Annotated in this window: 52 protein-coding genes and 1 pseudogene (1 of these 53 only partly in view); 16 read left to right on the forward strand and 37 right to left on the reverse strand. The window is 64.7% G+C overall.

The window, feature by feature from the left end:
* Window positions 1–77: 77 nt before the first annotated feature.
* Window positions 78–1,064: a glucokinase gene (locus BVH01_RS12085; protein WP_075930543.1), complete on the reverse strand. Its 987-nt coding sequence runs from the start codon at window positions 1,062–1,064 to the stop codon at window positions 78–80.
* A complete protein-coding gene (gene edd, locus BVH01_RS12090) occupies window positions 1,061–2,890 on the reverse strand; it encodes a phosphogluconate dehydratase (protein WP_075930544.1) in 1,830 nt (609 codons plus the stop codon). The genes BVH01_RS12085 and edd overlap by 4 nt, the downstream gene beginning before the upstream one ends.
* 131 nt (window positions 2,891–3,021) lie before the next feature.
* Here edd and gap point away from each other — a divergent pair, with 131 nt between their 5' ends.
* Together gap and folE are read left to right on the forward strand one after the other, a co-directional pair.
* A complete protein-coding gene (gene gap, locus BVH01_RS12095; RefSeq protein ID WP_075930545.1) occupies window positions 3,022–4,023 on the forward strand; it encodes a type I glyceraldehyde-3-phosphate dehydrogenase in 1,002 nt (333 codons plus the stop codon).
* A gap of 334 nt (window positions 4,024–4,357) precedes the next feature.
* Entirely contained in the window at window positions 4,358–4,921 is a 564-nt protein-coding gene (gene folE / locus BVH01_RS12100) for a GTP cyclohydrolase I FolE (RefSeq protein WP_075930546.1), read from the forward strand.
* A gap of 274 nt (window positions 4,922–5,195) precedes the next feature.
* Here the strand turns inward: folE and BVH01_RS12105 are convergent, their stop codons facing one another.
* A complete protein-coding gene (locus BVH01_RS12105) occupies window positions 5,196–6,962 on the reverse strand; it encodes an ABC transporter transmembrane domain-containing protein (RefSeq protein ID WP_075930547.1) in 1,767 nt (588 codons plus the stop codon).
* A gap of 158 nt (window positions 6,963–7,120) precedes the next feature.
* Between BVH01_RS12105 and BVH01_RS12110 the strand changes: the two genes are divergently transcribed.
* On the forward strand, window positions 7,121–8,842 hold the full coding sequence (locus BVH01_RS12110) for an FAD-dependent oxidoreductase (protein WP_075930548.1): 1,722 nt from the start codon (window positions 7,121–7,123) through the stop codon (window positions 8,840–8,842).
* Between the two features lie 214 nt (window positions 8,843–9,056).
* On the opposite strand, the gene pcaC is transcribed toward BVH01_RS12110, so the two are convergent.
* The 11 genes and pseudogenes from pcaC to BVH01_RS12165 all read right to left on the reverse strand — a co-directional run bounded on the left by pcaC (window position 9,057) and on the right by BVH01_RS12165 (window position 20,167).
* Entirely contained in the window at window positions 9,057–9,455 is a 399-nt protein-coding gene (gene pcaC / locus BVH01_RS12115) for a 4-carboxymuconolactone decarboxylase (protein WP_027910639.1), read from the reverse strand.
* 58 nt (window positions 9,456–9,513) lie between these two features.
* On the reverse strand, window positions 9,514–10,305 hold the full coding sequence (gene pcaD, locus BVH01_RS12120; RefSeq protein ID WP_075930549.1) for a 3-oxoadipate enol-lactonase: 792 nt from the start codon (window positions 10,303–10,305) through the stop codon (window positions 9,514–9,516).
* Between the two features lie 25 nt (window positions 10,306–10,330).
* Window positions 10,331–11,695, reverse strand: coding sequence for a 3-carboxy-cis,cis-muconate cycloisomerase (locus BVH01_RS12125; RefSeq protein WP_075930550.1), 1,365 nt, complete (start codon window positions 11,693–11,695; stop codon window positions 10,331–10,333).
* A gap of 18 nt (window positions 11,696–11,713) precedes the next feature.
* Window positions 11,714–13,027, reverse strand: a complete 1,314-nt coding sequence (locus BVH01_RS12130; protein ID WP_075931019.1) for an MFS family transporter — start codon at window positions 13,025–13,027, stop codon at window positions 11,714–11,716.
* 387 nt (window positions 13,028–13,414) lie between these two features.
* Window positions 13,415–14,620, reverse strand: coding sequence for a 3-oxoadipyl-CoA thiolase (gene pcaF, locus BVH01_RS12135; RefSeq protein ID WP_075930551.1), 1,206 nt, complete (start codon window positions 14,618–14,620; stop codon window positions 13,415–13,417).
* Window positions 14,617–15,399 carry a CoA-transferase subunit beta gene (locus BVH01_RS12140; protein WP_075930552.1) on the reverse strand — a complete coding sequence of 261 codons (783 nt, stop codon included), beginning with the start codon at window positions 15,397–15,399 and terminating at the stop codon, window positions 14,617–14,619. The genes pcaF and BVH01_RS12140 overlap by 4 nt, the downstream gene beginning before the upstream one ends.
* Window positions 15,399–16,250, reverse strand: a complete 852-nt coding sequence (locus BVH01_RS12145; RefSeq protein ID WP_075930553.1) for a CoA transferase subunit A — start codon at window positions 16,248–16,250, stop codon at window positions 15,399–15,401. The genes BVH01_RS12140 and BVH01_RS12145 overlap by 1 nt, the downstream gene beginning before the upstream one ends.
* Window positions 16,251–16,545: 295 nt before the next feature.
* Window positions 16,546–17,502: pseudogene (locus BVH01_RS12150) on the reverse strand (AraC family transcriptional regulator).
* 245 nt (window positions 17,503–17,747) lie between these two features.
* Window positions 17,748–18,677 (reverse strand): catechol 1,2-dioxygenase, encoded by a 930-nt coding sequence (catA, locus tag BVH01_RS12155; protein ID WP_075930554.1) that lies wholly within the window; start codon window positions 18,675–18,677, stop codon window positions 17,748–17,750.
* Between the two features lie 54 nt (window positions 18,678–18,731).
* Entirely contained in the window at window positions 18,732–19,022 is a 291-nt protein-coding gene (catC, locus tag BVH01_RS12160) for a muconolactone Delta-isomerase (RefSeq protein WP_075930555.1), read from the reverse strand.
* A gap of 23 nt (window positions 19,023–19,045) precedes the next feature.
* Window positions 19,046–20,167 carry a muconate cycloisomerase family protein gene (locus tag BVH01_RS12165; protein WP_075930556.1) on the reverse strand — a complete coding sequence of 374 codons (1,122 nt, stop codon included), beginning with the start codon at window positions 20,165–20,167 and terminating at the stop codon, window positions 19,046–19,048.
* Window positions 20,168–20,391: 224 nt separating this feature from the next.
* Between BVH01_RS12165 and BVH01_RS12170 the strand changes: the two genes are divergently transcribed.
* Window positions 20,392–21,267, forward strand: coding sequence for a LysR family transcriptional regulator (locus tag BVH01_RS12170; RefSeq protein ID WP_075930557.1), 876 nt, complete (start codon window positions 20,392–20,394; stop codon window positions 21,265–21,267).
* A gap of 316 nt (window positions 21,268–21,583) precedes the next feature.
* Here BVH01_RS12170 and rpsA read toward each other — a convergent pair whose 3' ends face one another.
* The 8 genes from rpsA to BVH01_RS12210 form a co-directional block, all read right to left on the reverse strand.
* Window positions 21,584–23,263: a 30S ribosomal protein S1 gene (gene rpsA / locus BVH01_RS12175; RefSeq protein ID WP_013791124.1), complete on the reverse strand. Its 1,680-nt coding sequence runs from the start codon at window positions 23,261–23,263 to the stop codon at window positions 21,584–21,586.
* A 138-nt stretch (window positions 23,264–23,401) separates the two neighbouring features.
* On the reverse strand, window positions 23,402–24,091 hold the full coding sequence (gene cmk, locus BVH01_RS12180) for a (d)CMP kinase (RefSeq protein ID WP_075930558.1): 690 nt from the start codon (window positions 24,089–24,091) through the stop codon (window positions 23,402–23,404).
* Entirely contained in the window at window positions 24,088–26,328 is a 2,241-nt protein-coding gene (locus tag BVH01_RS12185) for a bifunctional prephenate dehydrogenase/3-phosphoshikimate 1-carboxyvinyltransferase (RefSeq protein WP_075930559.1), read from the reverse strand. Before BVH01_RS12185 ends, cmk begins: the two co-directional genes overlap by 4 nt.
* The gene (hisC, locus tag BVH01_RS12190) at window positions 26,325–27,434 is read right to left on the reverse strand and encodes a histidinol-phosphate transaminase (RefSeq protein WP_075930560.1); all 1,110 of its coding nucleotides are present in this window, start codon (window positions 27,432–27,434) and stop codon (window positions 26,325–26,327) included. The genes BVH01_RS12185 and hisC overlap by 4 nt, the downstream gene beginning before the upstream one ends.
* A gap of 81 nt (window positions 27,435–27,515) precedes the next feature.
* The gene (gene pheA / locus BVH01_RS12195) at window positions 27,516–28,625 is read right to left on the reverse strand and encodes a prephenate dehydratase (RefSeq protein ID WP_075930561.1); all 1,110 of its coding nucleotides are present in this window, start codon (window positions 28,623–28,625) and stop codon (window positions 27,516–27,518) included.
* Window positions 28,625–29,710 (reverse strand): 3-phosphoserine/phosphohydroxythreonine transaminase, encoded by a 1,086-nt coding sequence (gene serC / locus BVH01_RS12200; RefSeq protein WP_075930562.1) that lies wholly within the window; start codon window positions 29,708–29,710, stop codon window positions 28,625–28,627. Before serC ends, pheA begins: the two co-directional genes overlap by 1 nt.
* Window positions 29,711–29,795: 85 nt before the next feature.
* The gene (gene gyrA, locus BVH01_RS12205) at window positions 29,796–32,603 is read right to left on the reverse strand and encodes a DNA gyrase subunit A (protein ID WP_075930563.1); all 2,808 of its coding nucleotides are present in this window, start codon (window positions 32,601–32,603) and stop codon (window positions 29,796–29,798) included.
* Between the two features lie 224 nt (window positions 32,604–32,827).
* Window positions 32,828–33,898 carry a s-methyl-5-thioribose-1-phosphate isomerase gene (locus BVH01_RS12210; protein WP_075930564.1) on the reverse strand — a complete coding sequence of 357 codons (1,071 nt, stop codon included), beginning with the start codon at window positions 33,896–33,898 and terminating at the stop codon, window positions 32,828–32,830.
* A 123-nt stretch (window positions 33,899–34,021) separates the two neighbouring features.
* Here BVH01_RS12210 and BVH01_RS12215 point away from each other — a divergent pair, with 123 nt between their 5' ends.
* Window positions 34,022–35,350, forward strand: a complete 1,329-nt coding sequence (locus BVH01_RS12215) for a TRZ/ATZ family hydrolase (protein ID WP_075930565.1) — start codon at window positions 34,022–34,024, stop codon at window positions 35,348–35,350.
* Between the two features lie 115 nt (window positions 35,351–35,465).
* On the forward strand, window positions 35,466–36,164 hold the full coding sequence (gene ubiG / locus BVH01_RS12220) for a bifunctional 2-polyprenyl-6-hydroxyphenol methylase/3-demethylubiquinol 3-O-methyltransferase UbiG (protein ID WP_075930566.1): 699 nt from the start codon (window positions 35,466–35,468) through the stop codon (window positions 36,162–36,164).
* Between the two features lie 16 nt (window positions 36,165–36,180).
* Here the strand turns inward: ubiG and hpxK are convergent, their stop codons facing one another.
* The 7 genes from hpxK to BVH01_RS12255 form a co-directional block, all read right to left on the reverse strand.
* On the reverse strand, window positions 36,181–37,440 hold the full coding sequence (gene hpxK / locus BVH01_RS12225) for an allantoate amidohydrolase (RefSeq protein WP_075930567.1): 1,260 nt from the start codon (window positions 37,438–37,440) through the stop codon (window positions 36,181–36,183).
* Window positions 37,440–38,672, reverse strand: a complete 1,233-nt coding sequence (locus tag BVH01_RS12230) for an alanine--glyoxylate aminotransferase family protein (protein WP_075930568.1) — start codon at window positions 38,670–38,672, stop codon at window positions 37,440–37,442. Before BVH01_RS12230 ends, hpxK begins: the two co-directional genes overlap by 1 nt.
* Before the next feature lie 24 nt (window positions 38,673–38,696).
* A complete protein-coding gene (locus tag BVH01_RS12235) occupies window positions 38,697–39,434 on the reverse strand; it encodes an amino acid ABC transporter ATP-binding protein (RefSeq protein ID WP_075930569.1) in 738 nt (245 codons plus the stop codon).
* Window positions 39,415–40,071, reverse strand: a complete 657-nt coding sequence (locus tag BVH01_RS12240) for an amino acid ABC transporter permease (protein ID WP_027905148.1) — start codon at window positions 40,069–40,071, stop codon at window positions 39,415–39,417. The genes BVH01_RS12235 and BVH01_RS12240 overlap by 20 nt, the downstream gene beginning before the upstream one ends.
* Window positions 40,071–40,736, reverse strand: a complete 666-nt coding sequence (locus BVH01_RS12245; protein WP_075930570.1) for an amino acid ABC transporter permease — start codon at window positions 40,734–40,736, stop codon at window positions 40,071–40,073. Before BVH01_RS12245 ends, BVH01_RS12240 begins: the two co-directional genes overlap by 1 nt.
* A gap of 10 nt (window positions 40,737–40,746) precedes the next feature.
* Window positions 40,747–41,559 (reverse strand): transporter substrate-binding domain-containing protein, encoded by an 813-nt coding sequence (locus BVH01_RS12250; protein WP_371915300.1) that lies wholly within the window; start codon window positions 41,557–41,559, stop codon window positions 40,747–40,749.
* Between the two features lie 233 nt (window positions 41,560–41,792).
* On the reverse strand, window positions 41,793–42,632 hold the full coding sequence (locus BVH01_RS12255) for a MurR/RpiR family transcriptional regulator (protein WP_075930571.1): 840 nt from the start codon (window positions 42,630–42,632) through the stop codon (window positions 41,793–41,795).
* 130 nt (window positions 42,633–42,762) lie between these two features.
* Here BVH01_RS12255 and hpxX point away from each other — a divergent pair, with 130 nt between their 5' ends.
* The 6 genes from hpxX to BVH01_RS12285 all read left to right on the forward strand — a co-directional run bounded on the left by hpxX (window position 42,763) and on the right by BVH01_RS12285 (window position 47,573).
* Window positions 42,763–42,951 carry an oxalurate catabolism protein HpxX gene (gene hpxX, locus BVH01_RS12260; RefSeq protein WP_075930572.1) on the forward strand — a complete coding sequence of 63 codons (189 nt, stop codon included), beginning with the start codon at window positions 42,763–42,765 and terminating at the stop codon, window positions 42,949–42,951.
* Entirely contained in the window at window positions 42,948–44,342 is a 1,395-nt protein-coding gene (locus BVH01_RS12265; protein ID WP_075930573.1) for an AtzE family amidohydrolase, read from the forward strand. The genes hpxX and BVH01_RS12265 overlap by 4 nt, the downstream gene beginning before the upstream one ends.
* Before the next feature lie 4 nt (window positions 44,343–44,346).
* The gene (gene hpxZ, locus BVH01_RS12270; RefSeq protein ID WP_027905142.1) at window positions 44,347–44,730 is read left to right on the forward strand and encodes an oxalurate catabolism protein HpxZ; all 384 of its coding nucleotides are present in this window, start codon (window positions 44,347–44,349) and stop codon (window positions 44,728–44,730) included.
* 147 nt (window positions 44,731–44,877) lie between these two features.
* Window positions 44,878–45,549: an N-acetylmuramic acid 6-phosphate phosphatase MupP gene (mupP, locus tag BVH01_RS12275; protein WP_075930574.1), complete on the forward strand. Its 672-nt coding sequence runs from the start codon at window positions 44,878–44,880 to the stop codon at window positions 45,547–45,549.
* A 119-nt stretch (window positions 45,550–45,668) separates the two neighbouring features.
* Window positions 45,669–46,409, forward strand: a complete 741-nt coding sequence (locus BVH01_RS12280; RefSeq protein ID WP_075930575.1) for a YciK family oxidoreductase — start codon at window positions 45,669–45,671, stop codon at window positions 46,407–46,409.
* Window positions 46,410–46,649: 240 nt separating this feature from the next.
* Window positions 46,650–47,573 carry a GGDEF domain-containing protein gene (locus BVH01_RS12285; protein WP_075930576.1) on the forward strand — a complete coding sequence of 308 codons (924 nt, stop codon included), beginning with the start codon at window positions 46,650–46,652 and terminating at the stop codon, window positions 47,571–47,573.
* 211 nt (window positions 47,574–47,784) lie between these two features.
* Here BVH01_RS12285 and rluB read toward each other — a convergent pair whose 3' ends face one another.
* The 6 genes from rluB to BVH01_RS12315 all read right to left on the reverse strand — a co-directional run bounded on the left by rluB (window position 47,785) and on the right by BVH01_RS12315 (window position 52,543).
* Entirely contained in the window at window positions 47,785–48,936 is a 1,152-nt protein-coding gene (gene rluB / locus BVH01_RS12290) for a 23S rRNA pseudouridine(2605) synthase RluB (protein ID WP_075930577.1), read from the reverse strand.
* Window positions 48,937–49,127: 191 nt separating this feature from the next.
* Window positions 49,128–49,307, reverse strand: a complete 180-nt coding sequence (locus BVH01_RS12295; protein ID WP_075930578.1) for a DUF1289 domain-containing protein — start codon at window positions 49,305–49,307, stop codon at window positions 49,128–49,130.
* Window positions 49,304–50,134 (reverse strand): SMC-Scp complex subunit ScpB, encoded by an 831-nt coding sequence (scpB, locus tag BVH01_RS12300; protein WP_075930579.1) that lies wholly within the window; start codon window positions 50,132–50,134, stop codon window positions 49,304–49,306. Before scpB ends, BVH01_RS12295 begins: the two co-directional genes overlap by 4 nt.
* Window positions 50,135–50,181: 47 nt before the next feature.
* Window positions 50,182–50,913 carry a ScpA family protein gene (locus BVH01_RS12305; RefSeq protein WP_168172926.1) on the reverse strand — a complete coding sequence of 244 codons (732 nt, stop codon included), beginning with the start codon at window positions 50,911–50,913 and terminating at the stop codon, window positions 50,182–50,184.
* A gap of 127 nt (window positions 50,914–51,040) precedes the next feature.
* A complete protein-coding gene (locus BVH01_RS12310; RefSeq protein ID WP_075930581.1) occupies window positions 51,041–51,667 on the reverse strand; it encodes an L-threonylcarbamoyladenylate synthase in 627 nt (208 codons plus the stop codon).
* Window positions 51,668–51,679: 12 nt separating this feature from the next.
* The gene (locus tag BVH01_RS12315) at window positions 51,680–52,543 is read right to left on the reverse strand and encodes a PHP domain-containing protein (RefSeq protein WP_075930582.1); all 864 of its coding nucleotides are present in this window, start codon (window positions 52,541–52,543) and stop codon (window positions 51,680–51,682) included.
* 115 nt (window positions 52,544–52,658) lie between these two features.
* Here BVH01_RS12315 and BVH01_RS12320 point away from each other — a divergent pair, with 115 nt between their 5' ends.
* From BVH01_RS12320 to BVH01_RS12335, 4 genes are all read left to right on the forward strand, one after another.
* Window positions 52,659–52,958, forward strand: a complete 300-nt coding sequence (locus BVH01_RS12320) for a YciI family protein (RefSeq protein WP_075930583.1) — start codon at window positions 52,659–52,661, stop codon at window positions 52,956–52,958.
* Between the two features lie 21 nt (window positions 52,959–52,979).
* Window positions 52,980–53,663, forward strand: coding sequence for a response regulator transcription factor (locus BVH01_RS12325; protein ID WP_075930584.1), 684 nt, complete (start codon window positions 52,980–52,982; stop codon window positions 53,661–53,663).
* Window positions 53,664–53,797: 134 nt separating this feature from the next.
* A complete protein-coding gene (locus BVH01_RS12330; protein WP_075930585.1) occupies window positions 53,798–54,208 on the forward strand; it encodes a Spy/CpxP family protein refolding chaperone in 411 nt (136 codons plus the stop codon).
* Window positions 54,209–54,344: 136 nt separating this feature from the next.
* Window positions 54,345–55,670, forward strand: coding sequence for a HAMP domain-containing sensor histidine kinase (locus BVH01_RS12335; RefSeq protein ID WP_075930586.1), 1,326 nt, complete (start codon window positions 54,345–54,347; stop codon window positions 55,668–55,670).
* Window positions 55,671–55,829: 159 nt separating this feature from the next.
* Here BVH01_RS12335 and BVH01_RS12340 read toward each other — a convergent pair whose 3' ends face one another.
* Both BVH01_RS12340 and mgrA read right to left on the reverse strand, forming a co-directional pair.
* Entirely contained in the window at window positions 55,830–56,762 is a 933-nt protein-coding gene (locus tag BVH01_RS12340) for a sulfonate ABC transporter substrate-binding protein (RefSeq protein ID WP_075930587.1), read from the reverse strand.
* A gap of 2 nt (window positions 56,763–56,764) precedes the next feature.
* A protein-coding gene (gene mgrA / locus BVH01_RS12345; RefSeq protein ID WP_075930588.1) for an L-glyceraldehyde 3-phosphate reductase crosses the window boundary here: on the reverse strand, window positions 56,765–56,885 show its 3' end. The gene runs 923 nt beyond the window's last position; the window shows 121 of its 1,044 coding nt (coding positions 924–1,044); its start codon lies beyond the right edge, outside the window — the gene reads right to left on this strand; its stop codon occupies window positions 56,765–56,767.

Below are 56,885 nucleotides of genomic sequence, written 5' to 3' on the forward strand. Positions count from 1 at the left end.
GCCATTCCCTGCGTCCTGCGCCTAACCGGAGGCCATTTCTCGCGGCAACGCGGCTCGCGCTGAAACGGGAACAGACCCTAGACAGAGTGTTCGGGGTGCTGGTTCCTCTGCAGGTGCTGTTCCACCGCCACTCCCGCGCCGACCAGGCCCGGGTAAGGTGCGGTGACCAGCCATACCGGCAGGCCATCAAAGTAGTCGCTCATGCAGCCCTTGTCGCGCAGGCTGCGCGAGAACCCGCTGGCCATGAAGAAGTCGGCGAAGCGCGGCACCATGCCGCCGGCGATGAACACGCCGCCTCGGCCGCCCACGGTCAGCACGTTGTTACCCGCCACACGACCGAGCAGGCAGCAGAACAGCTCCAGCACGTTGACCGCCAACGGCTCCCCTTCCAGCGCCGCCCCGGTAACCTGGGCCGCGCTCTGCAGGGGGGCCGACTGACCGTCCACCGCGCAGGTCGCGCGGTACAAGGCGAGTAGCCCGTTGCCGCTGAGAGCGCCAGCCTCGGCGCTGACATGCCCGAGCTGGCGATGCAGCGCCTGCCAGATCAGCGCCTCGCGGTTGCTGCCCACCGGCAGGTCGACGTGGCCGCCCTCGCCCGGCAACGCGTGCCAGCTGCCATCGGGCAAGCTCAGCAAGGTGCCTACGCCCAGGCCGGTGCCGGCACCGATCACCACCGCCGGGCGGCCCGGCTGTGCCACACCCGGGCAGACGGTAATGTACTCGTCGTCCTGCAGACAGGTCATGCCCAGGGCCATGGCGGAAAAATCGTTGAGCAGCAGCAGCTCGCGCACCTGCAGCTCGGCGCAGAATGCCTGGCGGTCGATGCGCCAGGCGTTGTTGGTGAAGCGGAACGGATCGATTTCCACCGGCCCGGCGCAGGCCAGGCAAATGGTTTGCACTTCGCCGAGCGCCAGACCTTCGGCGGCCAGGTAAGCGACGATGGCCTGTTCGACGGTGGCGTGATCGGCAGTCGCCGATACCCGCACCCCGTGCAGGCCGCCATCACGCCACAGGGCGAAACGCGCATTGGTGCCGCCGATGTCGCCAACCAGCGCCAGGCTCATCGCAGCGAATCCAGTTCGGCGGTGAAGGCGCTGGCGCCATCTTCCGCGGGGCTGAATGCGGCGCGCATGAAGGCGAACAGCTCGCGGCCACAACCGACGCCGGTGCCTTGCGGGCGCGGCGCGATCTCGCGGGCGTTCCAGGCGATGTCGTCGACCAGCACCTGCAGGTGCCCGGTCACGCCATCGACGCGAATCAGATCGCCGTCGCGCACCCGCGCCAGCGGGCCTCCATCCCAGGCCTCGGGGCTGACGTGAATGGCCGCCGGCACCTTGCCCGACGCGCCGGACATCCGCCCATCGGTAACCAGCGCCACCTTGAAGCCGCGATCCTGGAGAATGCCCAGGTACGGCGTGAGTTTGTGCAGCTCGGGCATGCCGTTGGCCTTCGGCCCCTGGAAGCGCACCACGGCGACGAAATCGCGCTCCAGCTCACCGGCCTTGAAGGCTTCGGCCAGTTCGACCTGGGTTTCGAACACGCGGGCCGGCGCCTCGACCACCTGATGCTCCGGCGCCACGGCCGAAACCTTGGCCACGCCGTTGCCGAGGTTGCCGGTCAGCACCCGCAACCCGCCCTCGGGGGAGAAGGCTTCCGGCACGCTGCGCAGGATGTTGCGATCCAGGCTCTGCTCCGGGCCCTGGCGCCAGACCAGGCGCTCGCCATCGAGGAACGGCTCCTGGGTATAGCGCGACAGGCCCTGGCCGGCGACGGTGTAGACATCCTCGTGCAGCAGGCCGGCTTCGAGCAGCGTCCGCACCATGAAGGGCACGCCGCCGCAGGCATGGAAGTGGTTCACGTCAGCCTGGCCATTGGGGTAGACCTTGGCCAGCGTCGGGGTGACGGCGGACAGGTCGGCCATGTCCTGCCAGGTCAGCTGGATGCCGGCGGCGCGGGCGAAGGCCGGGATGTGCAGCGTGTGATTGGTCGAACCGCCGGTGGCGTTGAGCGCCACCACCGAGTTGACGATGGCTTTCTCGTCAATGATCCGGCACAGCGGCGTGTATTCGCCGCCTTGCCGCGTGAGGCGCACCACCTGGTGGGCGGCCTCGGCGGTCAGCGCGTCACGCAGCGGTGTGTACGGGTTGACGAACGACGAGCCCGGCAGATGCAGGCCCATGATTTCCATCACCACCTGATTGGTGTTGGCGGTGCCGTAGAAGGTGCAGGTACCGGGGCTGTGGTAGGACTTCATCTCCGATTCGAGCAGTTGCTCGCGGGTCGCCTTACCTTCGGCATAGAGCTGGCGAACCTCGGCCTTTTCCTTGTTGGGAATGCCAGAAGGCATCGGCCCGCCCGGCACGAAGATCATCGGCAGGTGGCCGAAACGCAGGGCGCCGATCATCAGCCCCGGGACGATCTTGTCGCAGATGCCCAGCAGCATCGCCGCATCGAACATGTTGTGCGACAGCGCCACGGCGGTAGACATGGCGATCACCTCGCGGCTGGCCAGGCTCAGTTCCATGCCCGGTTCACCCTGGGTCACGCCGTCGCACATCGCCGGTACGCCGCCGGCCACTTGGCCCACCGAGCCGACCTGGCGCAGGGCCTGTTTGATCAGTTCCGGATAGTGTTCGTAGGGCTGGTGGGCGGACAGCATGTCGTTATAGGCGGTGACGATGCCGACGTTGGCCTCGTTCATCAGCCGCAGGCGCTGCTTGTCTTCGGCCGAGCCGCAACCGGCCACGCCATGGGCGAAGTTGGCGCATTGCAGCGCGCCGCGGTGCGGGCCCTGGCTGTCGGCAGCGGCCATCTGCGCCAGGTAACGCTCGCGGGTGGCGCGGCTGCGGGCGATAAGGCGGTCGGTTACCTCGAGAATGCGGGGGTGCATGGTGTCGACTCCAGGCTAGCGGGTAGCACTTCGAATTGTATTTTTATCAAAATATTGACAGCTAAAACGCTTGATTTCTACTTTCATGAGAATAATCTTGTTTTTAAAACAACATATAAGGATCGACGCTCATGACATTGCGAATTGCCATCAATGGTTTCGGTCGTATCGGCCGTAACGTGCTCCGGGCACTCTATACCCAGAACTATCGCGAAAAGCTGCAAGTCGTCGCCATCAATGACCTGGGCGACAGCGCCATCAACGCTCATCTGCTCAAGTACGACAGCGTACACGGCATTTTCGACGCGTCCGTCGAAGTCGATGGACAAAACCTGCTCGTCAATGGTGACCGCATCGCCGTCAGCGCGATCCGTAATCCTGCCGAGCTGCCCTGGAAGGATCTGGACGTCGACGTGGTGTTCGAATGCACCGGCCTTTTCACCGATCGCGACAAGGCAGCCGCCCACCTGAGCGCCGGCGCCCGCAAGGTGATCATCTCCGCGCCAGCCAAGGGCGCCGATGCGACCATCGTCTACGGCGTCAACGAAGGCAGCCTGCGCGCCGACCAGCCGATCATCTCCAATGCCTCTTGCACCACCAACTGCCTGGCACCGGTCGCTCAGGTGCTGCAGCGCGAGCTGGGCATCGAAAGTGGGCTGATGACCACCATCCACGCCTACACCAACGACCAGAACCTCTCCGACGTGTATCACAGCGACCTGTTCCGGGCGCGCTCGGCCACCCAGTCGATGATCCCCACCAAGACCGGCGCTGCCGAAGCGGTGGGCCTAGTGCTGCCGGAACTGGCCGGGCGCCTGACCGGCATGGCGGTGCGCGTGCCGGTGATCAACGTGTCGCTGGTCGACCTCACTATTCAGGTGCAACGCGACACCAGCGTCGAGGAAATCAACGCACTGATGAAGGCGGCTGCCGAGAAATCCCCTGTACTGGGTTACAACACCCTGCCGCTTGTGTCCTGCGACTTCAACCACAATCCGCTGTCGTCGATCTTCGACGCTAACCACACCAAGGTGAATGGCCGCCTGGTGAAAGTGCTGGCCTGGTACGACAACGAATGGGGCTTCTCCAACCGCATGCTCGACACCTGCCTGGCAGCTCACGCCGCCAACTGAGCCTGCGCTGAGAACCTGTTCAAAGCCTGCTGCGCGTCGGCACTGCGGCGTTAAAAACAGGCTCGGACTGCTCATTTACAGCTCGTAAACTCCGCGTCCTCGCCTGTTTTTGCGGGGCCGCCCAGGCCTTGCATTGCTCTAGCTCGCGAGGCTTTGAACAGGTTCTGACAGACGCAGCGATGAACCTAGCGGCATAAAGGCTCGGTAAATCGCTGCGAGCGGATTACAATTGCTGCCCGCCTCGCCCACTAGGCCAAGCTTGACCCCGCGCCAAACGTGCTGGCGTTGGCGCCAGGCAGCCGCTAATCGATATCCGCAAACCACTGGAAGCCGCATGGACTCTAGCCGCAACACCCTCGAACAGCATTACACCGCCATCCTCGGCCAGCTCGGCGAAGACGTTTCCCGCGAAGGCCTGCTCGACACGCCCAAGCGCGCCGCCAAGGCCATGCAGTACCTGTGCAATGGCTACCAGAAGACCCTGGAAGAAGTCACCAACGGTGCGCTGTTCAGCTCCGATGCCAGCGAGATGGTGGTGGTCAAGGATATCGAGCTGTATTCGCTGTGCGAGCACCACCTGCTGCCCTTCATCGGCAAGGCCCACGTCGCCTACATTCCCAGCGGCAAGGTGCTGGGCCTGTCCAAGGTCGCGCGCATCGTCGACATGTATGCCCGACGCCTGCAGATCCAGGAAAGCCTGAGCCGGCAGATCGCCGAGGCCGTCCAGCAGGTCACTGGCGCTCTGGGCGTGGCAGTGGTCATCGAGGCCAAGCACATGTGCATGATGATGCGCGGCGTGGAGAAGCAGAACTCCTCTATGGTCACCTCGGTGATGCTCGGCGAATTTCGCGAGAACGCAGCAACCCGCAGCGAGTTTCTGAGCCTGGTCAACGGTTGAGGCTTGAGACTGTGGGAGCGTCCGCCCTCGGCGCGATGAAATCGTCGGGCCGCCGCTCTCTCTGCGCTGCGCGCACCATTCGCCCCGGGTCGGGGCTCCCACCCGGCCCCATTGACCTCGCAACCCGCCACCCGCGCGGGAGCGTCGCCCTCGGCACGAACCAATGGTGGCATCCCCGCGATATCGGCTTCGCCCGCACCATTGGCAGCCCGTAGGGTGGGTCACGCTTCACCGACCCACCTCACAGCCAACGCCAATACTAGCGGCCTACCCCTTAACTCTTTTCGACGAACTGCAACTCGGCCAACCGCGCATACAGCGGGTTGCTGGCGACCAGTTCGGCGTGTTTACCCAGTGCCACCAACCGTCCCTGATCGAAGACCGCGATGCGGTCGGCGCTCTTCACCGTGGCCAGGCGGTGGGCGATCACCAGGGTGGTGCGGCCACGCATCAGCTCCGGCAGCGCCTGCTGGATCAGGTGTTCGCTCTCGGCATCCAGGGCGCTGGTGGCTTCGTCTAGCAGCAGGATCGGTGCGTCCACCAGCAAGGCGCGGGCAATCGCCAGGCGCTGCCGCTGGCCGCCGGAAAGCCCCAGGCCCGCATCGCCCAGATGGGTCTGATAACCCTGGGGCAAGCGCTCGATGAATTCATGGGCATGGGCCGCGCGGGCAGCGGCTTCCACGTCCGCATCGCTGGCCTCCGGGTGCCCGTAGCGGATGTTGTCGGCCACGCTGCCGAAGAATAGCGCCGGGTGCTGGGAAACCAGCGCGAAGTTCTCGCGCAGGGCGTGCGGGTCGAGGCGCTCGATGGGCAGGCCGTCGATCAGGATGCGCCCCTGTAGCGGGTCGTAAAAGCGCAGCAGCAGGTCGAACAGCGTCGACTTGCCGGCTCCGGACGGGCCGACGATGGCCAGGGTTTCGCCCGGCTCCATCGCCAGCGTGATGTCTTGCAGCGCCAGGCTGTCGGGGCGCGTCGGGTAGGCGAAGGACAAATCCTGCACTTCGATACGGCCCTCCGCAGGCCGGACCGGAACCAGCGCGCCGTCGAGTGGCGCATGAATCTCGTTGCGCGCACTGAGCAGTTCGCTGATGCGCTCGGCGGCGCCAGCGGCGCGTTGCAGCTCGCCGATCACCTCGCTGAGGGTGCCGAACGACGAGCCGACGATCAGACTGTAGAACACGAATGCCGCCAGCTCACCGCCGCTGATGCGCCCGGCGATCACATCCATGCCGCCGACCCAGAGCATCACGCCCACGGCGCCAAGCACCAGCACGATCACCACGGTGATCAGCCAGGCGCGTTGGGCGACGCGCTTGCGGGCAGTGTCGAACGCCGCCTCGGCGGACAGGCCGAAGCGCCGGCGGTCTTCGGCCTGATGGTTGTAGGCCTGCACTGTCTTGATCTGCCCGAGCACTTCGCTGACGTAGCTGCCGACATCGGCGATGCGATCCTGGCTCTGCCTCGACAACTCACGCACACGGCGGCCAAACAGCAGGATCGGTGCGACGACCAGCGGCAGTGCCGCGAGCACGATGGCGCTGAGCTTGGGATTGGTGACCACCAGCAGGATCATGCCGCCGACCAGCATGATCAGGTTGCGCAGCGCCATCGACAGCGACGAGCCGATGACCGACTGCAGCAAGGTGGTATCGGCGGTCAACCGCGACTGGATCTCAGAGGCGCGGTTGTGGGCGTAAAAGCCGGGGTGCAGGCCGACCAGGTGATCGAACACGCGCTTGCGGATGTCTGCCACCACCCGCTCGCCCAGCCAGGAAACCAGGTAGAAGCGCGTGTAGGTACCCACCGCCAGCGCCAGCACCAGCACGAAGAACAGCAGTATCGAATGGCGCAGCGCTTCCGGCGACTGAGTGGCCAAGCCCTGATCGACCAGCAGCTTGATGCCCTGCCCCATGGACAAGGTAATGGCGGCAGTGAACAGCAGCGCCAGCAGCGCACCGACCACGCGACCGCGATAAGGGGCGATAAACGCCCAGGATGTGCGCAGGGCACCGCGCTGGCGACCGGACAAAAGCGATTTCATGGCGGGCTCGAAGGCTGATGACGAGAGGGTTACAGCCAATCAGATGGGGTCTATCGGCGCAAACATCAAGCGGGGGCCCTGCGCTTGGCGGCGATCAGCGCTCCATTTAATATATGGAACCAGATTCCAAAAACAATCATAAGCCGCCAGGAGCGCCCATGCCCGCCGCCACCACCACTCCACTTCCTCAACAATGCGACCTGCTGGTGGTCGGCTCGGGCGCCGCCGGGCTGGCCGCCGCGGTGACTGCAGCGTGGCATGGCCAGCGCGTGGTGCTGGTGGAAAAGGACGCCGTGTTCGGCGGCGCCACCGCCTGGTCCGGAGGTTGGGCCTGGGTTCCGCGCAACCCGCTGGCGCAGCGGGCCGGCATCCAGGAAGACATCGAGCAACCGCTCACCTACCTGCGCCACGAGCTGGGCGAGCATTTCGACGAAACGCGGGTCAGGGCCTTTCTCGACGCCTGCCCGCAGATGGTGGCGTTCTTCGAACGGCACACCGCCCTGCAGTTCGCCGACGGCAACGGCATTCCCGACATGCATGGCGACACGCCCGGCGCCGCCACCGGCGGCCATCAGGTGATCGCCGCGCCCTGTGACGGCCGCGAAGTGCTCGACCTGCTGCCGCGCCTGCGCAGGACGCTGCGCGAGACCTCGTTCATGGGCATGCCGATCATGGCCGGCGCCGACCTGGCCGCCTTCCTGAGCATGACCCGCTCACCGAGAGCGCTGTGGCACGTGACCCGTCGTCTTGCCACCCACCTCTATCACCTGGCCCGTTATGGCCGCGCCATGCACCTGGTCAACGGCGTCGCGCTGGTCGCCCGGCTGGCCCGCTCGGCCGCCGACCTGGGCGTGACGATGATCGAGTCGGCACCGGTGATCAGCCTGCATCAGGAAGATGGCCGTATCAGCGGCGCCACGCTGCGCCGTGCGGACGGCGAGCACTTCATCGGTGCCCGTGCAGTGGTGCTGGCGGCCGGCGGTTTCCCCAACGATCCTCGACGGCGCCAGCAGCTTTTTCCCCGAGATGTCAGCGGCGCGGACAACCTGGCCCTGCCGCCAACCGCCTGCTCCGGCGATGGCCTGCGCCTGGGCGAAGCGCTGGGTGCCCAGGTCGATACCCGGCTGAAATCGCCGGTCGCCTGGGCGCCGGTGTCCCGGGTGCCGCACCGCGACGGCAGTATCGGCCACTTCCCGCACATCATCGAGCGCGGCAAGCCCGGCATCATCGGCGTGCTGGCCAGCGGCAAGCGCTTCGTCAACGAAGCCCACGGCTATTACGACTACGTGGCGGCGATGGTCGAACAGGTGCCCGAGAACCAGCCGGTGTGTTCCTGGCTGATCTGCGATCATCGCTTCCAGCGCCGCTACGGCCTGGGTTTCGCCCGCCCGGCGCCCGTACCACTGTGGGCGATGCTGCGTAGCGGCTACCTGAAACGTGCGGCGACCATCGAGCAGCTGGCGCTCGACTGCGGCATCGATCCGATGGGGCTGGCGAGCACGGTGGCCACTTTCAACCAACATGCCCGCAACGGCGAAGACCCGCAGTTCGGCCGCGGCAGCACCGCCTTCAACCGCAAACAGGGCGACCCGCTGCACCCTGGCGCCAACCCCTGCGTGGCGCCTATCGAGCATGGCCCGTTCTACGCGGTGAAGGTGCAGCCCGGCTGCTTCGGCACCTTCGCCGGGCTCAAGACCGACGGCAGCGCCCGGGTGTTGGATGCCGATGGCCAGCCGATCTTCGGCCTCTACGCTGCCGGCAGCGACATGGCCAGCGTGTTCGGCGGTCACTATCCCTCAGGCGGCATCAACCTGGGCCCGGCACTGACCTTCGGCTACGTCGCGGCCCGGCATGCGGCGGGCGTCAGTGAGTACGAGTAATCGCCGGACAACAAAAAGCCCCGCTTGGCAAGCTGTGTGAAAACGTAGCGAGCGACGGTCAGGCAAGGCAAAAACCGGCGAAAAAGCGCAGTTTACGTGCTGTAAATGAGCATTTTGACTGGGCTGGCATTCCAGCCGGTTTTTAACGCAGCATGACCGAGCGCAGTAGTTTTCACACAGTCTGTTGGGCGGGGCTCTGCAGATCGCTACGACGTCAGGCCTTGTTCAGCGACTCGACGCCGACTTCGTCCCACAACTCTTCGGCCAGGTGGAAGGTGGCGTTGGCTGCCGGAATGCCGCAGTAAATTGCGCTCTGCATGATCACTTCCTTGATTTCCTCACGGGTCACGCCGTTGTTCTTGGCGGCCTTGAGGTGCAGCTTCAATTCACCCTCGCGGTTCATGCCGATCAACATGGCGATGGTGATCAGGCTGCGGGTGTGGCGCGGCAGCCCCGGGCGCGTCCAGATATCGCCCCAGGCGTGGCGGGTGATCATCTCCTGGAACTCTTCGTTGAACGGCGTCAGTTTTTCCAGGCTGCGGTCGACATGGGCATCGCCCAGCACCGCACGGCGCACCTGCATGCCGGCGTCGTAGCGTTGTTTCTCGTCCATCGGTGGCTCCATTTCTCTTCACGGCGTGGGCGTGCGACGACGCCCACGCACTGCAGGCTCAATTGGTTTGCAGAAAGCTCAGCACGCGCCTGGTGAACAACTCACCAGCCTGCACGTTGGACAGGTGCGCAGCATCGAACTCGACCAGCTCGGCGCCCGGAATACGCTTTTGCATGAAGCGACCGTGTTCGGGCGTGGTCACCGCATCACCGGTGCCGCATACGATCAGGGTCGGCACGTCGATCGTGGCGATCTGCTCGCGGTAGTCGGCATCGCGCACCGCTGCACAGTTACCGGCATAGCCCTGGGGCGAGGTCTGCGCCAGCATGGTGACGATCGGCTCGACCTTCTCCGGCTGGGCCTTGGCGAACGGCGCGGTGAACCAGCGCTCGATGGAGGCATCACGCAGGTCGCGCATGGCCTTCTCGCCACCCTTGAGCACGGTGTCGATGCGGGTGTTCCACACCTCGTCGGTGCCGATCTTGGCGCCGGTGTTGCACAGCACCAGGCGATCCAGGCGCGAGGCGGCGTTGATCGCCAGCCACTGGCCGATCAGCCCGCCCATGGACAGGCCGCAGAAGTGCACCTTGTCGATGTTCAGGGCATCGAGCAGTGCCAGCACGTCGCGGCCGTTCTGCTCGATGCTGTAGAAACCCGGCATGACCAGCGACTGGCCATGGCCACGGGTGTCATAACGCAGCACCCGGAAGTGTTCGGTGAACGCCGGAATCTGCGCATCCCACATGTGCAGGTTGGTGCCCAGAGAATTGGACAACACCAGCACCGGTGCGTCGGCCGGGCCTTCTAGCAGGTAGTTCAGGTCGCCATCGGCGAGGGAAACGACAGGCATGACAATCTCCTAACGGGAAAACGGTTCAGTGGTTCGCGCTGCGGTGCAGGGCCACGGCGCGATCGACCCAGCGCTGCGCCTGGCCCAGGTAATGGGCCGGGTCGAGCAGGCGGTCCAGCTCATCGGCGGACAGTTGGGCGCTGACCTCGGCGTTGGCGCCGAGCACGGCGCGCAGGTGTGCGCCCTCCTTCACCGCCTGCTTGCAGCATTGCTCGACAAGATGGTGGGCAGCGTCACGACCGATGCGTTGCGCCAAGGCGATGCTCACCGCTTCGGCCAGCACCAGGCCGCGGGTCAATTCGAGGTTGGTGGCCATGCGCTCGGCGTCCACTTCCAGGCCCGGCACCAGGATCAGCGCCTGCTGCAGGGCGCCGGAGACCAGGCAGCAAAGCTCCGGCAGCGTCTCCCACTCGGCGTGCCACAACCCCAGGCTGCGCTCGTGCTCCTGGGGCATGGCCGCGAACATGGTGGCGACCAGCCCGGGCGCGCGGGTGGCGGCGCCGATCAACACCGCCGCGCCCACCGGGTTGCGCTTGTGCGGCATGGTCGAGGAGCCGCCCTTGCCCGGCGCCGAGGGCTCGAACAGCTCGCCGGCTTCGGTCTGCATCAGCAGGCTGAGGTCACGGCCCAGCTTGCCCAGGCTGCCGGCAATCAGGCCAAGCAGGCTGGCGAACTCGACCAGGCGATCACGCTGGGTGTGCCAGGGCTGCTCGGGCAGTTGCAGGTCAAGTTCGGCGGCCAGCGCACCGGCCACCGGCCAGGCCTTGTCGCCCAATGCGGCCAAGCTGCCCGAGGCGCCGCCGAACTGCAGGCACAGCAGGCGCGGTTTGATTTCGTCGAGGCGCTGGCGATGACGATCGACGGCGCCCAGCCAGCCGGCGATCTTCATGCCCAGGGTCACCGGCGTGGCATGCTGCAGCCAGGTGCGCCCGGCCATGGGCGTTGCCGCATGACGCTGGGCCTGCGTGGCCAGCTGTCTGCTCAGGGCGTCCAGATCCTTTTCCAGCAGATCGATGGCCGCACGCAGCTGCAGCACCAGGCCGCTATCCATGGCGTCCTGGCTGGTGGCGCCCAGATGCACGTAGCGCTCGGCCTCGGGGTTGCTCGCCGCGATGCGTTTGCCCAGCGCCTTGACCAGCGGAATCGCTGAATTGCCGGCGCTGCCGATGGCCACCGCCAACGCGTCGAAGTCGTAGAGTTCGGCGCGGCAAGCCGCCTCGATATCGGCGACCACCGCCTGCGGGATCACCCCGGCCGCCGCTTCGGCCCGGGCCAGCGCTGCCTCGAAGTCGAGCATGCCCTGCACACGACCCTGATCGCTGAACACCTGGCGCATCGGCGCACTCGTGAAATAGGCATCGAACAGCTGGCTAGCGGGCCTTGAACTCATACAGCGAACACTCCGTGGTCAATGATCGTGGTGCAGGTAACTGGCCTGGCGCGGCAGGCGCAGGCTGACCAGAAAGGCCAGCACCATCATGCCTGATACGTACCAGTAGAAGGTCTGTTCCATGCCGATGGATTTCAGCCCCAGGGCAACGTATTCCGCCGAGCCGCCAAACAGTGCGTTGGCTACCGCGTAAGCCAGGCCGACGCCCAGGGCACGCACCTCCGGCGGGAACATCTCGGCCTTCACCAGGCCGCTGATCGAGGTGTACAGGCTGACGATGGCCAGCGCCGCGATGATCAGCAGGAACGCCATCACCGGGCTCTGCACGGTATGCAGCAAGGCCAGGATCGGCCAGGTGCAGATCGCACCGAGGGCGCCGAACCAGAGCATCGAGGTGCGGCGACCGATACGGTCGGACAGCGCACCGAACAACGGCTGCATGATCATGAACAGGAACAGCGCGCCGGTCATGATGCCGCTGGCGGTCTTGGCGCTCATGTCGGCCGAGTTGACCAGGTACTTCTGCATATAGGTGGTAAAGGTGTAGAAGATCAGCGAGCCACCGGCGGTGTAGCCCAGCACGGTGAAGAACGCGGCCTTGTGGTGCTTGAACAGGTAGGCGACGCTGCCCGATTCCTTGTTGCCGATCTGGTCTTGCTTGGCGGTTTCGTCCAGCGAGCGACGCAGATAGAACGCCACCACCGCCGCCATCGCGCCGATCACGAAGGGGATGCGCCAGCCCCAGGCACGCAGCTCGTCCTCGCTCAGCGCCTGCTGGAGAATCACCACCACCAATACCGCCAGCAACTGTCCGCCAATCAGGGTGACGTACTGAAACGAAGCGAAGAAGCCGCGCTGGCCCTTGAGCGCTACCTCACTCATGTAGGTGGCCGTGGTGCCGTACTCGCCGCCCACCGAAAGGCCCTGGAACAGGCGCGCCAGCAACAGCAGCACGGGCGCCAGGGTGCCGATGCTGCTGTAGGTGGGCATGCACGCGATGGCCAGCGAACCCAGGCACATCATCAGCACCGAGATCATCATCGAGACTTTGCGGCCGTATTTGTCCGCAACACGGCCAAACACCCAGCCGCCGATCGGCCGCATCAGAAAACCCGCAGCGAATACGCCTGCAGTGTTGAGCAGTTGCACGGTGGGGTCGTCGGAGGGGAAGAAGGCCGGCGCGAAGTAGATCGCGCAGAAGGCGTAAACGTAGAAGTCGAACCACTCGACCAGATTGCCCGACGAGGCACCGACGATGGCGAAGATGCGCTTGCGGCGCTCTTCCGGGCTGTAGTTGGGGGCTTCGTACGCCGCGCTGGCTTCAGTACTCATCATGGATACTCACTGGTAGGAAACGGGACCGTCCCTACTCCGACCCCACATGTAACCAAATGATTCGTCATTTTAGGTCGCCCATCCCCACCAGAGCACGGTGTCGTGGACCGTGAACGGGTGAGGACAAACGAAACTTGAAGAGAGTTGCTGGATTCAAACAAGCCTCTGCGGGAGCGGGCGGGGACGCCTAGTCCATACCCGCGAATCGGGCGCATGGCGCCCTCCCACAAAGTACGCGGCCGGCCATCAAACCGTAGATGGGCCGAGTGCCGTAGGGTGGACCGGGGCGCGTAGCCGGCGCTTTATCCGGCCACCGTCCGCAGGCGCCACGGTGGATGAGAAAAGCGTCATGCACCCGACCAGGGCAAACGGCCGATTCCGCGATCAAACCCGCTCGACAGCCATTGCCAGCCCCTGCCCCACGCCAACGCACATGGTCGCCAGGCCGAGCTTGCCGCCGGTTTTCTCCAGATGATGCACGGCGGTCAGCACTAGGCGGTTGCCGCTCATGCCCAAGGGATGGCCGAGGGCGATGGCGCCGCCGTTCGGGTTGACCTTGGGGCTGTCGTCCGGCAGATCGAGGTCGCGGGTCACTGCCAGGCCCTGGGCCGCGAAGGCTTCGTTCAGCTCGATCACGTCGAAGGCATCGATGTCCAGATTCAGGCGCGTCAGCAGCTTGCGCACCGCCGGCACCGGGCCAACGCCCATGATGCGTGGCGCGACGCCGCCGCTAGCCATGCCCAATACCTTGGCACGGGGTTTGAGGCCGTACTGTTCAACGGCTTCGGCCGAGGCCAGGATCATCGCCGAGGCGCCATCGTTGAGGCCCGAGGCGTTGCCAGCGGTGACGGTCTTATCCGGGCCGTTGACCGGCTTGAGCTTGGCCAGGCCTTCGGCGGTGGTGTCGGCACGCGGGTGCTCGTCACGGTCGACGACGATCTCGCCCTTCTTGGTCTTGATCACCACCGGGACGATCTCCTCGGCGTAGTAACCGGCTTCCTGGGCCGCCGCTGCACGCTGCTGGCTACGCAGGCCGAAGGCGTCCTGGTCGGCACGGCTGACGCCATAGTCCTCGGCAACGTTGTCACCGGTAACCGGCATCGGGTCGACGCCATACTGTTCTTTCATCGCCGGGTTGACGAAGCGCCAGCCCAGGGTGGTGTCTTCCAGCTTCTGGCCGCGGCCAAAAGCGCTGTCGGCCTTACCCATCACGTAGGGTGCGCGGGTCATCGACTCGACGCCGGCGGCAATGGCCAGCTCCATTTCGCCCGAGGCGATGGCGCGGAACGCAGCACCGACCGCTTCCATGCCCGAGGCGCACAGGCGATTGAGGGTCACGCCCGGCACGGTTTCCGGCAGGCCGGCGAGCAGCAGGGCCATTCGCGCAACGTTGCGGTTGTCTTCGCCGGACTGGTTGGCGCAGCCCATGAAAACCTCATCGAGCGCGGACCAGTCGACCTGCGGGTTACGCTCGACCAGGGCCTTGAGCGGAATCGCCGCCAGGTCGTCGGCACGTACCGCGGACAGCGCGCCGTTCAGGCGGCCAATCGGCGTGCGGATGGCGTCGCAGATGAATACCTCGCGGCTCATTCGTCACCTCCTTTCTGGCCGTGGGCCTCGGCAGTACGGGCTTCCAGGTCACGCAGCGCAGCCAGTTCCTCGGCTTTCGGCGCCTCGGTGGTGGTCACGCTGTCGGCGAAACGGATCTGCCAGCCGGTGTTCTCGATCACCTGCTCACGGGTCACGCCTGGGTGCAGCGAAGTGACGATGAATTCGTTGCTGCCGGCTTCCGGCTCCATGATGCACAGGTCGGTGATGATCGCCACCGGGCCGTCACCCGGCAGGCCGAGACGCTTGCGATGATCACCGCCCTCGCCGTGGCCAACCGAGGTGATGAACGCCAGCTTGTCGACGAAAGTGCGGTGACCCTGTTTGAGGATGATCAGCACTTTCTTGGCACTGCCAGCAATCTCCGGTGCGCCACCGGCGCCCGGCAGACGAACTTTCGGCGCGTGATAGTCGCCGATCACGGTGGTGTTGATGTTGCCGAACTTGTCGACCTGGGCGGCGCCGAGGAAGCCGACGTCGATGCGCCCGCCCTGCAGCCAGTAGCGGAAGATTTCGCCGGTCGGCACCACGGTATCGGCGGTTTCCGCCAGCTCGCCGTCACCGATGGACAGCGGCAGCACGCTCGGCTTGGCACCGATCGGGCCGGATTCATAGATCAGCACCACTTCCGGGGCATGGGTCAGACGCGCCAGGTTGGCGGCCTTGGACGGCAGGCCGATGCCGACGAAGCAGACGCTGCCATTGCCGAGGCGGCGTGCGGCGGCCACGGTCATCATTTCATTGGTGTTGAAATCGCTCATCACTTGGCCTCCCCGTTAACCTTCGCCTGGTATTGCGCAAAATCCTCGGTGCCACGGATGTATTCGTCGATCCAGGCGGTGAAGGTTTCACGGTCGCGGGCAATCGGGTCCCAGGCCTGGTAGAAGCGGTTGTCGCGTTCGTAGTAACCGTGTGCGTAGGACGGATGGGCGCCACCGGGCACCACGCAGACCGCGGTGATGGCCCAGGTCGGCAGCACGCAGGCATTCATCGGTGCCTGGAGATCGTCGACGATTTCCTCGACGGTGACGATGCAACGCTTGGCCGCCAGTGCGGCTTCCTTCTGCACGCCCAGGATGCCCTGGATCAGCACGTTGCCCTTGCGGTCGGCCTTCTGGGCGTGGATCACGGTGACGTCCGGACGCACGCTGGGAACCGCAGCCAGCTTCTCGCCGGTGAACGGGCACTCGATGAACTTGATGTCCGGGTTGACCTTGACCAGGTCCGAGCCCTGATAGCCGCGCAGCACCGCGAATGGCAGGTTGGAGGCGCCCGAGACATAGGCATTGGCCATGGCCGCGTGGCTGTGCTCGCTGATTTCCAGCTTGTGTGGCCAGTGTTTCTCGACCGCGTCGCGCAGGCGGTGCAGCGAGCCGACACCAGGGTTACCGCCCCAGGAGAAGATCAGCTTCTTCGCGCAACCAGCACCGATCAGCAGGTCATAGACCAGGTCGGGCGTCATGCGCACAAGGGTCAGATCTTTCTTGTTCTGACGGATCAGCTCGTGGGATGCAGCGGTCGGGATCAGGTGGGTGAAGCCTTCGAGGGCAACGGTGTCGCCATCGTGAACGAAGCGTTCGACCGCTTCGCGCAGGGAGAGAATCTCAGCCATGGTCGTTCTCGTCTTGTTGCTCTGGATGCTGGGCCGGCAGCTAGGCCGTATGGTCACAAGGTACTCACCCAATAGCCTGCTAACAATCCGATAATCGACTATCCGTTCGATAATCGAACGAGACTTGCATGACTGCTTTCAGAACCTGCTCACGATCTAGCGAGCTAGAGCCCTACAAGGCCTAGGCGGCCCCACAAAAACAGGCGAGGAAGCGGAGTTTACGAGCTGTAAATGAGCATTCCGAGCCTGGTTTTAACGCAGTAGGGCCGACGCGCAGCAGATCGTGAATAGGTTCTCAACGGTTGCGCTTGTAGGTATCGGACGGCAACTCCCCGAAACGCCGGCGATAGACGTCAGCAAAACGTCCCAGGTGCAGGAAGCCGTAATCCAGGGCGATTTCGGTGACGCTACGCACCACGCTGCTCGGGTCTAGCAACTGGGCGTGGATGCTATCGAGCTTGCGCTGGCGTACGTAATCCCTGGGGCTGATGCCGGCATGGCGCTCGAACAGTGCATACAGCGAACGCTCGCTGACCCGGGCCACGGCCAGCAATTGTTCGATGCCGATGTCCTGGGTGAGGTTCTGCTCGATGTAGTCGACCACCTGCTAGAACGAGCTGACCTGGGTCTGCGGCTGCTGGCGCTGCACGTTGTTGCCGAGCAGACCGAGCAACTTGCTGGCGATGATGCGCACGTAATTCTCCTGCACTTGAGGCATGCTGGAGGCTGCTTCGGCTTCCTCGCAGATCAGCATCAGCAGGTTGGAGAAGCCCTCCAGCTCGCGCATGTCGTGACGCGCCGCGGTGAAGCGGATACCGCTCTGCGGCAACATCCAGCGGTTCTCCAGGCAGGTGTTCTCGAACAGGCTGACCGGCAGCTTGACGATGAATTTCTCGCAGTCGGCCGAATAGGTCAGGTCCACCGGATCATCGGGGTTGATCAGCAGCAGTTCGCCAGGTACGTAGAAGTGCTCCTGGCCGCGGCATTGCGAGCGGCAATGGCCCTTGAGCAATACCTGCAGGTGATAGATGGTTTCCAGCGCCGGCGAGGTGACACGCACGCTACCGCCGTAGCTGATGCGGCACAGGTCGAGGCTGGCGAAATTGCGGTGATTGAGGCTCGCTTCGGGAAAGCCCGTGGTCGGCAGGCGAATGCAGTGAGCACCGACGTGCTGATTGACGTAGTCGGACACCGCGTAGGGATCGGCACGCTCGAACACACGGCTGCGCGCGCCCAGCAAGACATTGCTCATCATCAGGCCTCGTTGTTTTTCTTATAGGGCTGAATCGCCAGTGCCCGGCAATCCGCTAATCGTCTGGCGATTCTAGCCATCCCCTGCTAACGCGATACGGTGGCGTGACAAAGGGTTACATCTCTGTTCGAGCATCAGCCGCTCGCCATTCGCCAGCGCTCAACGCAAGACGCCGCGCGGCTCTCGCCTGCCCTGTGATGGCAAGCGAGAAGCAGCGCGGCAACGGCCTGCAGGTCGGTTGACGCTTACGCTTCCAACGCACGAACCCGCTCATGGCGCTTCTGCGCCTTGGGCTCGGCGGTGGACTGCAGGGTGAAGTCGAACTCGATTTCGGCGAAGCGCCCTTCTATGCCATGGGCCTTGGCACGCGCTGCATCGTCGGAGAAGTCGATCCTGGCGATCAGCTCGTCACGGGTGGCGTAGGCGAAATCGTCGTGCAGGTACTTGTCACCATCCAGGTTGATCTGGGTGGTCAGGTGGCGATGGCCAGGCGCCGAAATGAAGAAATGCACATGGGCCGGGCGCTGGCCATGACGGCCGAGCTGGTCGAGCAGTTGCTGGGTCGGGCCATCCGGCGGGCAACCGTAACCGGACGGGACGATGCTGCGGAAACGATAACGGCCTTCAGCGTCGGTTTCGATCCGTCGGCGCAGGTTGAATTCCGATTGCGCCGGGTCGAAGTACGAGTAGGTGCCGCCGGTGTTGGCGTGCCATACGTCGACAATGGCACCAGCCAGCGGCTTGCCACTGGTATCGAACACCCGGCCCTGCATGAACAGCGGCGTGCCGGCATCGGTGCCGTCGTCGAGGCGGGCTTCGCCTTTGCTCAGCGGCGCACCGGCCACGTACAGCGGCCCTTCGATGGTACGCGGCGTACCGCCGGTGCGGCCCGCTTCCTCGTCTTCGGCGTCCATCAGCATGTCGAGGTAGTGCTCGATGCCGAGGCCGGCGACCACCAGCCCGGCTTCCTGGCGGGCGCCGAGCTCGTTGAGGTAGTTCACCGCCTTCCAGAACTCTTCCGGGGTGATCTGCAGGTCTTCGATGATCTTCGCCGTGTCGTTGAGCACACGGTGGATCACCGTTTTCATGCGGGCATCGCCGCCGTCATTGGTGAAACCGGCGGCGTCTTCGAAGAACTTTTGCACTTCGACGGTCTGGGCGATACGAACGGTCATGGCGTGTTTCCTCATCTTGTTGTTGTGTGGATCTGATCAGGCGAGCGGCGCCGATCAGCGATCGTCAGCGTGGATCGAGGACGGATGGCGACACAGCGCCATGACCTCGATGTCCATGTACGGGTACAGCGGCAATTGCATCAGCGTGTCGTGCAGGGCCTGGGCGTCGACCACGTCGAAAATGCTGACATTGGCGTAAAGCCCGGCGATGCGCCACAGGTGACGCCAGGTGCCTTCGCGCTGCAGGCGCTGGGCCAGCTCCTTTTCGTCGGCCTTGAGGCGCGCGGCCTGCTCGGCCGGCATGTCGGTGGGCAGTTTGACGGTCATGCGCACGTGAAACAGCATGGCTAGCTCCTTGTAGGTTCGTCTCAGCGGCGGCTGAAGCGCTGCAGGCGTTCTTCGTCCAGCGTCACGCCGAGGCCCGGCGTGGTCGGGATCTTCAGTTCGAAATCGCGGTACACCGGCACCTCGACGAGGATGTCCTCGGTCAGCAGCAGCGGGCCGAACAGTTCGGTGTGCCATTCCAGCTTGCTCAGGGTGGCGAAGGCATGGGCCGAGGCCAGGGTGCCGACGCTGCCTTCGAGCATGGTGCCGCCGTACAGGCCGATGCCCGCCGCTTCGGCGATGTAGGCACTGCGCAGCACGGCGCGCGGGCCGCCGTTCTTGGCGATCTTCAGGGCGAACACCGGCGCGGCGCCGCCGCGGGCCAGATTGAAGCTGTCCTCGACGCTCTCGATGGCTTCGTCGGCCATGATCGGCGCCGGGCTGCGGGCGCTGACGCGGGCCTGGGCGAGCACGTCCTGGCGCGGTATCGGTTGCTCGATCAAGTCGACGCCGGCATCACCGAGGGCTTGGCAGGCGCGAATGGCCACCGCCTCGCTCCACGCCTGGTTGACGTCCACCCGTACACTGGCACGGTCGCCCAGGGCGCACTTGATCGCGGCGACGTGGGCGATGTCCAGCGCCGCCTCGCGGCTGCCGATCTTCAGTTTGAAGACCCGGTGGCGACGCAGGTCGAGCATGCGCTCGGCCTCGTCGATGTCTTTGGCGGTATCGCCGCTGGCCAGCGTCCAGGCCACTTCGAGGCCGTCGCGCACACGGCCACCGAGCAATTCGGCGACCGGCAGCCCAAGGCGCTTGCCCTGGGCATCGAGCAGCGCGGTTTCCACCGCCGAACGGGCAAAGGTGTTGGCGCGCACGCTGCGGTCGATGCGCAGCATGGCGGCATTGATGTTGCCGGCCGGCTGGCCGATCAGCAGCGGTGCGAAATAGGTATCGATGTTGGTCTTGATGCTTTCCGGGCTTTCCCCGGCATAGGCCAGACCGCCGATGGTGGTCGCTTCGCCGACACCTTCGATACCGTCGCTACAGCGCAAGCGCAGGATGACCAGGGTCTGCTGCTGCATGGTATGCATGGCCAGCTTGTGCGGGCGAATGGTGGGCAAGTCGACGATGAGGGTGTCGAGGCTTTCGATCAGCGGGAGGCTCATGGGCGTTGATCCGTATGCGCGGCAATGCCACGAGCCGTCGCCTGCGAAGTGGCGCACTGCGGCGCTCCCTTCACGAGGTCGGCCAGCAGCGGGCGAGAAGAGCAAGGGATGCGAGGAAGCACGGGCATATCCTTCAGGTTTTATTTTTGTCTGGGCACAGATTGACCTCAGCAAATCAGGCAGTCCAATATTGAATCGGTCTGGTTTCATACCCTGGAGGTATCATGGAGCTGCGCCATCTGCGCTACTTCCGCGTGCTGGCGGAAACACTCAATTTCACCCGTGCGGCCGAGCGCCTGCATATCGCTCAGCCACCGCTGAGCCGGCAGATTCAGCAACTGGAAGACGAATTAGGCGTGGCATTGATCGAACGCGGCAGGCCGCTGCGCCTGACCGAAGCCGGGCGCTTCTTCTACGAACATTCCGTGCAGTTGCTCGAGCAACTGGGCCGCGTCAGCGACGATACCCGGCGGATCGCCGAAGGCCAGCGACGCTGGTTCGGCATCGGCTTCGCGCCTTCCACACTGTATGGCGCGCTGCCGGAACTGATTCGCCAGCTACGTGGCGAAGCGGCCATCGAACTGGGTTTGTCCGAGCTGACCACCTTGCCCCAGGTGGAAGCGCTCAAGCGCGGCCGCATCGATATCGGCTTCGGGCGCATCCATATCGAGGATCCGGCCATCGTACAGGAAGTGATCCGCGAAGATCCCCTGGTCGCCGCCCTGCCCGCCGGCCACCGATTGCTGGCTGCTCCGACTTCGCTGGAGGAGCTGGCCCGCGAACCCTTCGTGCTCTACCCCGCCTCGCCAAGGCCCAGCTATGCCGACCACGTGCTGGCCCTCTTCGCCCGTAACGGCCTGAAGATTCGCGTGGCGCAGATGACCAACGAATTGCAGACCGCCATCGGCCTGGTATCCGCCGGCATCGGCATCAGCCTGGTACCCGCCTCGGTGCAACGCCTGCACCGCGACGATATCGGTTACACGCCTCTGCTCGACGCAACGGCCACCTCGCCGATCGTGATCAGTTATCGCAAGGACGACGATTCGCCGCTGCTCAAGCGGTGTTTGAAGCTGGTGAAGAATCTGGATAGCGAGTAAGCGCGACTGGCAGGCCGAGCGACCAAGTCCATTGACACGAAAAGCATCGCGGGCATGGACTGGGCGTCCCCGCCCGCTCCCACGGATGCTGTTCTCAAGTGAGTCCGTAGCATGAGCCAAATGAACATTGGCCATCCACGATCCGTGTGGGAGCGCGCCATGCGCGTGAAAAATCGCGGGCGTGACCCGCTGGTTGGCGCCGACGATACCGGAATACTGCAAAGCCCCGTTTTCAGGGTACTTCAGAGCCGAAACAGCATTTTTTCAGGCATGAAAAAGGGCGACCGAAGTCGCCCTTTTTGTGGATCACCCGAACTTAGTTCTGGTTTTCCATTTGCGCACGAATCAGATCACCGATGGTGGTCGGACCGGAAGTTTCAACTTCCTGCTTGCGCATTTCCTTGATGGCTTCTTTTTCGTCTTCAACGTCTTTCGACTTGACGGACAGGCTGATCACGCGGCTCTTGCGATCGACGCTGATGATCTTGGCCTCTACTTCTTCGCCTTCTTTCAGAACGTTGCGCGCGTCTTCAACGCGGTCACGGCTGATTTCGGAGGCTTTCAGAGTGGCTTCGATGCCGTCGGCCAGAGTGATGATGGCGCCTTTGGCGTCAACTTCCTTCACGGTACCGCGAACGATGGTGCCTTTGTCGTTGACAGCAACGTAGTCGGAGAACGGATCTTCTTCCAGTTGCTTGATGCCCAGGGAGATGCGCTCACGCTCCGGGTCGACCGACAGGATGACGGTTTCCAGCTCGTCGCCCTTCTTGAAGCGACGTACAGCTTCTTCGCCGACTTCGTTCCAGGAGATGTCGGACAGGTGAACCAGGCCGTCGATGCCGCCGTCCAGACCAATGAAGATACCGAAATCGGTGATCGACTTGATGGTGCCCGAGATCTTGTCACCCTTGTTGAACTGACCGGAGAAGTCTTCCCACGGGTTGGTCTTGCACTGCTTGATACCCAGGGAGATACGACGACGCTCTTCGTCGATGTCCAGAACCATGACTTCCACTTCGTCGCCAACCTGAACGACTTTCGACGGGTGGATGTTCTTGTTGGTCCAGTCCATTTCGGAAACGTGTACCAGGCCTTCCACGCCTTCTTCCAGCTCTGCGAAGCAGCCGTAGTCGGTCAGGTTGGTCACGCGCGCCATGACGCGGGTGCTTTCCGGGTAACGAGCCTTGATGGCAACCCATGGGTCTTCGCCCAGTTGCTTCAGGCCCAGGGAAACACGGTTACGCTCGCGATCGTACTTCAGAACCTTGACGTCGATCTCGTCGCCAACGTTGACGATCTCGGACGGGTGCTTGATACGCTTCCAGGCCATGTCGGTGATGTGCAGCAGGCCGTCGACGCCACCCAGATCCACGAATGCGCCGTAGTCGGTGAGGTTCTTGACGATACCCTTGACCTGTTGGCCTTCCTGCAGCGATTCCAGCAGCGCTTCGCGCTCGGCACTGTTTTCGGCTTCCAGGACGCTACGACGGGAAACGACAACGTTGTTGCGCTTCTGGTCGAGCTTGATGACCTTGAATTCCAGCTCTTTGCCTTCCAGGTGAGTGGTATCACGCACCGGACGGACATCGACCAAGGAACCTGGCAGGAACGCACGGATGCCGTTAACGTCGACAGTGAAGCCGCCTTTAACCTTACCGTTGATAACGCCCTTGACCACTTCCTCAGCGGCGAAAGCTGCTTCCAGAACGATCCAGCACTCGGCGCGCTTGGCTTTTTCGCGGGACAGCTTGGTTTCACCGAAGCCGTCTTCGACCGCGTCCAGCGCTACGTGTACTTCGTCACCGACCTTGATGGTCAGCTCGCCTTGTTCGTTGAAGAACTGCTCCAGAGGGATGACGCCCTCGGACTTCAGGCCAGCGTGAACGGTAACCCAGTCGCCGTCGATGTCGACCACGATGCCGGTGATGATGGCACCTGGCTGCATGTCGAGGGACTTCAGGCTTTCTTCAAAAAGTTCTGCAAAGCTTTCGCTCATGTTGATTCCTGTTGGGTCGGGCGGGGATTCGCCCTGCTCCGCATTCCAGACTATGCGGGTTTATTCATGTAAAAAGAGGCCTACGGGACTGGGACTGGTCTCCCGTATGCCTCCCTTGCGAGCCGAAACTGGCTCTTTTCAACCGGCGAGGTCGCGATTGGCGACTTCGCTCAGGATTCTTTCCAGCACCTGCTCGATGGACAACTCGGTGGAATCCAGCTGAATCGCATCGGCTGCCGGCTTGAGCGGAGCCACTGCGCGCTGGGTATCGCGCTCGTCGCGCGCCCGAATCTCATCGAGAAGACTCGCGAGATTAACATTATCGCCCTTGGCCTTCAACTGCAGGTAACGTCGATTGGCCCGTTCCTCGGCGCTGGCGGTCAGGAAAACCTTGAGCGGCGCATCACTGAACACCACCGTGCCCATGTCGCGGCCATCGGCCACCAGGCCCGGCGCCTCGCGGAACGCACGCTGGCGCTGCAGCAGGGCTTCACGCACCGCCGGCAGTGCGGCGACCTGGGACGCCCCGGCGCCGACCTGTTCGTTGCGGATGGCATCGGTCACCTCCTCGCCTTCGAGGATGATGCGCTGCGGCTTGCCGTCACCGGCGGCGAGGAACTGCACATCCAGATGCGCAGCCAGAAGCTTCAGCGACTCCTCGTTGGCCAGATCGACACCGTGGTTGCCGGCGCAGAACGCCAGCAGGCGGTACAGCGCACCGGAGTCCAGCAGGTTCCAGCCCAGCTGCTTGGCCAACAGGCCGGCAACGGTGCCCTTGCCCGAGCCGCTTGGCCCGTCGATGGTGATGACCGGTGCATTCAGGCTCATTGCTTGCCCTCCACGGCGACACGAATACCCACCTGCTCGGCCAGGACCAGGAAGTTGGGGAACGAGGTGGCGACGTTGGCGCAGTCGTGGATGCGGATCGGCGCGGTGGCGCGCAGCGAGGCGACGCTGAAGGCCATGGCGATGCGGTGGTCGCCGTGGCTGTACACTTCGCCGCCGCCGATGCTTTGGCCGCCGTCGATGATGATGCCATCAGCCGTTGGCTCGACTTTTACGCCCAGGCTGGTGAGGCCGTCAGCCATCACCTGAATGCGGTCGGATTCCTTGACCCGCAATTCTTCGGCGCCGCGCAGCACGGTACGCCCTTCGGCGCAGACCGCGGCGACGAACAGCACCGGGAACTCGTCGATGGCCAACGGCACCAGCTCTTCGGGGATCTCGATGCCCTTGAGCTTGGCACCGCGCACGCGCAGGTCGGCCACCGGCTCGCCGCCGACTTCACGCTGGTTTTCCAGGGTGATGTTGCCGCCCATCAGACGCAGGATCTCGATCACGCCGATACGGGTCGGGTTGATGCCGACGTGCTCGAGCAGCAGATCGGAACCCTCGGCGATGGATGCCGCGACCAGGAAGAAGGCCGCCGAAGAAATGTCCGCCGGCACTTCGATGCGGGTGGCGGTCAGCTTGCCGCCGGCCTGCAGGGAGGCCACCGGGCCGTTGGACTGAACCGCGTAGCCGAAGCCGCGCAGCATGCGCTCGGTGTGGTCGCGGGTCGGCGCCGGCTCGGTCACGGTGGTGACGCCTTCGGCGTACAGGCCGGCCAACAGCAGGCAGGATTTCACCTGGGCGCTGGCCATCGGCAGGGTGTAGGTCAGCGCCTTGAGCTTGCTGCCGCCACGGATGGTCAGCGGCGGACGGCCGTCCGGGCCGGTCTCGACCACGGCGCCCATTTCCCGCAGCGGGTTGGCCACGCGGTTCATCGGCCGCTTGGACAGCGAGGCGTCGCCCGTCATGGTCACGTCGAACGGCTGGCCAGCCAGCAGGCCAGAGAGCAGGCGCATCGAGGTGCCGGAGTTACCGACGTAGATCGGGCCGGGTGGCGGCTTCAAGCCGTGCAGGCCCACGCCATGGATGGTCACGCGGCCATGGTGCGGGCCTTCGATGACCACGCCCATGTCGCGAAAGGCCTGCAGGGTCGCCAGGGCGTCTTCGCCCTCCAGGAAACCTTCGACCTCGGTGGTGCCCTCGGCCAGCGAGCCGAGCATGATCGAGCGGTGCGAGATGGACTTGTCGCCCGGTACGCGGATGCGACCGGCGACCTTGCCGCCAGGATTTGCCAGGAAAATCAAATCGTTCGAGTGCATAGCGTCCACATAGGCCCGGCGGGCCAGTATTTTGCTGAAATGTTCGCGAGCCACGCGGGCGCGGGTGAATACGCCCAGCAGATGATGCCCGTCCCCTGCGTCGACCGCGTCGCGCAAGGCGTCGAGGTCGTCGCGAAATACATCCAAGGTGCGCAGCACGGCCTCGCGGTTGGCGAGAAAGATGTCGTGCCACATGACCGGGTCGCTGCCGGCGATTCTCGTGAAATCGCGGAAGCCGCCGGCGGCGTAGCGGAAAATCTCCAGGTTTTCGTTGCGTTTGGCCAGCGAGTCGACCAGGCCGAAGGCCAGCAGATGGGGCAAGTGGCTGGTGGCCGCGAGCACCTGGTCGTGGTGCTCGACCTGCATGTGCTCGACATCGGCACCCAGCTCGCGCCACAACTGGTCGACGCGCTGCAGGACCAGGGCGTCGGTCTGCGCCAGCGGCGTGAGGATCACCTTGTGGCGTTTGAACAGCTCGCCATTGGCCGCCTCTACCCCGCTCTGCTCGGAGCCGGCGATCGGGTGGCCCGGTACGAACCGCGCCGGCACGCCGCCGAACACCGCATCGGCAGCGCGCACCACGTTGCCCTTGGCGCTGCCGGCATCGGTCAGGATGGCATCGCCCAGATCCAGCTTGGCCAATTCGCCGAGTACGCGCTCCATGGCCAGGATAGGGACGGCCAGCATGATCACGTCGGCGCCCTGACAGGCGGTGGCCAGTGCCTCTTCGCAGCGGTCGACGACGCCAAGCTCGACGGCCAGGCGCCGCGACTGCGCATCCAGGTCGACGCCCACCACTTCACGGCACACGCCGCGGGCGCGCAGGCCCTTGGCGAAGGAACCGCCGATCAACCCGAGACCGACAACGACCAGACGCTCGACCAGCGGCTTCACGGGTGCATGGCGTTCGATCACGCGTTCAGCACCTTGCGCAGCGCTTCCAGGAAGCGGGCGTTCTCGGCCGGCAGGCCAATGGAAACGCGCAGGTGGTTGGGCATGCCGTAGCCGGCGACCGGGCGCACGATCACGCCTTCGCGCAGCAGGCCCTGGTTGATCGCAGCGGTATCACGGCCGAAGTCGATGGCCAGGAAGTTGGCTTTCGACGGAATCCAGCTCAGGCCCAGTTCGCGGCAGCCTTCCTGCAACTGCAGCATGCCGGCGGTGTTGATCTCGCGGCTGCGCGCCAGGTACTCGGTATCGTCGAACGCCGCGCAGGCCGCCGCCAGGGCGAAACTGTTGACGTTGAACGGCTGGCGGACGCGGTTCAGCACGTCGGCCACGTCCGGCCGGCTCAGGCCGTAGCCGACACGCAGGGAGGCCAGGCCGTAGGCCTTGGAGAAGGTACGCGATACCAGCAGGTTGGGGTGATCGGCCAGGTAATCCAGGCCGTCCGGCAACTCGTCGCCGTCGGCGTATTCGATGTAGGCCTCGTCCAGCACCACCAGCACGTTTTCCGGCACGGCGGCGAGGAAATCGCCCAGTGCCTGCTTGCCGAACCAGGTGCCGGTCGGGTTGTTGGGGTTGGCGATGAACACCACGCGGGTATTGGCATCGATGGCCGCCAGCATGGCCGGCAGGTCATGGCCGAAGTTGACGGCTGGGACGACCTTGGCCTGGGCGCCGACGGCCTGGGTGGCGATCGGGTAGACGGCAAACGCGTGTGCGCTGAATACGGCGTTCAAGCCAGGCGCCAGGTAAGCGCGGGCGACCAGCTCAAGGATGTCGTTGGAGCCGTTGCCCAGGGTGACCTGGGCAGTGGTCACGCCGCAGCGCTCGGCCAGCAGGGTCTTCAGGGCGAAGCCATTGCCGTCCGGGTAGCGAGTCAGTTCGTCCAGCTCGGCGCGGATCGCGGCCAACGCCATGGGGCTCGGGCCCAGCGGGTTTTCGTTGCTGGCCAGTTTGACGATGCTGGCCGGATCCATGTTCAGCTCACGGGCCAACTCGTCGACCGGCTTGCCTGGCACGTAGGGGGACAGTTTCTGTACGCCTGGCTGGGCCAGGGCGATGAAATCACAACTCATAGTCAGGCCTCGGGCTGCAGGTCCGGGCAGCGAGCACAAGCCTGTTGCCTGTCGCCCGCAACCCGCGGCCTGGAGCCGCAGTTAAAGTACTGCCTTGGGGTAGGAACCCAGCACCTTGAGCGCCACGGCTTCCTGATTGATTTTTTCCAGCACGTCCTTGATCAGCGGGTCGCGGTGGTGGCCGACGAAGTCGATGAAGAAGGCGTAGGTCCACTTGCCGCTGCGCGACGGGCGCGTTTCGATGCGGGTCAGGTCGATGCCGTTCTGGTGGAACGGCACCAGCAGCTCGTGCAGGGCACCGGGCTTGTTGCGCATCGAGACGATCACCGAGGTCTTGTCGTCGCCGGTGGGCGGCACTTCCTGATTGCCGATGATCAGAAAGCGGGTGGAGTTGTCCGGGCGATCCTCGATCTTCTCGGCCAGGCGGGTCAGGTCGTACAGGTTGGCCGCCATGTCGCCGGCAATCGCTGCCGAGTTCCACTCGCTCTTCACCCGGCGCGCCGCGTCGGCATTGCTGGAAACCGCCACGCGCTCGACGTTCGGGTAATGCGCATCCAGCCACTTGCGGCACTGGGCCAGGGACTGGGCATGGGAATAGATACGGGTGATGCGGTCGGTCTTGGTGGCATCACCGACCAGCAGGTGATGATGGATGCGCAGCTCCACTTCGCCGCAGATCACCAGATCGTGCTCGAGGAAGCTGTCCAGGGTGTGGTTGACCGCACCCTCGGTAGAGTTCTCCACCGGTACCACGCCGAAGTTGACGGCGCCGGCCACCACCTCGCGAAACACTTCGTCGATCGCCGCCATGGGCTGGCTGATCACCGCGTGCCCGAAATGCTTCATTGCCGCCGCCTGGGAGAAGGTGCCCTCCGGGCCCAGATAGGCGACCTTGAGGGGGTTCTCCAGGGCCAGGCAGGACGACATGATCTCGCGGAACAGCCGCGCCATGTCCTCATTGCCCAATGGCCCGCGGTTGCGCTCCATCACTCGCTTGAGCACCTGCGCCTCACGCTCGGGACGGTAGAACACCGGCACCTCGCCTTCGGCCAGGGTCGCCATCTTCACCCGCGCCACTTCTTCGGCGCAGCGCGCACGGTCGCTGATCAGCTCGAGAATCTTCTCGTCCAGGCTGTCGATGCGCAGGCGCAGGGCCTGCAGCGCCTGGTCGGTGTTGGCGTCGCTGCTCATCAGGCGTGCTCCTTCTCGAACTCCGCCATGTAGGCGACCAGCGCCTCGACCGCATCCAGGCCCACGGCGTTATAGATGGAGGCGCGCATGCCGCCAACCGAACGGTGGCCCTTGAGGTTGAGCAGGCCGCGGGCATCGGCGCCAGCCAGGAACGGCTTGTCGAGGCGTTCGTCAGCCAGGCGGAACGGCACGTTCATCCACGAGCGGGCGTTCTTGGCGATCGGGTTGCTGTAGAACTCGCTGGCGTCGATGGCCTTGTACAGCAGATCCTTCTTGGTCTTGTTGCGCTGCTCCATGGCGGCAACCCCGCCCTGCTCCTTCAGCCACTCGAAGACCAGGCCGGACAGGTACCAGCTGAAGGTCGCCGGGGTGTTGTACATCGAACCGTTATCGGCGGCGATCTTGTAATTGAGCATGGTTGGGCAACTGCTGCGCGCACGACCGAGCAGGTCTTCACGAATGATCGCCACCACCAGGCCGCTGGGGCCGATGTTCTTCTGCGCGCCAGCGTAGATCAGGCCGAACTTGGAGATGTCCACTTCACGGGACAGGATGTCCGAGGACATGTCGACCACCAGCGGTACGTCGCCGGTCTCGGGGATCCAGTCGAACTGCAGGCCGCCGATGGTTTCGTTGCTGGCGTAGTGCAGGTAGGCGGCGTTCTTGGACAGCTGCCACTCGTTCTGCCCCGGAATGGCGAAGTAATCGTAGGGCTTGGCGCTGGCGGCGACGTTGGCGTTGCCGTAGCGGCGCGCCTCTTCGATGCTCTTCTTCGACCAGATGCCGGTGTCGACGTAGTCGGCGGTGCCGTCTTCGGGCAGCAGGTTGAGCGGAATCTCGGCGAACTGCTGGCTCGCCCCGCCCTGCAGGAACAGCACCTTGTAGTCGGAGGGAATGCTCAGCAGGTCGCGCAGATCCTGCTCGGCCTTTTCGGCGATGGCCACGTAGTCGTCGCTGCGGTGGCTCATTTCCATGACGGAAAGGCCCTTGCCCTGCCAGTCGAGCAACTCGGCCTGGGCACGCTGCAGAACGGCTTCGGGAAGCGCGGCCGGGCCGGCGCAGAAGTTAAAGGCTCGCTTGCTCACAATTCACTCTCGCTTGACTGTCTGCTACATCTATCTGGCGAAATGCTGCCCGCAGTGCCGTGACACTGCAGGCAGAGCGGCGCGGTTAGGCGTCGCGATCTTCTTCTGCTGGCTCATCACCTTCTGCTGCCGGCTCTTCGCCTGCAACAGCTTCATCGGCTTCGGCAACGACGAGCGGATTGCCCTCTTCGTCCAGTGCCTCCTCGATGTCTTCTTCGGACGGCTCCTGCACGCGCTCCAGGCCGACCAGTTTCTCGTCCTTGGCCAGCTTGATCAGGGTCACGCCCTGGGTGTTACGGCCGGAACTGGACACTTCGTCGACACGGGTACGTACCAGGGTGCCCTGGTCGGAAATCAGCATGATTTCCTCACCGTCCTGCACTTGGATGGCACCGATCAGCGGGCCGTTACGTTCCTTGGTGATCATGCCGATCACGCCCTGGCCGCCGCGACCGCGACGCGGGAACTTGGACAGCGCCGTGCGCTTGCCGAAGCCACGCTCGGAGGCAGTGAGGATCTGCGCGCCGGACTCGGGAATCAGCATGGAGATCAGGCGCTGATCCTTGCCGATACGCATGCCGCGGATACCACGGGCGCCACGGCCCATGACGCGTACCACGCTCTCGGCGAAACGGATCACCTTGCCGGCGCTGGAAAACAGCATGACTTCCTTGGCGCCGTCGGTGATGGCGGCGGCGATCAGGGTGTCGCCTTCCTTCAGTTTCAGGGCGATCAGGCCATTGGAACGCGGGCGGCTGAACTGCACCAGCGGGGTCTTCTTCACGGTACCGGAGGCGGTGGCCATGAAGATGTAGGCGCCAGTCGGCTCGGCCACCAGCTCGGCGGTCTCGCCTTCGACTTCCTCGACCTCGGCGGCTTCGGCCACTTCCTCGGCCTCGACGATCTCGCCTTCGAGCACGGCGTCGTCGCTGTCGTCCACGTCATCGGCGCCGGCCTGCTGCTGCAGGGCCTCGAGGTCGATCTGCAGCATGGTGGTGATGTATTCACCCTCTTCCAGCGGCAGCAGGTTGACCAATGGGCGGCCGCGGGCGGCACGGGACGCCTCGGGAATTTCGTAGGTTTTCAGCCAGTACACCTTGCCCTTGCTGGAGAACAGCAGCAGCGTGGCGTGGCTGTTGGCGACCAGCAGGTGGGCGATGTAATCCTCGTCCTTGATGCCGGTGGCCGACTTGCCCTTTCCGCCGCGGCGCTGGGCCTGGTAGGCGGTCAGCGGCTGGGTCTTGGCGTAGCCGCCGTGGGAGATGGTCACCACGCGCTCTTCTTCCGGGATCATGTCACCCAGGGTCAGATCCAGACGCGAATCGAGAATCTCGGTACGGCGCTTGTCGCCGAACTCGGCCTTGACCGCTTCCATCTCTTCGCGAATCACTTCCATCAGGCGCACGGCGCTGGTCAGGATGCGGATCAGCTCGCCAATCTGGTTGAGGATCTCCTGATACTCGGCCAGCAGCTTCTCGTGCTCCAGGCCGGTCAGGCGATGCAGGCGCAGGTCGAGGATCGCCTGGGCCTGTTCCGGCGACAGGTAGTACTTGCCGTCGCGCAGGCCGTATTGCGCATCGAGACCTTCCGGGCGGCAGGAATCGGCACCGGCGCGCTCGACCATGGCTTCCACGGCGGTGGATTCCCAGGCAGTGGAAATCAGCGCTTCCTTGGCTTCGGACGGCGTCGGCGAGGCCTTGATCAGGGCGATGACCGGGTCGATGTTGGACAGCGCGACCGCCTGACCTTCGAGAATGTGGCCACGCTCACGGGCCTTGCGCAGTTCGAATACGGTACGGCGGGTGACCACCTCACGACGGTGCAGGATGAAGGCATCGAGCATGTCCTTGAGGTTGAGGATCTTCGGCTGACCATCGATCAGCGCCACCACGTTGATGCCGAACACGCTCTGCATCTGGGTCTGGGCGTACAGGTTGTTGAGGATCACCTCGGGCACTTCGCCGCGGCGCAGCTCGATGACCACGCGCATGCCGTCCTTGTCGGACTCGTCGCGCAGCTCGGTGATGCCCTCGAGCTTCTTCTCCTTGACCAGCTCGGCGATCTTCTCGATCAGGCGGGCCTTGTTCAGCTGGTACGGCAGCTCGGTGACGACGATCTGCTGGCGACCGCCGACCTTGTCGATGTCTTCGACTTCGGCGCGGGCACGGATGTAAATCCGCCCACGGCCGGTGCGGTACGCTTCGACGATACCGGCGCGGCCATTGATGATGCCCGCGGTCGGGAAGTCCGGCCCAGGGATGTACTGCATCAACTCATCGACGGTCAGTTCCGGGTTGTCGATCAGCGCCAGGCAGCCATCGATCACTTCGCCCAGGTTGTGCGGCGGAATGTTGGTGGCCATGCCCACGGCGATACCGCTGGAACCGTTGACCAGCAGGTTGGGGATCTTGGTCGGCATGACCGCCGGGATCTGCTCGGTGCCGTCGTAGTTGGGCACCCAGTCGACGGTTTCCTTGTGCAGGTCGGCCAACAGCTCGTGAGCCAGCTTGGTCATGCGCACTTCGGTGTATCGCATGGCCGCGGCGTTGTCACCATCCACCGAACCGAAGTTGCCCTGGCCGTCGACCAGCAGGTAGCGCAGCGAGAACGGCTGCGCCATCCGTACGATGGTGTCGTAAACGGCGGTATCACCGTGCGGGTGATATTTACCGATCACGTCACCGACCACACGGGCGGATTTCTTGTAGGGCTTGTTCCAGTCGTTGCCCAGCTCGCTCATGGCGAACAGCACCCGGCGATGCACGGGCTTCAGGCCGTCGCGCGCATCCGGCAAGGCACGCCCGACGATCACGCTCATCGCGTAGTCGAGGTACGACTGTTTCAGTTCATCTTCGATGTTGACCGGGAGGATTTCTTTGGCCAGTTCGCCCATGAGTAGCCTGATTCCTTTTTTCTGATGAAACTCCACCCGGCTCAGCTGGAGCCTGGCGAAGCGCGTCGCAATGGCATCAGGCCAGCGACGACTCACGACAAATCAATACGTTATGTCATGCATTCGAGCAGTGACGGCAGCCGCAGGCGGTGCCCCTGAAAACTGCCGGAGCTTACCACAAAGCGCGCCCTGCACCTATCCCCGCAGCTTATGTAGCCAGGCGCTCAATGCAGGCGCTTGCGACACATCAGCTGACTGAGCTTGGCGGCATCCGGGCGCTCGATCACCCCACGCTCGGTGACCAGGAAATCCACCAGATCGGCGGGGGTCACATCATAGCGCGGCGCCACTTGGTCGACGCCCTTGATGCGCTCGCGGGGCGAATAGGCCAGCGGGCCGTGGCCGAGGTCGTGAAAGCCCTCTTCGCCACTGTCCTGCTGCAGGTCGATGACCGCGCTCGGTGCCACGACCATCAGCCGCACGCCATGGTGCATGGCCGCCACGGCCAACTGATAGGTGCCGATCACGCCCAGCACATCGCCATTGGCGGCGATCCGCTCGGCACCGACGATGGCCCAGGTGACGCCGCGCTCCTTCATGACATGGGCGAGAGCGGCATCGGCGCTCAACGCCACGGCGATACCTTCCTGATGCAGCTCCCACGCGGCCAGGCGCGCACCCTGCAGAAACGGCCGGCTTTCACCGAGGTAACAGCGTTCCAGAAGGCCTTCAAGCTGCGCCGCGCGCACCACGCCAAGGGCCGTACCGATGCCGCCACCAGCCAGCGCGCCGGCACTGCCGATGCTCAAGAGGTTCTGCAGGTTGCCCTGGAAGCCGCGGATCAGTTCCACGCCCAGCTGGGCCATGGCCAGATTGGCTTCGCGATCACGCTGGTGGGCACCGCCGGCTTCATCCTCCAGCACGGCCAGGGGCTGCGCGCCGGGCTTGAGGATCGCCAGGCGCTGCTGCATGCGGGCCAACAGGCGTTCGCCTTCTTCAGACGGCAGGCCGGCAGCGCACAAGGCGTCGATATCGACCTGCAGCCCGGCGCGCCAATCGGCGCCCTCGTCCGCACGCTGCCGGGCGCCCAACACCAGCCCGTAACCACAGCAGATCACCTGCGCGGCAACGCCCTGCAGCGCACCCTCGGCCAGCATGGCGGCCACCGCCGCTACCGAGTGACAGGCGTGCCAGACCTGCTCGCCGGGCAAGCGGCGCTGATCGAGCACGTGCAGCGCCCCCTCGCGCCAGACGAACCCCACGACCTGCTCGGCAGCCAGCAAACGCTCGCGCATCACCTACTCCATCCTAGAAAGCCGGCCAGTATACGCCGGGCGAGCAGCCGGCCGCACGCCGCGCACCTTCAAGACCGCGGCATTCCTCTATAGACTCGGCGTTTTCGCTCACGGAAACCACCCATGGCCGACGCCCCGCTCGACCTCTTATTGCTGCCCACCTGGCTGGTACCGGTCGAGCCTGCCGGCGTGGTGCTCCACGAGCATGGCCTGGGCATCCGCGATGGCCGCATCGCGCTGATCGCCCCGCGCGCCGAGGCCCTGCGCCAGGGTGCGACGGAAATTCGCGAACTGCCCGGCCGCCTGCTGACCCCCGGCCTGGTCAACGCACACGGGCATGCCGCCATGACCCTGTTCCGCGGCCTGGCCGATGACCTGCCGCTAATGACCTGGCTGGAGAAACACATCTGGCCGGCGGAAGCCAAGTGGGTCGATGAGCAGTTCGTGCAGGACGGCACCGAGCTGGCCATCGCCGAACAGATAAAGAGCGGCATCAGTTGCTTCGCCGACATGTACTTCTTTCCCGAGATGGCCTGCGAGCGGGTACACGCCAGCGGCATGCGCGCGCAGATCAGCATCCCGGTGCTGGACTTCGCCATCCCCGGCGCCCGGGATGCCGACGAGGCGCTGCGCAAGGGCGTGACGCTGTTCGACGACATGAAGCACCACCCGCGCATCAGCGTCGCCTTCGGCCCCCATGCGCCCTACACGGTCAGCGATGCCAACCTGGAAAAACTGCGCATCCTCGCCGAGGAAGTGGACGCCGGCATCCACATGCACGTCCATGAAACCGCCTTCGAAGTGCAGCAGAGCCTGGAGCACCACGGCGAGCGCCCGCTGGCGCGGTTGAACCGCCTGGGCCTGCTGGGCCCGCGTTTCCAGGCCGTGCACATGACGCAGATCGACGACGAAGACATCGCCCTGCTGGTGGCCACCAACAGCAGCGTGATCCACTGCCCCGAATCCAACCTCAAGCTGGCCAGCGGCTTCTGCCCGGTCGAGAAGCTCTGGCAGGCCGGCGTCAACGTGGCCATCGGCACCGACGGCGCAGCCAGCAACAATGATCTCGATCTGCTCGGCGAAACCCGTACCGCCGCCCTGCTGGCCAAAGCCGTGGCCGGCTCGGCCAGCGCGCTGGATGCCCACCGCGCGCTGCGCATGGCGACCCTCAACGGCGCCCGCGCCCTGGGCCTGGAAGGCGAAATCGGTTCGCTGGAGCTCGGCAAGGCCGCCGACATCGTCGCCTTCGACCTGCGCGGCCTCGCCCAGCAGCCGGTGTACGATCCGGTTTCACAACTGATCTACGCCACCTCGCGGCACTGCGTCGAGCACCTCTGGGTCGCCGGCAAACCGCTTCTCGACAAAAGCCGCCTGACGCGCCTGGACGAGGCGCGAATCATAGCCAATACGCAACAGTGGGGCGCGAAGATTGCCGGGCGTCCGGCACATTGATCACGAAGTACGGCAAACTGTCACACATTACAGGCCAGCAACGCGCCGCGCAGAGCTGGCAACATGGACGCATTGCGCGTCCTGTCATACGCATTCGCTTTATTCAGGGAAAACCATGAGCAACGTCGACCACGCTGAAATCGCCAAATTCGAAGCCCTCGCCCATCGCTGGTGGGACAAGGAAAGCGAGTTCAAGCCGCTGCACGAGATCAATCCGCTGCGCGTCAACTGGATCGACGAGCGCGCCGGCCTGGCCGGCAAGAAGGTGCTCGACGTCGGCTGTGGCGGCGGCATTCTCAGTGAGGCCATGGCCCAGCGCGGTGCCAGCGTGACCGGTATCGACATGGGTGAGGCGCCGCTGGCCGTGGCCCGCCTGCACCAGCTCGAGTCGGGCGTGGAAGTGGATTACCGGCAGATCACCGCCGAAGCCATGGCCGAAGAAATGCCCGGCCAGTTCGACGTGGTCACCTGCCTGGAAATGCTCGAGCACGTACCGGATCCGTCCTCGGTGATTCGTGCCTGCCACAAGCTGGCCAAACCCGGCGGCCAGGTGTTCTTCTCCACCATCAACCGCAATCCCAAGGCCTACCTGTTCGCGGTGATCGGCGCTGAGTACATCCTGCGCCTGCTGCCGCGCGGCACCCACGATTTCAAGAAATTCATCCGCCCTTCCGAGCTGGGTGCCTGGAGCCGCCAGGCCGGGCTGGAGGTCAAGGACATCATCGGCCTGACCTACAACCCGCTGACCAAGCACTACAAGCTGGCCAACGACGTCGACGTCAATTACATGGTGCACACCCGCAAGGCCGATTGAGCGCTGACCGCCTCCCTCAGGCCGCCACAAGCGGCCTCTCGGCCAGCGCCTGCACCCAGCGCGCGTAGGCGTCGACCGCCAGGCCCACATCCTCGGCTGCAACCGCCTCCGCCGGGTTATGGCTGATGCCGCCAGCACAACGCACGAACAGCATCCCGACCGGCCAACGCTCGGCCATGGCGATGGCGTCATGGCCGGCGCCACTGGGCAGCGACAGGCTGCGCCCCTGCACCTCACTCAACACGTGCGCCAGCGACGCCTGCATGGGGGCATCGCAGCGGGTCGCGCAAATGCCGTAATACTGGCTGGCCGTGAAGCGCAGCCCACGCTTCCGTGCGATGGTCTCGCCCTCGCTGAGCAGGTCGTCGAGCAGCTCCGCCAGGGCGCGATCCTCGGGGCCACGAACATCCAGGGTCAACTCGACCTCCCCCGGAATGACGTTCACCGCCCCCGGATGGCACTGCAGGCGGCCCACGGTGGCCACCAGTTGCGGGCCATGCTGCTGGGTCCGGGTCTCGATCGCCACCATCCACTGCGCGGCGGCGGCCATGGCATCCTGGCGATGACTCATCGGCACCGTGCCGGCATGCCCGGCCTGGCCGACGAAACGGCAGTTGAGCCGGCGCGCGCCATTGATGGCCGTGACCACGCCCAGCGCCAGCGCCTCACGCTCCAGGCACGGGCCCTGCTCGATATGCAGCTCCAGATAGGCCGCGAAATCCCCGGCCGGGCGAGCAGCGCTGGCAATAGCCGAGCCATCGAGCCCCCAGGCCGTCATCGCCTGGGCGACGCTGACGCCATCCGCGTCGGCCTGGGCGAGCCATTCCTGCGGCCAACTGCCGGTCAGGCCGCGACTGCCCAGCAGGGTGATACCGAAGCGCGTGCCCTCCTCGTCGGCGAAGCCGACGATCTCGATGGCCAGCGGCAGGCGGATTCCCAGGTCATGGAAGCGCTGCACCACTTCGATGGCGGCGATCACCCCGAGCATGCCGTCGTAGCGCCCGGCATTGCGCACGGTGTCCAGGTGCGAGCCGAGCAGCAGCGCCTGGGCACCAGCACTCTGACCTTCATAGCGGCCGCAGATATTGCCGACGGCGTCCTGCCAGGTACGCATGCCGGCCGCCTGCATCCACTGGCCTACCAGGGCATTGGCGCGCTGGTGCTCGGGCGACAGGTACACCCGGGTCAGGCCCTCGGTAGACTCGCTGATCGCCGCCAGTTCGTCGCAGCGCGCCATGACCCGCGCCGCGGCCTGTCGATGGTTCAGGGCACCCATCAGCGGCGCTCGCCGTAGTGATCCCAGGCCGCCTGCATGGCCGCGCCCTGGGTGGTGCGCAGGCCGAGGCGGTTGAGCACCGCCTCCAGGGCGCTGAGGGTTTGCATCACGCAATCTTTGCGGGCGTTGTAGCCCATGGTGCCGATGCGCCAGATCTTGCCGGCCAGTGGCCCGAAGGAGGTGCCGATCTCGATGCCGAAGTCCTCGAGCATCAACTTGCGCACCTCATCGCCGTTCACCGCCTGGGGAATCACCACGCCCAGCACGTTGTTCATCTTGTGTTCGAGATTGCCGAAAGTCTCCAGGCCCATGCCCTGAATGCCCTTGAGCAGCGCGTCGCCATGCAGCTTGTGGCGGGCGATGACAGCGTCCAGGCCTTCTTCGAGCAGCACACGGGCACACTCGCGGGCGCCGAACAGCGCCGAGGTGGCTTCGGTGTGGTGGTTGAGGCGCTCGGGGCCCCAGTAGTCGAGGATCATGCCGAGGTCGAAATAGTTGGAGTAGATCATCTCGTCCTCACCGTCGCGATGGGCGTCGGTGCGGATGCCGGCCTCGACGTGAGCGCGGCGGCGGATCACCTCCACCATCGCCGCGCTCAGGGTAATCGGCGCGGTGCCGGATGGCCCTCCCAGGCATTTCTGCAGGCCGGCGGAGACCGCATCCAGCCCCCAGGCGTCGGCTTCCAGGGCATTACCGCCCAGGGAGGCGGTGGCATCGGTGTAGAACAGCACGCCGTGGCGGCGGCAAATTTCGCCCAGCTCGGCCAGCGGCTGCAGCATGGTGGTCGAGGTGTCGCCCTGCACGGTCAGCAGCAGGCGCGGCTTGACCTGCTTGATCGCATCCTCGATCTGCTGCGCGCTGAACACTTCGCCCCACGGCACGTCGATGCTGTGCACCTCGGCGCGGCAGCGTCGGGCGATTTCGCAAAGCAGATGGCCGAAACGACCGAATACCGGCACCAGCACCCTGTCGCCCGGGCGAATCGCCGACACCAGGATGGCCTCGATGCCGGCGCGCGAAGTGCCGTCGACCAGCAAGGTGGCGGCATTGGCGCTGCGGAACACGCCGCGATACAGGGCCATCACTTCGTTCATGTAGCCGGTCATGGCCGGGTCGTACTGGCCGATCAACTGGCTGGACATGGCGCGCAGCACGCGCGGGTCGGCATTGATCGGGCCGGGGCCCATGAGCAGGCGTTGGGGCGGATTGACGGGCAGGAAAGTCGTGTTCATCTGGTTCTCTCGTTCTTGAGACGCTCAGTTCAGTCCGCGTACGGACGAGATGAATTGCTTGAGTTCGGCGCTTTGCGGGTTGGCGAACAGCTCGCGGCTGGGGCCTTGTTCCCATACGCGGCCCTGATGCATGAACACCACGCGGTCACCCACTTCCTGGGCGAAATTCATTTCGTGGGTGACCAGGATCAGCGTCATGCCCTCCTTGGCCAGTTGTTCGAGCACCTTGAGCACCTCGCCGACCAGCTCCGGGTCCAGCGCCGAAGTGATTTCGTCGCACAGCAGCACCTTGGGCGACATGGCCAGCGCACGGGCGATGGCGACGCGCTGCTGCTGGCCGCCGGAAAGACTCGCGGGGTAATAGTCCAGGCGATCACCGAGGCCCACCTTCTCCAGCATGCGTGCCGCCAGCTCACGGCACTCGGCATCGCTCTTCTTCAGTACGCGACGCGGCGCCAGCATGACGTTCTCACGGGCGGTCATGTGCGGGAACAGGTTGAAGCTCTGGAACACCATGCCCACCGAGCGGCTGATTTCCCGCGCCTGGGAATCGCGGTCGGTGACGGTCATGCCGCCGAGCTTGATGCTGCCGTCCTGATAGCCCTCCAGCCCGTTGATGCAGCGCAGCAAGGTGCTCTTGCCCGAGCCGCTGCGGCCGATGATCGACACCACCTCGCCCACCTCGATATCGAGATCGACGCCCTTGAGCACGTGGTTGTCGCCGTAGTACTTCTGTACCTGATCAATGGTGATGAGCGGCATTGAATTTCTTCTCCAGATACTGGCTGTAACGCGACAGCGGATAACACATCAGGAAATAGCCCAGCGCCACCAGACCGAACACCTTGAATGGCTCGTAGGTGACGTTGTTGAGGATGGTGCCGGCCTTGGTCAGCTCGACGAAGCCGATGATCGACGCCAGCGCGGTGCCCTTGATCACCTGTACGGCGAAGCCCACGGTGGGCGCGATGCCGATGCGCAGCGCCTGGGGCAGGATGACGCGAAACAGCGTCTGCCCGACGTCCAGCCCCAGGCAGCGACAGGCTTCCCACTGGCCACGGGGCAGCGCGCGGATGCTGCCGTGCCAGATGTCCACCAGAAACGCGCTGGTGTAGAAGGTCAGCGCCAGCGAGGCAGCTGTCCAGGGCGACACGTCGATGCCCAACAGGGCCACGCCGAAGAACGCCAGGAACAGCTGCATCAGCAGCGGCGTTCCCTGGAACAATTCGGTATAGCCGCGAATCAGCCAGTGCGGCCAGGCGCGCTTGGACAGTCGCGCCATCACCAGCGGAATGGCCACCAAGGTACCGCCGATGAAGGCTGTGAGCGACAACAGCACGGTCCAGCGCGCCGCCAGGAGCAGATTGCGCAGGATGTCCCAGTCGGTGAAGGTGGTCATCATGGCTGCTCTCCAAACCACTTGCGACCGGCCGCCAACAGCAGCTGGCGCATGGCGATGGACAGCGCCAGGTACATCAGCGTGGTCACCAGGTAAACCTCGAAGCTCAGGAAGGTACGCGATTGGATCAGGTTGGCCGCGAAGGTCAGCTCCTCATGGGAGACCTGGGAAACCACCGAGGAGCCGAGCATGACGATGATGCACTGGCTGACCAGCGCCGGATAAATGCGCTTGAGCGATGGCGGCAGCACCACACGCACGAAAGTCTGCGTGCGGCTCAGGCCCAGCACGCGACCGGCCTCCCACTGGCCACGGGGCGTGACCTGGATCCCGGCGCGGATGATCTCGGTGCTGTAGGCGCCCAGGTTGATCAGCATGGCCAGCAGCGCCGCCTCGCCCGCCGTCAGCTTCACACCCAGGTTGGGCAGGCCGAAGACGATGAAGAACAGCTGCACCACGAACGGCGTGTTGCGAATCAGCTCGACGTAGACGCCCCACAGGCGGCTCAGCACGCTAGGCCGGCCGCTGCGCAGGGCCGCACCGAGAATGCCCAGGCCCACGCCGCCCACGGTCGCCATCACCGTGAGCTCAATGGTCACCCAGAGACCGGACAGCAGCTCCGGCCAGTAGGGCCATAGAGCGGAAAAGTTCAGCTGCGCCATCATCGATCAGCCCTTACGCGCCCAGGTTCGCGGGCAGTGGTGCCTTCAGCCATTGCTCGGAAAGGCCGTTGAGCGTGCCGTCGGCCTTGGCCTGTTCGATCAGTGCATCGATCTTGGCTTTCAGCGCCGCCTCACCCTTGCGCAGGCCGATGTAGCACGGCGAATCCTTGAGCATGAACTTGGCCACCGGAGCACGGGCCGCGTTCTGGCGCTCGATGGCCGCGACCACCAGGTTGCCGGTGGCGACGAACTCCACCTGCCCGGACAGATAGGCCGACAGCGTGGTGTTGTTGTCCTCGTAGCGCTTGACCTGAGCACCCTTCGGCGCCACCTCGGTGAGCACCATGTCTTCCACGGCGCCGCGGGTCACGCCAATCGACTTGCCGACCAGCTCGTCAGCCTTCGCCAGGGCGGCGTCCTTGGCACCGAACACGCCAAGGAAGAATGGCGCGTACGCGGCGCTGAAATCGATCACCTGCTCACGCTCGGCGTTCTTGCCCAGGCTGGAGATCACCAGGTCGACCTTGTCGGTCTGCAGGTACGGCACCCGGTTGGCACTGGTGACCGGCACCAGCTGCAATTTAAGTTTCATCTCCTTGGCCAGGTACTTGGCCATGTCGATGTCGTAGCCCTGGGGCTGCAGGTCGGTGCCCACGGAGCCAAATGGTGGGAAATCCTGCGGCACGGCGATGCGGATCACCCCGCGTTTTTCGATCTCTTGCAACTGGTCCGCCAGCGCAGTGGCTGTCTGGGTCAGCAGCAGGCCAGCGGTCAGCAGTGCGATCAGTCCCTTCTTCATCGGCTTCACCCCATCATCGTCAGTCATGAAACGAAAGATTCGTTATCTTCAAATCTGCAACCAACGTGCCAGAGCATTTTTTGGCCGTGACTTTTCCGGTAAGTGCCTATGAGAGCTGCTCTGCAAGCCATCCAACACGCGCATTACGAACGATCGCTATAGCTTTCCGAGCACAATAAAGAGGCGAAACATAAGAATTGAACGCCACAAAAAAGGGCGCCACTTGGCGCCCACATGCTTCTGCGCACCACAAAGTCGCACTAACGCTGTTCCAATTCGTCCAGTTCGCCGTATAGCCCGGCGATCTGATGAATGCGTTGACGTCCCTCAGCCAGTTGCTCATGCAGTAGCGCGTTGACCAGCAGGTTGATCAGGCTGTTGGCGCTGGAATAACTGTCGAACGCCGACACGCTGTCCAGTGGCGCGCACAGGTGCCAACTGGCGAGCGCGATGACGCCCTGGGCCTGCGGCTCGCAGATCACCAGGGTCGGCACCTGCTGCGCCTGCAGGGCTTGCAGGAGCGGACGAATGATCCGCGGGCGACGCCTGAAACCGAATACCACCACCAGATCGTCGGCCGTCAGGTCGACCAGCTCTTCGGCCAGCGTCTGCCCCGGCTGGGGCAGCACCTGCACCGCACTGCGCACCTGCAGCAGTTGCTGGCGCATGTGCAGCGCCACGGGAAAGGCGTTGCGCAGGCCCACGACGAAGACGCGCCTGCTGCTGCCCAGCGCGCGAACCACCTCGCCAAACGACTCGGCCTCGATGGCATTGACCCACTGGGTGAGGTTGGCCATTTCCTGTTTGTAATGCCGCGCCAGCAACGTGTTGCCCTGCACCACGTCGCGGTTCTCGGCCACCGGCATGCCGCTCTGGCGCAGGCCGCGCTGCTCTTCGCGCATGTCCTTGTATTTGTCGTACCCCAGGCGCTTGAACAACCGGCTCACGGTGGCTTTGGAAACCCCAGCGAGCCGCGCCAGTTCGGCGCTGTTGTAACTGACCAGGTCATCGTAATGGTCGAGCACGAAGTCAGCGATACGCTGCTCCTGTGGCGCGAGCTGTGCATAGTGGCTGCGCAGACGTTCATCGAGTTGAGTCATGGAAGGCGCCTTGTAACTTTCGTTTCATTCGACCGATGATATAGAAACCGTCCACCTGCTGAAATCGCCTCGCGGCAATTCATCCCACCGCACCCGTGGCTTAGAGCCGCCACTTCGCAAGGAAACCACCATGCCACCGATCACGCCCGACTGGGCCGCCTATGTCGCCCAGATGGAACAGGTTCTGGCCCTGGAGCTGGACGACGCGCGGCGCCAGGAGCTTCTCACTCAGTTCACCCGCATCGCCGCCATGGCCGAACCGCTGATGACCTTTGCGCTCGATGATCGACTGGAAGTTGCGGGGGTGTACCAGGCATGAATCCCACCCTGCTCTCCATCGACGAAATCCGAACGGGCCTGGCAGCGGGCGAGTTCAGTGCACGGGAAGTCACCGAGCACAGCCTGGCGGCCATCGAGCGCCACAACCCGGCAATCAATGCCTGGACGCAGATCACCCACCAGCGCATGCGCGAGGAAGCCGAGCGGCTGGACCGCTTGCGCCGCGAAGGCTCGCCCCTGCCCGCCCTGGCGGCCGTACCCTATGCGGCGAAGAACCTGTTCGACGTCGCTGGCTTTGCGACCCTGGCCGGCGCCCAGCTGTTCCAGAACCGACCGGCCGCACAGGCCGACGCCTGGGCCGTGCGCCAGCTGTCCGCCAGTGGCGCCCTGCTCTCGGGGATGCTGAACATGGATGCCTACGCCTACGGTTTCACCACGGAAAACACCCACTTCGGCGCCACCCGCAACCCCCACGACCTGTCACGCATCGCCGGTGGCTCCTCCGGCGGCTCGGCAGCGGCGGTAGCAGCCGGCCTGGTGAACTTCTCCCTGGGCAGCGACACCAACGGCTCCATTCGCGTGCCCGCCTCGCTCTGCGGAATCTTCGGCCTCAAGCCCACCTTCGGCCGGCTGTCGCGCAGTGGCTCGCACCCGTTCGTGGGCAGCCTCGACCATATCGGGCCGCTGGCGCGCAGCACCGCCGACCTTGCCGCCGTGTACGACGCACTGCAGGGCCATGATCCGGCGGACGGCTTCCAGGCCAGCCAACCGCCGCAAGCCGTATCGGAGCTTCTCGAGCAGGATCTGGGTGGCCTGCGCGTCGGCGTGCTGGGCGGCTACTTCCAGCAGTGGTGCGACGACAGCGCCCGTGACGCCGTGGCCCGCGCCGCCAAGGCCCTGAGCGCCAGCGAGGAAGTCACCCTGGCCGACGCCGAGCTGGCCCGCACCTCGGCATTCATCATCAGCGCCAGCGAAGGCGGCAACGCCTACCTGCCAGCACTGCGCAGCTCACCGGAGGTGTTCGAGCCGCTGTCGCGCGAACGCCTGCTAGCCGGCGCGATGATTCCCGCCGCCTGGTACGTCCAAGCGCAGCGTTTCCGGCGGTATTTCCAGAGCCAGGTACTGCCGCTGTTCAACGATATCGACGTGCTGATCGCCCCGGCAACGCCGACCAGCGCGACACCCATCGGCCAGGCAACCCTGCGCATCAACGGCGTCGACCTACCGACCCGTGCCAGCATGGGCATGCTGGCACAACCGATTTCCTTCCTCGGCCTGCCGGTGGTCAGCGTGCCGCTGCGTACCTCCGCCGGCCTGCCGATCGGCGTGCAACTGATCGCCGCGCCGTTCCGCGAAGACGCCTGCCTGCGCGCGGCCGCAGCGCTGGAGCGCCTGGGCATCGCGCAAGCCCAAGCCGTGAACCTGGAGTGAATGCATGAACCCTGAACAGATAGACCTGCCTGCCGTGCACGCCGAAGTCAACGCGGCCTTCCAGCGCTATGAACAGGCGTTGATCAGCAATGATATCGCCGTGCTCGACGAGCTGTTCTGGCACGACGCACGTACCGTGCGCCTCGGCGCCTCTGAAAACCTCTATGGCATCGACGAGATCCGCGCCTTTCGCGCCGCGCGACCAACCGCCGGCCTGCACCGCGAATTGCACAACACGGTTATCACCACCTATGGCGAGGACTTCGCCGTATGCAGCACCGAGTTCACCCGCGCGGGCAGCGAGCGCATCGGCCGCCAACAGCAAAGTTGGGTGAAACTCGACGGCCAGTGGCGCATCGTCGCCGCACAGGTAAGCCTGATGAGCTGAGCGGCTGCACGCTGCGACAAAGTGACATACAGTGGGATAACGCCGCCCCAATCGGCAACGGAAACTGGCAACATGCGGCCTACGTCATTTGCCTACGCCAATGTGGGCACATGCCAACGCTATGACTCGAATCCCCAAGGAGGCCTGATGCGCTTGCGCGCGGTTCTTTTCGACATGGATGGCACGCTGCTCGACAGCGCGCCGGACTTCATCGCCATCTGCCAGGCCATGCGCGCCGAGCGCGGCCTGCCGCCGGTAGCGGAAAAGCTGATTCGCGACCACGTCTCCGGCGGCGCCCGGGCGATGATCCTCAACGCCTTCGACATCGACCCGATGAGCCCGGGTTTCGAAGCCTTGCGTCTGGAGTTTCTGGAGCGCTACCAGGACCACTGCGCGGTACTGACCCGCCCTTACGAAGGCATCGAGCCGCTGCTCGAGGACATCGAACGGGCCAAGCTGATCTGGGGCGTGGTGACCAACAAGCCGCTGCGTTTCGCCGAGCCGATCATGCAGCGCCTGGGCCTGGCCGAGCGCTCCTCGATCCTGATTTGCCCGGACCACGTGACCCGTAGCAAGCCCGACCCGGAGCCGATGATCCTCGCCTGCTCGACCCTCAAGCTCGACCCGGCCACCGTGCTGTTCGTCGGCGACGACCTGCGCGACATCGAGTCCGGCCGCGACGCCGGCACCAAGACCGCGGCGGTCACCTACGGCTATATCCACCCCGACGACAATCCCCGTCACTGGGGCGCCGATGTGGTCATCGACCATCCGCTGGAACTGCGCAAAGTGCTCGATCAGGCGCTGTGCAGCTGCTGAATCGCTGTCGCTTCATGACGCCGGTCAGCAAGCGCTGAGCGCCCCCGCCTAAAATGAGCCCGCCGCCTTGTCGGCGGGCCCCATTCATTTCATCCCTACGAAACCAGAGGACTGTTGCCATGTTCGATTACAGCGCCCGCCCCGACCTGCTCAAGGATCGCGTGATCCTGGTGACCGGCGCCGGCCGCGGCATCGGCGCCGCCGCAGCGCGAACCTATGCGGCCCACGGCGCCACCGTGCTGCTGCTGGGCAAGAGCGAGGAGAACCTGGCGCGCACCTACGACGCCATCGAGCAGGCGGGTCACCCACAGCCGGTGGTGATTCCCTTCGATCTGGAAACGGCCCTGCCGCATCAGTACGACGAGTTGGCGGCGACGGTCGAGAAAGCCTTCGGCAAGCTCGATGGCCTGCTGCACAACGCCTCTATCATCGGCCCGCGCACGCCACTGGAGCAGCTGTCCGGCGATAATTTCATGCGAGTCATGCAGGTCAACGTCAACGCGATGTTCATGCTGACCAGCACGCTGCTGCCGCTGCTCAAACTGTCCGCCGATGCCTCGGTGGTGTTCACCTCCAGCAGCGTCGGCCGCAAGGGCCGTGCCTACTGGGGCGCCTATGCGGTGTCCAAGTTCGCCACCGAAGGGCTGATGCAGGTAATGGCCGACGAGATCGAAGGCATCACCGCAATCCGTGCCAACAGCGTCAATCCGGGCGGCACGCGCACTGACATGCGCGCCCAGGCTTATCCTGGCGAGGATCCGCAGACCCGACCGACGCCGGAGGCCATCATGCCGGTCTACCTTTACCTGATGGGGTCGGACAGCCAGGGCATCAATGGCCAGGCATTCGACGCCCAATAGTCACCGTCTTATCGCCCTCGCCCACCACGATCAGCGCCGCGACATTAAATTGTCGCGCGTCCCCGCAAAGCGGCAAACGCTTGCCGTCATTCTGACGGCGCATTGCCATCAATGGCCCTCTGCCGCTATCGATCAGTTGCAACCTGTTGAACCTCAAGGCTTTTAATCGGCCCAAAAAGACTGGCACGAAATTAGCTCTGTAGCTTGCAAGCTGCAACGAAGCGCCAGAGGTTCATAAAAATGGTCCCACCCAGCCAGAAAAACACCATCGATTTCGACGCTGCCAAAGTGCAGCGTCTCGGCCTCTCGCCGCGCAAGGAGCAGACCCGTCCGGTCAGCCTGGCGCAGCTGCGCCAGCGCCTCGGTCTGCAATTGCAGACCAGCCTGGACGCCGAGCGCATCCTCGCCACCTTCTTCCGCGAGCTGCAGCACCTGGTTCCGGTGGACTCGCTGGGCTATCAGCACTCGAGCAGCGACCTGCGCCTGGATTTCGGCCAGCAGGCCAATCACTCGGCGACCTATCGCCTCAGCCACGAGAGCGAATACCTGGGTGAGCTGACCTTCCGGCGGCGCCAGCGTTTTTCCGATCACGAACTGGCGCAGCTCGAATCCCTGCTGGCCAGCCTCATGTACCCGCTGCGCAACGCCCTGCTCTACCGCGTGGCGATCCAGAGCGCGCTGCGCGATCCGCTGACCAACACCGGCAACCGCATCGCCATGGATCAGGTGCTGGGCCGTGAGATCGAACTGGCGCGCCGTAATAGCCAGCCGCTGTCGCTGCTGATGCTGGACATCGATCACTTCAAGGGCATCAACGACGAGCACGGCCACAGCGCCGGCGACGAAGTGCTCAAGGCCGTCGCCACCACCATCAAGGATCAGCTGCGCAACATCGACATGGTGTTCCGCTATGGCGGCGAGGAGTTTCTGGTGCTGCTGTCCGGCACTCCAGGCGAAGGTGCCAAGCTGGTCGGCGAGCGTCTGCGCGAAGCGGTGCTGGGCCTGCAGTGCGTGGTGCAGGGCCGGCCAGTGAAGATGTCCATCAGCCTGGGCTGCGCCACCCTGGAGCCCGGCGAATCGGCGGACGGCTTGCTCAACCGCGCGGACAAGGCGCTTTACAGCGCCAAGCGCAGCGGCCGCAACTGCCTGGCGATGGCAGGCTGAAAGCTCTGATCGACGCCCATTGAAAAGGTCCCCAGCCGAGAGGACTGGGGCCCTTTTTTATCCGCAAGCTGGTGGCATTGCATGCCTAGGAGCAGCTCCAGCCGCGCGCCCTTCGCAGAGTATCGCGGCTAAAGCTGCTCCTACAGGCTGGCCTGTGTGGTCCACGGCCTAGAGGGGCGCCCTCCGTGCTTACCCAGCTTTCAGCGTTTCACTACGGCTTGCGACTGCCGCGACCGGAACCCGGACGCTGGCCATCGCCTGCCGGGCGGCTACGACGATTATCGCCACCGGCCGGCTTGCGCGGCGCACGCTCAGCGGATTCGCCACGCGGCTTGCTCGGCTTCTTGCCGACATCACGCGGGCGCTCGGCAACCGGCGTACCGCGAGCCGACTCACCAGCCGACGGGCGCGGTGCACGGCTCGGACGTTCGCTTTGCTCTGCACGGCTACCACGAGCGGCGCCCTGAGCAGGGCCACCATTGGCCGGGCGCAGGGTGCGCCCGGGGCGCTCACCGCGGCCGACCGGCTTGGCGGCCTTGCGCTGCAGGCGGTCGAGCTTGTCGCGGGTCTTTTCCTTCATCTCCGGCAGGGCAACCGGCTTGAGGCCGACCTCTTCGCTGAGGATGTCGACTTCGCGCTGGCCCATTTCGCGCCAACGGCCCATGGGCAGGTCCGAGGTCATGAACACCGGGCCGAAGCGCACGCGCTTCAGGCGGCTGACCACCAGGCCCTGGGATTCCCACAGGCGACGTACTTCGCGGTTACGACCTTCCATGACCACGCAGTGGTACCAGTGGTTGAAACCCTCACCACCTGGCGCTTCCTTGATGTCGGTGAACTTGGCCGGGCCGTCTTCGAGCATCACGCCCGCCTTGAGGCGTTCGATCATCTCCTCATCAACCTCGCCGCGTACGCGCACGGCGTATTCACGGTCCATCTGGTAGGACGGGTGCATCAGACGGTTGGCCAGCTCGCCGTCCGTGGTGAACATCAGCAGGCCGGTGGTGTTGATGTCCAGACGGCCGATGTTGATCCAGCGGCCCTCTTTCGGGCGCGGCAGGCGGTCGAACACCGTCGGGCGGCCTTCCGGGTCGTCGCGGGTGCAGATCTCGCCGTCGGGCTTGTTGTAGATCAGCACGCGGCGCACGGTTTCCGTCGCCTCTTCGCGGCGCAACAAACGGCCGTCGACGGAGATGGCGTCATGCAGGTCGACACGCTGGCCGAGGCTGGCGTCGTTGCCGTTGACCTTGACGCGGCCGGCAGTGATCCAGGATTCGATTTCGCGGCGCGAGGCCAGGCCCATGCGAGCCAGGACCTTCTGCAGTTTTTCGCCAGCGGGGCTGTATTCTTCGGTTTCACTCATCTGGGCACCTCCCGGTGTTTTCTGGTGATGGGACGATCATTAGGGTCTGTTGCCGTCTCAACGCGAGCCGCCTTGCGGCGAGACAACAGACCCTAGGAAGGGGCGCGCATCATACGCGGATCAGGCGCGGCACGCACCTGGCAGCAGAGCATAGCCGTCGGGCGATGTAGCGCATGACCGTCGGTCGGCAGCTAGCGCTTGCGACGTGCCTTGCTGCCCATGGCCAGCAGGCGCATGTCCGCCTCAGCGGCGACCAGGCGCTGCTCGGCCTTGTCGAGTTTCTTCCAGGCCTTGATTTCCGCCTTGCTGCGCCCGCAACCGAGGCAGATGCCGTCATCGAATTTGCAGACGCTGATGCAGGGGTCTTTCATGAAGTCTCTTCGCGCTCGCTGGTGGACGGGTCATCCGCAACCCTAGAGACCGTTTCCGACTCACCCTGGTTCGACTCATCGCCGGCGCGCGCCAGATCGTCGAAGTCGGTTTTCAGGCCCTGCTCCATGGCATCCAGCTCGGCCAGTAGCGAGCCGAAACTGGTCTCGGCCTTGGCCTGGGCGTCGGTTTCGGGCTCGGCGTCGTCATCCGCCAGGGCCAGATCGGCGCGCGCCTGCAGGCTCTGTGGCACCGCCGGGTCATCGTCGTCCTGAGCCAATATTGGCTCGGGCTCCAGCTCGCGCAGCGCAGCCAAAGGCGGCAGCTCGTCAAGGTTCTTCAGGTTGAAGTGGTCGAGAAAGCCCTTGGTGGTGGCGAACATGGCCGGCCGGCCGGGCACGTCGCGGTAACCGACCACGCGAATCCACTCGCGCTCCTGCAGGGTCTTGACGATCTGGCTGTTCACCGCCACGCCGCGGATCTCCTCGATCTCGCCGCGGGTAATGGGCTGGCGGTAGGCGATCAGCGCCAGGGTCTCGAGCATGGCCCGCGAATAGCGCTGCGGGCGCTCTTCCCACAGGCGGCCGACCCAGGGGGAAAAGCTGTCGCGAACCTGCAGGCGATAGCCGGAGGCCACCTCCTTGAGCTCGAAGGCGCGGCCCTTGCAGCTGCCACCGAGGATCGCCAGCGCCTTGCGAAACACATCGGCCTCCGAGCGCTCGGCTTCCTCGAACAATTCCATGATCCGCTCGAGCGACAGCGGCTTGCCGGAGGCCAGCAGCAGGCCCTCGAGCAAGGTAGAGAGTTGCTTGGGATCGGACAGGTTCATGGTCGGGACATACCGCGCGCAGCCGCAAAAGCGGCGAGTCTAGCAGCTCATTCGAACGCGCTCTCGCCCTCTTCCTCCACGCCCGCCACGCGCAGGCGCACGTGCACGGCGGCGAACGCCTCGTTCTGCACCAGTTCGACCAGCGACTCCTTGACCAGCTCGAGAATCGCCATGAAGGTCACCACCACGCCGAGGCGACCTTCCTCCGCAGTGAACAGCTCGACGAACGGCACGAACACCCCGCCCTTCAGCCGTTCGAGCACCTCGCTCATGCGCTCGCGGGTGGACAGCGCCTCGCGGCTGACCTGGTGGCTTTCGAACATGTCGGCGCGGCGCAGCACCTCGGCCATCGACACCAGCAGTTCCTGTAGCTCCACCGTGGGCAGCAGCTTGCGCGCCCTCGCTTCCGGCGCCTCGACGCGCGGCACGATGAGGTCGCGGCCCACCCGCGGCAGGGCATCGATGCCCTCGGCGGCGGCCTTGAAGCGTTCGTATTCGAGCAGGCGGCGAATCAGCTCGGCACGCGGGTCGTCTTCCTCTTCTTCGGCCTCGGCCGAGCGCGGCAAGAGCATGCGCGACTTGATCTCGGCGAGCATGGCCGCCATCACCAGGTACTCGGCGGCCAGCTCCAGGCGCACGGTGTGCATCAGCTCGACGTAGCCCATATATTGGCGAGTGATCTCCGCCACCGGGATGTCCAGCACGTCGATGTTCTGCTTGCGAATCAGGTAGAGCAGCAGGTCCAGCGGGCCTTCGAAGGCTTCGAGGAATACTTCCAGGGCGTCCGGCGGGATGTACAGGTCGACGGGCAGCTCGGTGAGCGCCTCGCCATAGACCATGGCGAATGGCAACTCCTGCTGGGCGCCGGCCTGACTGTCGACGGTCTCGGTTATGGTCGACATCGAATCAGCGTGACTCGAAAGGCGATGGATCGCCGCAACCGACGCGGATCACCTCGGGCTCGTCGTCCACCAGACCGATTACCGTAGAGGCTTCCAGGCCGCCGAAGCCACCGTCGATGACCAGATCCACCTGATGCTCGAGCATCTGGCGCATCTCGTAGGGATCGCTCATCGGCAGGTCTTCGCCGGGCAGGATCAGACTGACGCTCATCATCGGCTCGCCGAGTTCCTCGAGCAGCGCCGCGGCGATGGGATGGCTGGGCACCCTCAGGCCGATGGTGCGGCGCTTGGGGTGCAGCAGCATGCGCGGCACTTCGCGGGTGGCGTTGAGAATGAAGGTGTACGGCCCCGGCGTGTGGTTCTTCAGCAGCCGAAAGGCGGCAGTGTCGACCTTGGCAAAGGTGCTGAGCTGCGACAGGTCGCGGCACACCAGGGTGAAATTGTGCTTGTCATCGAGCTGACGCAGGCGCCGAATCCGCTCCATGGCGTTCTTGGCGCCCATCTGGCAGCCCACCGCGTAGGACGAGTCGGTGGGATACACCACCACGCCACCGTTGCGGATGATGTCGACCGCCTGCTTGATCAGACGGGCCTGGGGACTTTCCGGGTGAATCTGAAAAAACTGGCTCATGGCTAGCAACTCTCAAACGGCTTCGTACGAGGGCGCGCAGCCGAAACGCGTCCATAACGGGGAAAGGTCATCGGGCAGCGGCCGGTACAAACCCAGTTCCGACCAATCGCCTGGAGCGTGAAAATCGCTGCCGACACTGGCCAGCAGGCCGAACTCACGCGCCAGAATCGCCAGCCCACCGACCTGCTCGGCCGGCTGCATGCCGTTGACGACCTCCAGCGAGTGACCGCCCGCTGCGGCGAATGCAGTCACCAGTTTGCGGCGCTTGCTGCGCGTGAAGTCGTACTGCCAGGGGTGGGCAAGGCTGATCCACGCATTGGACTGGCGCAGTGTCTCGAGCGTTTCATCTAACGTTGGCCAGTGCTGCTTGACGTCGCCGAGCTTGCCGGAGCCCAGCCATTTGCGAAAGGCGTCGGCGCGATCCTTGACGAAGCCACCGCGCACCAGAAACTCCGCGAAATGCGGCCGCGCAGGCGCGTTGCCGCTTTCGCCCTGGGCCTGCTGAATGGCCCGCGCACCTTCCAGCGCGCCCTCCATGCCCTTGAGCGCCAGGCGCCGGGAGATCTCCTCGGCGCGCAGCCAGCGGCCCTGGTGCAGGTCGGCGATGGCCTGGCGCAAGGCCGGCGCGTCGCTGTCGAAGGCATAGCCCAGCACATGAATGGTCGCGCCGCCCCAGGTACAGGACAACTCGATGCCATTGACCAGTTGCACGCCCAGCTCGCTTGCCGTGGCGCGCGCCTCATCGAGCCCTTCGAGGGTGTCGTGGTCGGTCAGCGCCAGCATGGTGACGCCGCGCCCGTGCGCCCGCGCGACCACCTCGGCAGGCGGCAGGGCGCCGTCCGAAGCGGTACTGTGGCAATGAAGATCAACCTGCATAAGGGGCGCTTTCCCGACGAATCATGTTTGTTATTATGCCGCGGCCGGCAGATTCTTGCCCGCTATCGCGCTGTTCTCTCGCCTCTTTTCTCGCGGCTCACCCACAAGGATCGACATGCTCTACGCCATCATCGCCACCGACGTGGAAAACTCCCTCGAGCTTCGCCTCTCCGTTCGTCCCGCTCACCTGGCCCGCCTGGAACAGCTGAAAAACGAAGGCCGCCTGGTACTGGCCGGCCCCAACCCGGCCATCGACAGCAACGATCCAGGCCCGGCGGGCTTCACCGGCAGCCTGATCGTCGCCGAATTCGAATCGCTGGAAGCCGCCAAGACCTGGGCCAGCGCCGACCCGTTCCGCACCGCCGGCGTCTACGCCAGCATCGTGGTCAAACCCTTCAAGCACGTACTGCCGTAACAGGGAATCGTCATCACCGCCATGAGTGAGCTGCTGCTGATCGACGATGACGTCGAACTCTGTGACCTGCTGGCCAGTTGGCTGACCCAGGAAGGCTTCCAGGTCACTGCCCGCCACGACGGCCAGGGCGCGCGCCAGGCGTTGATGCAAAGTGCGCCCGACGCCGTGGTGCTGGACGTGATGCTGCCCGACGGCAGCGGCCTGGAGCTGCTCAAGCAATTGCGCGGCGAGCACCCCGACTTGCCGGTGCTGATGCTTTCGGCCCGCGGCGAACCCCTGGACCGAATCCTCGGCCTGGAACTGGGCGCCGACGATTACCTGGCCAAACCCTGCGACCCCCGCGAGCTGACCGCCCGCCTGCGTGCCGTACTACGGCGCAGCCTGCCGCCGGCCGCGTCCAGCCAGATCGAGCTGGGCGACCTGCGTTTCAGCCCGGCCCGTGGCGTGGCCGCGCTGGGTGCCGAAGGCCAGGAAATCGTCCTGACTCTGTCCGAAAGCCGGGTGCTCGAGGCGCTGCTCAAGCAGCCGGGCGAGCCGGTCGACAAGCAGGCGCTCGCCCAGCTGGCCCTGGGCCGCAAGCTGACCCTCTACGACCGCAGCCTGGACATGCACGTCAGCAACCTGCGCAAGAAGATCGGCCCGCACTCCGATGGCCGTCCGCGCGTGGTCGCGCTGCGTGGGCGCGGCTATTACTACGCGCCTTGATTCATGCCCTGGCCGCTTTACATTGCGACAGCGCTCTTTACCCTGCCTTTACCTTGGCTGACTGCGCCTTACCTTGAAAGCCCTAATCTGGGCACATCCGGCAACTGGCCGGTTTCGAGACAAGGAGATACACCATGCGCAAGACCATGACCGCCCTGCTCCTCGCCATGACCCTGCCGACCCTGGCCATGGCCGCCCCCGGTGACGATCACCGCCCAGGCGGCCCGGGCCCAGGCCCCCGCATGTTCCATGAGTTGGACCTGAGCAAGGAGCAGCAACGCCAGGTTCACAAACTGATGGGCGAACAGCGCAAGAACGATCGCGAACTGACCCAACGCTATCTGGACAAACTGCCCGAGGCTGACAAGAAGGCTCTGGAAAGCGAGCGCAAGGCGTCCCGCGACAAGCAGCAAAGCGCCATTCGCGCCGTGCTGACGCCCGAGCAGCAGAAGACTTTCGACGAGCAGGTCGCCAAGATGAAAGAACGCAAAGCCGACCGCGAAGCCTTCGAAGCCTGGAAAGCCGAACACAAGAAAGCTGGCTGATCCTGGGATCTGTTGCCGTTTCAAGCACGGCCGCGTTGAAACGGTGACGGACCCTATGCTGGCCGTGATAGCGGCCAGCCCCATACTGCCTGCGCCATTCACCTGGCGCAGGCTTTTGTCGTTTGAGGAGTCTCTCGTGCGTTCATTGTTCTGGCGGATTCTCGGCAGCTTCTGGTTGGCCATCGCCCTGGTCGCAGGCCTTTCCATGCTGCTCGGGCGCGCCCTGAACCAGGACACCTGGATCCTCAATCAGCATCCCGGCCTGGAGGACCTGCCAGCCGAGTGGGTTCGGATTTTCGAGAAAGACGGCCCACGCGCCGCCCAGGACGTACTGGAGCAGCGCAAGCGGCGTTTTCGCATCGATACCCAGGTGCTGACCGAAGCGGGTCAGCCAGCGGTTCGCGGCACCTTCCCGCCCCGTGCGGCGGCCTTCGAAGAGCGCAACCGGGGCGACAAGCACCTACCCTGGCGGCGCCTGACCACCGACTACACCAGCCCGGTCAGCGGTGAAACCTACCTGTTCATCTACCGCATTCCGCACCCAGAACTGGACGCCTGGCACCGCGGCAGCCTGCTGTGGCCGCTCAGCGCCCTGGGCATCGCCCTGGTGGTACTGACGCTGTTCAGCCTGCTGCTGACCCTATCCATCACCCGCCCACTGGATCGCCTGCGCGGTGCGGTGCATGACCTCGGGCAAACCGCCTACCAGCAGAACAGCCTGGCGCGGCTGGCCAGCCGGCGTGACGAGTTGGGCGTACTGGCTAACGACTTCAACCGTATGGGCGCACGCCTGCAGGACCTGATCGGCAGCCAGCGCCAGCTGCTGCGTGACGTGTCCCACGAGCTGCGCTCACCCCTGGCCCGCCTGCGCATCGCCTTGGCCCTGGCCGAGCGCGCCGAGCCGGCCGAGCGCGAGAAACTCTGGCCGCGGCTGACCCGCGAGTGCGATCGCCTCGAAGACCTGATCAGCGAAATCCTCACCCTAGCCCGCCTAGATGCGGAGCCGGGTTCTTCACAGAGTATCGATCTGGCACAACTGGCCAGCAAACTGCGCGAGGACGTCAAACTCAGCCATCCCGAACAGCAGCTGGATGTCAGACTGCAGCCGGGCATGCACCTGATCGGCTGGCCAGACATGCTCGAGCGGGCGCTGGACAACCTGCTGCGTAACGCCCTGCGCTTCAGCCCCGAGGGGCAGCCTATCGAGTTGAATTTCGTACGTCGCACCGATGAGGTGTACCTGGAAGTCCGCGACCACGGCCCCGGCGTTGCCGAACAGCACCTGGTCCAACTCGGCGAACCGTTCTTCCGCGCCCCCGGCCAGAGTGCTGCCGGCCACGGCCTCGGCCTGGCCATCACCCGCCGCGCCGCAGAACGTCATGGCGGTCGCCTGCAACTGGAAAACCACCCGGACGGCGGTTTCAGCGCCAAACTGATCCTGCCGCTGGAGACAGCGGTTTAATGCCTACTTGGTGGCGGGAGCGGCCGATCGTTCCCGTGGGATGGACTGGTAATTATCTGTGGCAGCGGGCCATGCCCGCGAAAATCACGGGCATGGACTGGGCATCCCTGCCCGTCCCGATGTCCGCTTATGCCTTTTACCACCGCACCAGCAAAGCGCCTATAAAGGCTTCCAGACAGCGCTGCGCACATCGACCCGCTTGGGCAGCAAACGGTTTTCCAGAAAAAGGTCGGCGGTGCGCTGCTGGGCCGCGACGATTTCTTCAGTGACCGGGACAGGCGGCGATGGCGGGCGGTGGCTGAAGGTGCGTTCGATCACCGCTTCGGGCAAGCCCATGAAGCGTGCCAGCAGGCTGATGCTCGCCGCCTTGTCATCGCGGGTCAGTGCCTCGGCGTGACCGAGCTCTTCGAGCAACTGCGCAATGAACGCCGGATTGGCCTCGGCATAGGGCCGCGCAGCCAGGAAGAACGGGCCGATAAAGCCCAGACCTTCACCATTGGCCAGCAGGCGCGCCTTGCCTTCCAGATCGATGGCCGAATAGAACGGATCCCAGATCGCCCAGGCATCCACACTGCCGCTCTCGAAGGCGGCACGGGCGTCGGAGGGCGCCAGGTAGATCGGCTGGATATCGGCAAAGCTCAGGCCTTCACGCTGCAGTGCACGCAGCACCAGGTTGTGCGCACTAGAGCCCTTCTGCAAGGCGACCTTGCGGCCCTTGAGTTCTTTTACCGACTGGATGGGGCTGCTTTTCGGCACCAAAATCACTTCGGCCTGGGGCTTCGGTGGCTCGGCAGCGATGTACAGCAGATCGGCGCCTGCGGCCTGGGCGAAGATCGGCGGGATGTCGCCCGTGGCACCAATGTCCAGACTGCCGATGTTCAGCGCTTCGAGCATTTGCGGGCCCGCTGGGAATTCGATCCACTGCACCTTGGTGTCGGCGAAACGCTTTTCCAGCATGCCGTGTTCCTTGGCCAGCACCAGGCTGACCGAGCCTTTCTGATAGCCGATGCGCAAGGTCTGCGGGTCGGCATGCACAGCCTGCGCAAGACCGATCAACGCCAGTGCGGCAAGCGCTAACTTCATACCTTTCATGCTCACTCCTGCCAGTCGGTCGACGGTTTTTCCCAAAGGTTGATGCCACCCTCGACGGCGTAACGGTCGATCTCCGCCAGTTCCTCGGCGCTGAACGCCAGGTTGTCCAGCGCCGCGACGTTC

The sequence above is a fragment of the Pseudomonas sp. PA1(2017) genome (assembly GCF_001945375.1).
Lineage (GTDB): Bacteria > Pseudomonadota > Gammaproteobacteria > Pseudomonadales > Pseudomonadaceae > Aquipseudomonas.

Bases quoted from the DNA above. Each gene is read 5' to 3' on its own strand.
- BVH01_RS12085 (WP_075930543.1), bottom strand. From the start codon at position 1,064: ATGAGCCTGGCGCTGGTTGGCGACATCGGCGGCACCAATGCGCGTTTC.
- edd (WP_075930544.1), bottom strand. From the start codon at position 2,890: ATGCACCCCCGCATTCTCGAGGTAACCGACCGCCTTATCGCCCGCAGC.
- gap (WP_075930545.1), top strand. From the start codon at position 3,022: ATGACATTGCGAATTGCCATCAATGGTTTCGGTCGTATCGGCCGTAAC.
- folE (WP_075930546.1), top strand. From the start codon at position 4,358: ATGGACTCTAGCCGCAACACCCTCGAACAGCATTACACCGCCATCCTC.
- BVH01_RS12105 (WP_075930547.1), bottom strand. From the start codon at position 6,962: ATGAAATCGCTTTTGTCCGGTCGCCAGCGCGGTGCCCTGCGCACATCC.
- BVH01_RS12110 (WP_075930548.1), top strand. From the start codon at position 7,121: ATGCCCGCCGCCACCACCACTCCACTTCCTCAACAATGCGACCTGCTG.
- pcaC (WP_027910639.1), bottom strand. From the start codon at position 9,455: ATGGACGAGAAACAACGCTACGACGCCGGCATGCAGGTGCGCCGTGCG.
- pcaD (WP_075930549.1), bottom strand. From the start codon at position 10,305: ATGCCTGTCGTTTCCCTCGCCGATGGCGACCTGAACTACCTGCTAGAA.
- BVH01_RS12125 (WP_075930550.1), bottom strand. From the start codon at position 11,695: ATGAGTTCAAGGCCCGCTAGCCAGCTGTTCGATGCCTATTTCACGAGT.
- BVH01_RS12130 (WP_075931019.1), bottom strand. From the start codon at position 13,027: ATGAGTACTGAAGCCAGCGCGGCGTACGAAGCCCCCAACTACAGCCCG.
- pcaF (WP_075930551.1), bottom strand. From the start codon at position 14,620: ATGAGCCGCGAGGTATTCATCTGCGACGCCATCCGCACGCCGATTGGC.
- BVH01_RS12140 (WP_075930552.1), bottom strand. From the start codon at position 15,399: ATGAGCGATTTCAACACCAATGAAATGATGACCGTGGCCGCCGCACGC.
- BVH01_RS12145 (WP_075930553.1), bottom strand. From the start codon at position 16,250: ATGGCTGAGATTCTCTCCCTGCGCGAAGCGGTCGAACGCTTCGTTCAC.
- catA (WP_075930554.1), bottom strand. From the start codon at position 18,677: ATGACCGTTCGTATCGCCCAGACCGTCGAAGTGCAAAAGTTCTTCGAA.
- catC (WP_075930555.1), bottom strand. From the start codon at position 19,022: ATGCTGTTTCACGTGCGCATGACCGTCAAACTGCCCACCGACATGCCG.
- BVH01_RS12165 (WP_075930556.1), bottom strand. From the start codon at position 20,167: ATGAGCCTCCCGCTGATCGAAAGCCTCGACACCCTCATCGTCGACTTG.
- BVH01_RS12170 (WP_075930557.1), top strand. From the start codon at position 20,392: ATGGAGCTGCGCCATCTGCGCTACTTCCGCGTGCTGGCGGAAACACTC.
- rpsA (WP_013791124.1), bottom strand. From the start codon at position 23,263: ATGAGCGAAAGCTTTGCAGAACTTTTTGAAGAAAGCCTGAAGTCCCTC.
- cmk (WP_075930558.1), bottom strand. From the start codon at position 24,091: ATGAGCCTGAATGCACCGGTCATCACCATCGACGGGCCAAGCGGCTCG.
- hisC (WP_075930560.1), bottom strand. From the start codon at position 27,434: ATGAGTTGTGATTTCATCGCCCTGGCCCAGCCAGGCGTACAGAAACTG.
- pheA (WP_075930561.1), bottom strand. From the start codon at position 28,625: ATGAGCAGCGACGCCAACACCGACCAGGCGCTGCAGGCCCTGCGCCTG.
- gyrA (WP_075930563.1), bottom strand. From the start codon at position 32,603: ATGGGCGAACTGGCCAAAGAAATCCTCCCGGTCAACATCGAAGATGAA.
- BVH01_RS12210 (WP_075930564.1), bottom strand. From the start codon at position 33,898: ATGCGCGAGCGTTTGCTGGCTGCCGAGCAGGTCGTGGGGTTCGTCTGG.
- BVH01_RS12215 (WP_075930565.1), top strand. From the start codon at position 34,022: ATGGCCGACGCCCCGCTCGACCTCTTATTGCTGCCCACCTGGCTGGTA.
- ubiG (WP_075930566.1), top strand. From the start codon at position 35,466: ATGAGCAACGTCGACCACGCTGAAATCGCCAAATTCGAAGCCCTCGCC.
- hpxK (WP_075930567.1), bottom strand. From the start codon at position 37,440: ATGGGTGCCCTGAACCATCGACAGGCCGCGGCGCGGGTCATGGCGCGC.
- BVH01_RS12230 (WP_075930568.1), bottom strand. From the start codon at position 38,672: ATGAACACGACTTTCCTGCCCGTCAATCCGCCCCAACGCCTGCTCATG.
- BVH01_RS12235 (WP_075930569.1), bottom strand. From the start codon at position 39,434: ATGCCGCTCATCACCATTGATCAGGTACAGAAGTACTACGGCGACAAC.
- BVH01_RS12240 (WP_027905148.1), bottom strand. From the start codon at position 40,071: ATGACCACCTTCACCGACTGGGACATCCTGCGCAATCTGCTCCTGGCG.
- BVH01_RS12245 (WP_075930570.1), bottom strand. From the start codon at position 40,736: ATGATGGCGCAGCTGAACTTTTCCGCTCTATGGCCCTACTGGCCGGAG.
- BVH01_RS12250 (WP_371915300.1), bottom strand. From the start codon at position 41,559: ATGACTGACGATGATGGGGTGAAGCCGATGAAGAAGGGACTGATCGCA.
- BVH01_RS12255 (WP_075930571.1), bottom strand. From the start codon at position 42,632: ATGACTCAACTCGATGAACGTCTGCGCAGCCACTATGCACAGCTCGCG.
- hpxX (WP_075930572.1), top strand. From the start codon at position 42,763: ATGCCACCGATCACGCCCGACTGGGCCGCCTATGTCGCCCAGATGGAA.
- BVH01_RS12265 (WP_075930573.1), top strand. From the start codon at position 42,948: ATGAATCCCACCCTGCTCTCCATCGACGAAATCCGAACGGGCCTGGCA.
- hpxZ (WP_027905142.1), top strand. From the start codon at position 44,347: ATGAACCCTGAACAGATAGACCTGCCTGCCGTGCACGCCGAAGTCAAC.
- mupP (WP_075930574.1), top strand. From the start codon at position 44,878: ATGCGCTTGCGCGCGGTTCTTTTCGACATGGATGGCACGCTGCTCGAC.
- BVH01_RS12280 (WP_075930575.1), top strand. From the start codon at position 45,669: ATGTTCGATTACAGCGCCCGCCCCGACCTGCTCAAGGATCGCGTGATC.
- BVH01_RS12285 (WP_075930576.1), top strand. From the start codon at position 46,650: ATGGTCCCACCCAGCCAGAAAAACACCATCGATTTCGACGCTGCCAAA.
- rluB (WP_075930577.1), bottom strand. From the start codon at position 48,936: ATGAGTGAAACCGAAGAATACAGCCCCGCTGGCGAAAAACTGCAGAAG.
- BVH01_RS12295 (WP_075930578.1), bottom strand. From the start codon at position 49,307: ATGAAAGACCCCTGCATCAGCGTCTGCAAATTCGATGACGGCATCTGC.
- scpB (WP_075930579.1), bottom strand. From the start codon at position 50,134: ATGAACCTGTCCGATCCCAAGCAACTCTCTACCTTGCTCGAGGGCCTG.
- BVH01_RS12310 (WP_075930581.1), bottom strand. From the start codon at position 51,667: ATGAGCCAGTTTTTTCAGATTCACCCGGAAAGTCCCCAGGCCCGTCTG.
- BVH01_RS12315 (WP_075930582.1), bottom strand. From the start codon at position 52,543: ATGCAGGTTGATCTTCATTGCCACAGTACCGCTTCGGACGGCGCCCTG.
- BVH01_RS12320 (WP_075930583.1), top strand. From the start codon at position 52,659: ATGCTCTACGCCATCATCGCCACCGACGTGGAAAACTCCCTCGAGCTT.
- BVH01_RS12325 (WP_075930584.1), top strand. From the start codon at position 52,980: ATGAGTGAGCTGCTGCTGATCGACGATGACGTCGAACTCTGTGACCTG.
- BVH01_RS12330 (WP_075930585.1), top strand. From the start codon at position 53,798: ATGCGCAAGACCATGACCGCCCTGCTCCTCGCCATGACCCTGCCGACC.
- BVH01_RS12340 (WP_075930587.1), bottom strand. From the start codon at position 56,762: ATGAAAGGTATGAAGTTAGCGCTTGCCGCACTGGCGTTGATCGGTCTT.